This is a genomic window from Bacteroides sp. D22, from assembly GCF_000163675.1.
Taxonomy (GTDB): Bacteria; Bacteroidota; Bacteroidia; order Bacteroidales; family Bacteroidaceae; genus Bacteroides; species Bacteroides xylanisolvens.
Window position 1 is genome coordinate 1 of the sequence record NZ_GG774821.1, and the last position, 57,671, is coordinate 57,671.

Below are 57,671 nucleotides of genomic sequence, written 5' to 3' on the forward strand. Positions count from 1 at the left end.
AGAGGACTTCAAATGCATTTGTCGGGCCAGTTCCGAGAAAGGGAACAGAGAATGGAGGCGACCTAATTCACTCGTTGCAAAACTTTGACGATATTTTTTAAGCATATCGAACTCGGTAAAACCTAAACAAGGTTCGATTTCTGAGATTTTTTGTATCTTTACCATGTGTTTTTATTTTTAATTACCCCCGTTTTGGCCGTCAAACCGTTTTTTGGGGGGAATGCTTAAAGATACAAAAAAGGCAACTAACTCGCAATGAATTAGTTGCCTTAAATTTTATTATTTTAGGAATATCCCTACTTATCTGAATAAGGGAGTGGAGAAAGAGAAAATAGACTTGATGCTTCGTGCCGGAATGGCTGCCCCTTCGGGGAAAGATGTCCGTCCTTGGGAGTTTATAGTAGTATCCGACCGTGCCAAACTGGATTCAATGGCTGCTGCGCTTCCTTATGCAAAGATGTTGACCCAGGCCCGTAACGCTATCATTGTCTGCGGAGATTCTGTACGTTCGTCTTATTGGTATTTGGATTGTTCAGCAGCAGCGCAAAATATTCTGCTGGCTGCCGAAAGTCTGGGACTGGGGGCTGTATGGACGGCTGCCTATCCTTATGAAGACCGTATGCAGGTGGTACGCAAATATACCAATCTACCTGATAATATCCTTCCGCTTTGTGTCATTCCTTTCGGCTATCCGGCTACAAAAGAGAACCAGAAACAGAAATTTGACGAGAAAAAGATACATTATAATCAGTATTAGTAAGCAAAAGTTTTGTCTTTTCAATAATTTCCTTACATTTGCAACGCTAATTAAAATCTGATACGCAAATGTTTGGAATAGACGACCCTTTTATAATTCTGCCTTACCTTCTTTCGGTGGTATGTGTGATCTTTGCTGCCTGGTTTGGGCTGAAGTATTGGAATAAGGACGACGAAAAAGACGAAACTCGATGAATACATTTACACTTGGCTTGATTGTGATAGGATATCTCCTGTCACTTGCTTACCTCGGCTTTTTGGGATACAAGAAAACAACGAATACCAGTGATTATCTGGTAGGCGGACGTCAGATGAATCCTATTGTTATGGCACTTTCTTACGGTGCTACGTTTATCTCTGCATCTGCTATTGTAGGTTTTGGAGGAGTGGCGGCAGCTTTCGGAATGGGTATTCAGTGGCTTTGTTTTCTGAATATGTTTATCGGAGTTGTCATAGCTTTTATCTTTTTCGGTTTACGCACCCGGCGTATGGGGGCAAAACTGAATGTGAGCACTTTCCCTCAATTATTAGGCCGTCATTTTCGTTCCCGTAATATACAGGTATTTATTGCTGCTGTTATTTTCATCGGAATGCCGCTTTATGCAGCAGTTGTAATGAAAGGTGGAGCTGTATTTATCGAACAGATCTTTCAGATTGATTTCAATATCTCTTTGTTGATATTTACATTGGTTATTGCTGCTTATGTTATTGCAGGCGGTATGAAAGGGGTCATGTATACAGATGCTTTACAGGCAGTTATCATGTTCGGTTGTATGCTGTTTCTGTTATTCTCTCTATATCAGGTGCTCGGTATGGGTTTTACCGAAGCGAATAAAGAGTTGACTGCTATTGCTCCGTTAGTCCCGGAAAAATTTAAAGCATTGGGACATCAGGGATGGACTGCAATGCCTGTTACAGGTTCACCACAATGGTACTCACTTGTTACTTCCCTTATTTTAGGAGTAGGAATCGGATGTCTTGCGCAACCCCAGCTAGTGGTTCGTTTTATGACTGTGGAAAGTAGCAAACAATTAAACCGCGGTGTATTTATCGGTTGTTTCTTTTTGATTATAACAGTAGGAGCTATCTATCATGCCGGAGCTTTGAGTAACCTTTTCTTCCTGAAAACAGAAGGAGCGGTTGCTACCGAAGTAGTGCAGGACATCGATAAGATTATTCCATATTTTATTAATAAGGCGATGCCCGACTGGTTTGCCGCACTCTTTATGTTATGTATCCTTTCGGCCAGTATGTCTACACTAAGCTCGCAGTTCCATACAATGGGTGCTTCGGTAGGTTCTGATATTTATGGAACTTATAACCCCCGTTCGCGGAATAAACTAACCAATGTGATTCGTCTGGGAGTATTGTTCTCTATCCTGGTCAGCTACATTATTTGCTATATGTTGCCTCATGATATTATCGCCCGTGGAACTTCTATCTTTATGGGGATTTGTGCGGCAGCTTTCCTTCCAGCCTATTTCTGTGCCTTATATTGGAAGAAAGCCACTAAGCAGGGTGTCATGGCAAGTCTTTGGGTCGGAACAACCGGTAGCCTGTTTGCCCTTGTATTTCTTCATCAGAAAGAATCTGCAGCATTAGGTATCTGCAAAGCATTATTTGGACGGGATGTATTGATTACCACTTATCCTTTCCCTGTGATTGATCCGATATTATTTGCCTTACCATTATCTGTATTAGCCATCATCGTAATCAGCTTAGTAACCAAAAAATAAGTATTAAGTAAGTATCAAGTATTAAGTATTACGCTATGCGGATAAGCACCTCAAAGGCCACGGTTAATACTTGATACTTAATATTAATCATGCTTTTATTTTCTTCTTGTAGGATTCGTAGCGCGACATGATATCACGTACGAAATTGTAAGTCTCGATACCACGGAAATACCCGTTTTTGCAGACAGGATCGGTAAAGTATTCTTCATTGCTTTTGAGCAGGATGAAGTTTTCTACATTGTCTTTCCATACCAGTTTGTTCTTTCCGTATTTTTCGGCTAGCGCCATGGCATCGTATATATGTCCCAAGCCGGCATTATAAGATGCCAGAATGAAGTTGAGTCGTTCCTGCTTGTCGGGAATCATACTGAAACTGCGGTCGGTGGCGGCGATATATTTGATAGCCGCTTTCACACTTTCCTCCGGGTTCTGCTCCTTGCCGGGAGGTACTCCCATTGCCCGGGCGGTGGCAGGCATTAACTGCATCAGTCCTTTGGCGCCGGCCCAGGAAACAGCAGTGGTATCGAAATTAGATTCAGTATAGGCTAGTGACGCCAGCATACGCCAATCCCATCCGATATCTTTGGAATACTTTCTGAATAAATCATCATAATGAGAAATTTTCCCCTCTTTCAATGAAAGGATAGGAGAGTGGGGCATCATTTTACTATTCTCAAAATAACGTTTCATACTGGCTGTGTAGGCAGGAGAGGTCATATTTTCCTGATGCCATTTAGTAGCGGCGGCTGCCAGTTCGGGGCTGTCTTTTCGTACTGCCCACGAAGACCGTTGATCGAAACTGATAGACAAATCGATATTTAAATTAGGATAATAGGTTTTATTTAATTTTGCCAGGTCATTGTCGGCTACTGTATACGGGATTTTTCCTTGCGCCACTTGCGTTATCAAGTCCTCGATGGTAGTACTGTCATTGGTAACTTCATGAATCCGGATGCCTCCTCCTAATTCGCTGTTCAGATTGACGAGGCGGTCGTAATACTTTCCCGGTTTTACGTATATATCTTTTCCTACCAGTTCGGTTACGTCTTTTAATGGCTTCTGCTTTCCTCTTCCTTGCTGAACGATTACTTGATGGGTGATGACATCTTCACCACAATAAAGCAGACTGTCTTTCCACTCTTTGGTGATAGGCAGATTGTAGGCAATCATATCTCCTTCGCCTGCCAGCAATTTTTGAATCATCTCGTCAACGCTTTTGGCAACTTCAATCCTAAGCTTTAGTCCCAGACTTTTGGCAAACTGCTCGCTAAGTTCATACTGGAATCCCATTTCCTGTCCCCGATAAATAAAATAGGAAGTAGAGCTATACAATGTCAATACAACGAGTTCGCCACTATCTTTTATTTGTGGAAGATCACGTGCGGATTCATCCGTTGTACTATGTTGTTTGTTCCGGCATCCGAACACACAACAGAACAATACGAGGAATAAAGGGATAATCAGTGTCTTGACATTCATACCTGACATTTTGCTTTTAACTCTCAACTCTCCATTCTCCACTCTCAACTCTTCAAGTGTTTTTTGATATACATAGTCAGTATATCAATAGCTACCTTATTACTGCCGCCTTCCGGTACAATAAGGTCGGCATATCGTTTGCAAGGTTCGATAAATTGCAGGTGCATAGGCTTTAAAACCCGTGTATAGCGTTCCATTACAGCTTCGGCAGTACGTCCGCGCTCAATAACATCTCTTTGGATAACACGTATCAGGCGTTCGTCGGGATCGGCATCTACAAAGATTTTAAGGTCCATCATATTGCGTAGCTTTTTATCACATAAAGCAAGGATTCCTTCAATGATAACCACTTCACGAGGTTCGATATGAATTGTTTCGGGCTGGCGCGTACAAGTGAGATAAGAATAGGTAGGCTGTTCGATGCTATTTCCTTCTTTCAGCATCATGACATGTTTGGATAGTAGGCTCCATTCAAAAGCATCGGGATGGTCAAAATTGATATTCTGGCGTTCTTCAACCGGGACATGGCTACTGTCTTTGTAGTATGAATCCTGTGGTAAGAGTACTACTTCCCCTGCGGGGAGACTTTCTATAATTTTCCGTACGACGGTGGTCTTTCCGGAGCCTGTTCCGCCTGCTATTCCTATAATTAACATCTCTTTAAATGTATATTTGAACCAAATAGAGTATTTTTGCATTACTATTAATGCGATGATTGCATTAACAAGACAAATATAGAAACAATTCATTAAAATAACAACGTAATGGTAAAACACATTGTATTATTTAAGTTAAAAGACGAAGTTCCTGCTGAAGAGAAACTGGTAGTCATGACTAAATTCAAGGAAGCGATAGAAGCTCTTCCTGCTAAAATCTCTGTCATTCGCAAAGTGGAAGTCGGATTGAATATGAATCCTGGTGAAACATGGAATATTGCGCTTTACAGTGAGTTTGATACACTAGAAGATGTGAAATTCTACGCAACACATCCCGACCACGTAGCTGCCGGTAAGATTTTGGCTGAAACGAAGGAAAGCCGTGCATGCGTAGACTATGAATTATAAACCCCAAAAATAAAGATGAGAAAAATAATTTCTTTCCTGCTTTTAAGCTTTGTTGTATATGCATTGCAAGCGCAGATCAAAGATCCGGTAAAGTTTAAAACAGAACTGACACCTCTCTCCGATACGGAGGCAGAGGTGGTGTTTACGGCTGCCATTGATAAAGGTTGGCATGTTTATTCTACCGACCTGGGAGATGGCGGTCCTATTTCTGCAACATTTAATGTTGATAATAAATCGGGTGTCGAGCTTGTCGGTAAACTGAAACCTGTGGGCAAAGAAGTAGCTACTTTCGATAAATTGTTCGAAATGAAGGTACGTTATTTCGAGAATACAGCAAAGTTTGTGCAGAAAGTGAAATTTACGGGTGGAGCTTACGCAATAGAAGGTTATCTGGAGTACGGAGCCTGTGATGACGAGAGTTGTCTGCCTCCTACTCAAGTGCCATTCAAGTTTTCGGGAGTAGCGAAAGCCGGAAATGCTGCCGCAACGAAAACAGAACAACCGAAAGCAGAACAACCGGAACAAAAAGTAGTGGATAAGGCAGATAAGAAAGAAGGGGCAACTCCTGTTGCTTCGAAAGATTCATCTGCTATGATGGAGTTGGTTCCTGCAACTACAACGGAAGCAGCCACGGATATTCAGCCGGCAGTTGCCTCTAGTGAACTTTGGAAACCCGTTATCAGTGATCTGCAAGCATTAGGCGAGGAGCACGGGCAGGAGGATATGTCCTGGATATATATATTCATTACAGGGTTCCTTGGAGGATTATTGGCTTTATTCACTCCGTGTGTGTGGCCGATTATTCCAATGACAGTCAGCTTTTTCCTGAAACGCAGTAAAGACAAAAAGAAAGGAATTCGTGATGCGTGGACGTATGGTGCATCTATCGTAGTGATTTATGTGGCATTAGGTTTGGCTATCACGTTGATTTTCGGTGCCAGCGCATTAAACGCTTTATCTACCAATGCTATTTTCAACATTCTCTTCTTCCTGATGTTGGTGATTTTTGCCGCTTCATTCTTTGGAGCGTTTGAAATCAGACTACCCTCGAAATGGGGAAACGCAGTAGATAGCAAAGCGGAATCTACGACCGGATTACTAAGTATTTTCCTGATGGCTTTCACGCTTTCATTGGTATCTTTCTCTTGTACAGGTCCGATTATCGGATTTCTGCTGGTACAGGTATCTACCACAGGAAGTGTGGTTGCTCCGGCAATCGGTATGTTAGGATTTGCCATTGCTTTGGCATTGCCGTTTACACTTTTTGCCCTGTTCCCGTCTTGGCTGAAATCTATGCCGAAGTCCGGTGGATGGATGAATGTAATCAAAGTAACGCTGGGTTTCCTCGAATTGGCGTTTGCGCTTAAATTCTTGTCGGTAGCTGACTTGGCTTACGGTTGGAGACTGCTTGACCGCGAAACATTCCTGGCTCTGTGGATTGTAATCTTTGCTTTGCTTGGATTCTATCTGTTGGGTAAGATTAAATTTCCGCATGATGACGATGATAATAAGGTGGGAGTCACCCGCTTCTTTATGGCATTAATCTCTTTAGCGTTCGCTGTATATATGGTTCCTGGTTTGTGGGGAGCACCATTGAAGACCGTATCTGCTTTTGCTCCGCCTATGCAGACGCAAGACTTCAATTTGTATAAGAACGAGGTACATGCGAAATTTGATGATTATGACTTAGGTATGGAATATGCCCGTCTGAACGGAAAGCCCGTTATGCTCGACTTTACCGGATATGGTTGCGTAAACTGTCGTAAGATGGAAGCAGCGGTGTGGACTGATCCGAAAGTGAGTGATTTGATTAATAACGATTATGTACTGATTACTCTCTACGTGGATAATAAGACTCCGTTGACCGAGCCCGTAAAGATAATCGAGAACGGTACAGAACGTACTTTGCGTACTGTCGGCGATAAATGGAGTTATCTGCAACGTGTGAAATTCGGAGCCAACGCCCAGCCTTTCTATGTATTGTTGGACAATCAGGGTAAACCGTTGAATAAGTCGTATGCTTATAACGAAGATATTCCTAAGTATATCGAATTCTTGCAGACCGGATTGGAGAATTATAAGAAAGGGAAAAATTAAAATCTTCGATAAGGCACTGTCTTGAATGATAAATGAAATAAAAGCGGTCTCATCTTTTCGGTGAGATCGCTTTTATTTTTTTATTTCAGAAAAAATACATACGTTTGTAACATCATAACAATACCTTTGTGCCCAAAAATAAAGAAAATATGTACGCAACAGACACTCTTGTAAATGAACGGGAATTGGTTCTCCGTCTGATAGACGGAGATGAAGAGGCCTTTTGCGAACTTTATGCCGCTTACAAGAATCGTTTGCTCTACTTCGCCCTGAAGTTCGTCAAGTCGCGTGAATTTGCTGAAGATATTTTTCAGGATGCATTTACGGTAGTCTGGCAAACTCGTCGTTTCATCAATCCCGAAGCCTCTTTTTCTTCCTACCTTTATACCATCGTACGTAATCGTATTCTGAATCAGTTGCGCGACATGGCTAATGAAGATCAGCTGAAAGAACAGATTCTTTCTCAAGCGATTGATTCAACAAACGAGACCAATAACCATATTTTGCTCAATGATTTGAAAGAGATTGTTGCTCGTGCATTGGAACAATTGACACCCCGCCAACGGGAAGTGTTCAAAATGAGCCGTGAGTTACAGATGTCTCATAAAGAAATAGCCGAAGCGTTGGGTGTCTCTGTTCATACGGTGCAGGAACATATTTCTGTATCTCTGAAAGTGATTCGTTCTTATCTGACTAAATATTCAAGTACATCAGCTGATATACTTTTGATTCTATTTTGTTTAAACTTATAATAAATGTTAATCACACCCTAGTTCTTTCTTACTTTTGTGTATTACTTATACAAAGGGAAGGAAATTAATATCCTTATTTTGAATGTATGATGAAAGATACTAAAACAGAAAAAGATAAATTGCATCGTTACCTGGATGACCTTTATACCAGGGAAGAGGCTTCACAACTTTTGCAAAGCATAAAAGAGGCAGAAAACCAAGATTTATTGGATGAACTGGCAGCAGAGGTTTGGGAAGAATCCGGGAACTTGCAACCTGCTACTGATTTGGAACGGGAAAGGTATAAGAGAGAGGCGCGTCAGTTATTGAAACGTATTGAACACAAAAAACGTACTTGGTTCCGTCGGGCGTCTGTGGTGGCGGTTAGTACGGCGGCTGTCATAGCCATTATAATAGGGAGTGTCAACTTTTTCCGGTATATGAATGAACAGCAGGTCACGCTTGCCGAAGTCACCACTTCTTTTGGTGAAAAAAGGCAAGTGACTTTGCCGGATGGAACTCTTTTGGTATTGAATTCTTGTTCTCAAGTGCGTTATCCGGAACGTTTTGTGGGAGATAGCCGTGAAATAGAACTTGAAGGTGAGGGATATTTCCGTGTTGCCCGTAATGAGAAAATGCCATTTATTGTAAAGACGAAGCGGCTGGATGTTCGGGTATTGGGTACTCGTTTTGATGTCAAGTCCTATTCAACGGATGAGATTGTATCTGTGAGTGTGGAGAGTGGTAAAGTGCAGGTTGATTTACCGGAAGCAATGATGAGGCTGACTGCCAAAGAGCAAGTGCTTATCAATACGGTTTCCGGTGAATATAGTAAGAAAACAGAAGATAGGGGAGTGGCTGTCTGGATGAAAGGAGGTTTACGTTTCTACAGTACACCGATTCGGGATGTGGCAAAAGAACTGGAGCGTGTATATAATTGCCGGATTACTTTTGCTCCCGGTCAGGATTTCAACAACTTGATTACCGGTGAGCACGATAATAAGAGTCTGGAGGCCGTACTTAAATCCATCGAATTTATCAGTGGTGATATCAAATATAAGAAAGAAGGCATTAATGTCCTTCTTTATAAAGAATGAGATGAAGAAAAGATAATGTTTAACCTTTAAAAGAATAATAGATGAAAACAGCTCCTTCATGAACCTCCCCAAAATGATAGAAGCACTCCAAAGGAATGCCTCTATCCGCAATCCGGACGGATATTCATAAGCTTCGACCCAAATGAATAACGTATCGCGTATTGCTTGTTTTTAATAACTTTAGTCAATTACTAAAACGCACAAATTTATGAATAATCTTCTTATTTGTAAAGGGATAAGTAAAAATAGCTGTTCGTTTTTAGCTTTTTTACTATTCACCTTCATTTTAATTGTTCCGGCTGCTGCTCAAACACTGAAAGAGCATGATATAACGCTTCGCGTGCAAAATGAGCCGGTAGAAAGTGTTTTCAATAAAATCAGCAAACAGACTAATTTTAAATTTCTCTATGACCAGGAGACGGTGAACAAAGCTCCGAGAGTTTCTTTCGACATTAAAAATGCTTCATTAAAACAGATTCTGGGCGAGATAACCACCCAGGCCAAACTTTATTTCAATAGGACCGATCATACAATTGCTGTCAGCAAACAGCCACTTAAAAAGGAAGAAACAGCTCAACGTACACGCACTATCCAGGGAATTGTTGCAGATGATAAAGGAGAACCGGTGATTGGTGCCAGTGTTCAGATTAAAGGAGAAGGCAGTGGTACCATTACCGATATCGACGGACGTTATTCAATCATGAATGTACCGGAATCTGCCACACTGACTATTTCTTATATCGGCTATAAAACGGTGAATATCTCTGCAAAAGATAAGAATACGGCAAAAATCACGTTGGTGGAAGATAGTAAGATGATCGATGAAGTAGTCGTGGTAGGCTATGGCGTTCAGAGAAAAAGAGATGTTTCTACTTCTATTTCTTCCGTGAAAGCCGAACAAATAGCAGAAGTTTCCGCTTCCGATTTTCGTCAGGCGTTGGCGGGAAAAATGCCGGGAGTACAGGTTACGCAACCTAGTGGTGATCCGGAAGGAAGCGTAAGTATCCGTGTTCGTGGTATCAGCACAGTGAATGCAGGTAGCGATCCTCTCTATATTATCGATGGTGTACCGGTGGAACGTGGATTTGCCAATCTGAATAATAATGATGTTGAATCTGTAGAAGTTTTGAAAGATGCTTCTTCGGCAGCTATTTATGGTAGTCGTGGATCGAATGGTGTAATTATTATCACGACCAAACAGGGGCAGTCGGAGAAAATGAAAGTGCAGTATGATGGATATTATGGTATCCAGAGTGTTTCGAAGAAACTTTCAATGATGAATGCATATCAGTTTGCCGAATTTGCAAAAGATGGGCATGACAACGCCTATCTGGATGCCAATCCCGGTGGATCACCGGACGATCCGAATGGAATGCGTCCCAACTCATGGGAACGTATCCCCACCGAACTCTTTCCTTATCTGAATGGGGACAAAGGACTGACCGATACGGACTGGCAAGACGCTATATTCCGTACTGCTGCTACTACCAGCCACAATGTCTCTATTTCCGGCAGAGGAAAAACAGTCGGTTATTTTATTTCAGCCAACTATTATGATAAAGAAGGTATTATCATTAATTCCGATTTTAAGAAATATAGTATGCGTATGAATTTGGACGGGAAATATAAAAGGCTGAAATTCGGTCTGAATTTTTCTCCTTCTTATTCTACTTCCAACCGGGTAGATGCTTCCGGGTCTAACGGTATTGTGCAATCAGCCTTGATGATGCCTCCGGTATGGCCGGTGTATAATGCGGATGGAAGTTATAACTATCAGGGAAACGGATATTGGAGAATTGGAAATGACTATCAGCACAATGCCGTATTAAACCCGGTAGCCATGGCAAACCTCCAATCGGATGTTGTAGACCGTATGGCTATTGTGGGAAAAGTCTTTGCGGAATTGGAGTTATATAAAGGGCTTACCTATAACATTTCTTTTGGTGGTGATTATTACGGTTCGCATAACGATCAATACCGTTCATCGGAACTTCCGTTATTGGGACAGAAATATTATGATGTGAAGTCGAATCCTACTGCATACAGTTCATCCGGTTTTTACTTCAACTGGTTGGTTGAGAATAAAATCAATTATAATACGACCATCAAGGATGCTCATTCTATCAATGTCGTTTTAGTACAATCGGCTCAAAAAGAAACATATAAAGGTGATAATGTGACGGCTACCGATTTCCCGAATGACTATATACAAACAATTTCCGGAGGTACGGTGACGAAAGGTGCATCTGATAAAACACAGTGGACAATTGCTTCTTATCTGGCACGTGTACAGTATAGCTATAAAGGTAAGTATATGGCTTCAGCAGCCATTCGTGCAGACGGTTCTTCCCGTTTCGGAAAAAACAACCGTTGGGGATATTTCCCTTCTGCTTCTTTTGCATGGAGAATAAGTGGAGAAGACTTTTTCACGAAAGCAAAATTCCTATCATTTGTTGATGACTTGAAACTTAGAGCCAGTTATGGAGTTACTGGTAATTTTCAGATTGGTAATTATGACCACCTGTCTCTGATGGCTTCCGATAACTATATACTCGGTACAGGCAATGGGCAGTTGGTGAATGGATATAAACCTAGTACCATAAAGAATGAGGATTTGAGTTGGGAAAAGAATGCGATGGTGAATGTGGGTCTTGATTTACAAATGTTCAAGGGATTGCTGGGACTGACTGTGGATTATTACAATACCAACACTTCTAATATGTTGTTGAACGTACCTGTTCCTCATCTGACCGGATATAGCACTGCATTGATGAATATCGGTAAAGTAAACAACAGGGGATGGGAAATAGCATTGACCTCGCAGAAGAATATAACGAAAGATTTCGGTTATTCATTCAATGCCAATTATGCTACGAATACAAACGAAGTAAAAGCGCTCGGTCCGGGTAATGCTCCTATCATATCTACCGGTAGCGTAGATCATGCGTATTACATAACGAAAGTTGGTGAACCTATCGGCTGTTATTATCTGTTGGTGCAGGATGGTATTTTCTCCAATGAAGAAGAATTGAAGAAATATCCTCATTTCAGCAATACCAAGCCCGGAGATTTCCGGTTTGTGGATGTAGATGGAGACGGCGTGATGGACTTGGATAAAGACCGTACGATAGTAGGTAACTATATGCCTGATTTCACCTATGGATTCGGGGGAAAAGTGTGGTTTAAGGGATTTGATCTTGATTTTAATTTCCAGGGAGTGTATGGTAATGAAATTTTGAACTTGAATCGCCGTTACATTGATAATCTGGAAGGTAATACCAATGGCACTACCATCGCCTTGAATCGTTGGAAGAGTCCGGAAGATCCGGGAAACGGTCAGGTGAATCGTGCCAATCGTAAATCAAAAGGTTATAATGGACGTACGTCAACCTGGCATTTGGAAGATGGTTCTTATCTGCGGTTGCAGAATGTGACACTGGGATATACTCTGCCGAAGAATCTGACCCAGCGCTTTTTTGTAGAAAAGTTGAGAGTATACGTTTCCGGACAAAATCTCTGGACTTCAACTAATTATAGCGGATACAATCCGGAAGTGAATGCCCGGCCGTCTAATTCTCTTTCACCGGGTGAAGACTATGGTACTTATCCATTGGCTAAAACATTCTTATTCGGATTGAATATAACTCTTTAATCATCCTTTAAAATACACGTTGTATGAAAAAATATAAACTAATACTATTCTTGTCAACTGCTTTTCTATCAGTTGCCTGTACAGATAGTTTCTTCGATTTGGAACCAAGTAGCAGTGTGCCTACCGATAAGGTATATAAGACAGCAGACGATTTTAATGTAGCTGTGATGGGATGTTACTCTAAATTGCAGACACAGGTTTCCTATTTTACGGAGTGTTGCGAATATCGGAGTGATAATTTGACATTGAGCGCACCTACTGCCGGAACGCAGGACCGTTATGATATCGATCAGTTTGCAGATAAAGCTTCTAATGGAATCCTGGAAAATGCTTGGGCGAATTTTAGTAATGGAGTCTATCGTTGTAATCTTATATTAGATAGGATTGATGAAGCCAACTTTGACGCTACTCTGAAAAAACAATATAAAGGAGAAGCCCTTTTCATTCGTGCACTTACCTATTTTAATATGTACCGTCTGTGGGGAGGAATACCGATGACTAATAAGGTGGTAACAGTGGCCGAGGCTCTGAAAATCGGACGTAGTTCAGACCAGCAGGTTTATGATTTCCTTGTCGGTGATTTGAATCAGGTTATTAATGAAAGTATGTTGCCGTCTTCTTATACAAGTACCGATATGGGACGAGTGACTTCCGGTGCTGCAATGGCACTGCTCGGCAAGATTTACCTCACTTTCCATAAATGGACGGAAGCTCGAAATGTGTTATCTCAATTGATAGGTAAGTATTCTTTGATGACTACTCCGGAGCGGGTTTTTGATGTAAATAATAAAATGAATGATGAGATCATTTTTGCTGTTCGCTTTAATAAGGATGTGGAAGGAGAAGGGCATGGATACTGGTTCTCTATTATTAACCTGACCGACGATACCAATCAGACAAAGGCACTGAAAGAATGTTATAAAGACGGGGATAAGCGGAAAGATTTGATTACTTATGTAAAGGTGGAAGATAAGGTTTGTGTCATGAATAAATTTAAAGATGTCAAGAGCGCGACTTATAACACTGTTGGTAATGACCAGATTATTCTCCGTTATGCCGATGTATTGTTGATGTATGCGGAAGCTTTGAATGAAATTAGCTATAGTAATTTGCAGAATTCAGAAGCCTTGGTTGCTTTGAATGCTGTACATACCCGTGCCGGATTGTCTCCGATTTTGATTACAGAGTTACCCGATCAGGATAGTTTCCGTAATGCGATTATGCTGGAACGTCAACAGGAATTTCCTTATGAGGGACAGCGTTGGTTCGATTTGGTACGTATGGGAGGTGCTAAGGAAGCCATGAAAGCGGAAGGACATATTATTCAGGATTACCAATTCCTGTATCCTATTCCCAAAACGGAATTGGAAAGAATAAACAACACAGAATTGTTGTGGCAGAATACGGGATATTAATAGGGTTAAACTAAAAGAATTCAGACAATGAAAAAAATAATATATAGCTTGTTGTTTATTCTCACAGTAGTTTTTACTGCTTGTGAAGAAGAGCTGCCAAAAGCGAATTTCGATTTATATGAACTGAAGTCACTTACGGCAACAGCCGGAGATATGAATGTGACTCTTGCTTGGGAGGCATACGAAAATGCCCGGCCTAATGAATATTTGATTCTTTGGACTTCCGGATCGTCAGACGCGGAAGGAGGTGAGATGACTGTGGATGCGAAAACAATGACTGCCACAATCAATAATCTAGTGAATGACGTTGCTTACACTTTTTCTGTACAGCCTCGTTATACAGGAGGATTGGCTAGTAAAACTACCGCTGCCTGTACGCCGAAGAATGCGAGATACCCGATTTCTGATCTGACGGCAGCAGCCGGCAATGAAAGAGTGCGTTTAAGATGGACAAAACCTGCCAGTGAACGTTTTACCCGTTATCAGGTTACTGTTAATCCGGGCAATCAGATTATCAATCTGGATGATACTTCATTGGAAGAATACATTGTTGACGGGTTGACTAACGATCAGGAATATACGTTCAACGTAGTTTGTGTTTATCCTACGGGCAATTCTATTCCAGTGGAGACTTCAGCTACTCCGGGATTGATCTATCCTATTCTTGCCAATACGGAACTGGTCGTGTGGGAACCTTGCGCCTTTGCTTATAACGATATGTATTTTATGGCAGGTGAAGTGAAATCGGTAAGCTGGGATTTTGGTGATGGTACGACATCAGGAGAAAACAATCCTGTACATGCATTTGCTACTACCGGAACTTATACAGTAGCTGTCACGGTGACTTATGTAAATAACACAACCGAGTCGGGTAGTCTGGCTGTTACAGTCGGCAATTATAAATGGAATTCTGTCGATTTGAACTTTGGCGGACTTACCGGATATGTAAAGACTTCCAATCCGGTGTTCTCTCCGGATGGAAAAACAATGTACATCCCAACATCTACTCCTGCAGGGCATTTATTTGCTATTGATGTAGTGAGCGGTGAATTCAAATGGGTGTTTGCTATCAGTCAGATAACGTATGGTGGAGGTGCGTTAGTGGCTTCTGATGGTACCATATATCAGTGTGTAAGAAATGCTACTATTAATAATGTATATGCTATAAATCCAAATGGAACCCAAAAGTGGGCGGTTAAATTGGATGCTGCGGTAGGTGCTTTTCCTGCATTGTCTGTCGATGGTGTTCTTTACTGTCTTACTAATAAGAGTACGTTGTATGCCCTCGATGCATCCAGTGGCGTTATAAAATGGCAACAATCCCTTGACGGAGCAACAGGTAGTGCGGTAGCTATTGATAAAGCCGGAAATGTTTATGCGGGTACAAGTGCTGCTATTTATGCTTTTAAACCGAATAAGGATCAGATATGGAAATTGGAAGAAGTAAATGTGACAGAACAGGCTACGTTTGCTTTGAAAGATCAGATGCTTTATGCGACGTTGAAAGGAGGCGGACTTGTTGCTGTCGATATGACAAACGGGACAAAGAAATGGACGTATCCGACTACGAAAGGAGATGCCTATTTCCCGATTGTAGATAAAAATGGTAATATCTACTTTACGGAGAAAGGATCGCAGACAGTTCATGCAGTAAATGCCAACGGGGCTAAAATCTGGGAGAAAAAAGTAGGCAACAATTTGAATTACAGTGGAGGTGCCTTGAGCACGGATGGTATTCTTTATATAGGTACTCAATCAGGAAACAAAGTATTGGGACTTGATATTACTAATGGAAACATTGTTTTTGAAGAAACTGTAGGACAACAAGTCATGGCAGCTGTTACTATTGGTCCGGACAAACGGCTTTATTGCGGAACGATCGGATCTGGTAATATAGGTGCTGTCAAAGCATTTGATATCAATAAGACTTTGGAGACAGACTCCTGGAGTATTCGTGGTGGTGATATTCAAGGTACAAACCGTCAAAAGTAAGTGATAATGAGAATCTCGGTTTTTATTGTATTTATGACGATGACAATGGGAGTATATGCACAGAAATATAAAGTAGGTACTACTACGGCTTTGTGGAAAGTACCTGCTTCCACAGACTTTTCTCAAGCTCGGTCTGTGGGGATAGAGTATGTGGAAGTTGCATTTAACCAGTGCTATAGAGGCGTTCCGGCAAATGAGGTCATTCCTCGTGTTCGGGATATGAAAGCAAAAATTGATAGTGCCGGTATCAAAGTCTGGTCTATACATCTTCCTTTTTCCCGCACGCTGGATATATCGGTTCTCGATGAAAAGAAAAGGAAAGAAAATGTAGATTTTATGGCGGAGATGATTGAACAGTGTGCTCAATTTCAACCGAAATGTTTAGTTCTGCATCCAAGTTCCGAACCGATTGACGACAGTATTCGAGCACAAAGAATAGCCAATGCTTCCAGGTCTATCGCTTATCTGAAGAAGTATGCGGATCAGATAGGAGCACAGTTATGTATAGAGAATCTGCCGCGGACTTGTTTGGGAAATACTCCTGAAGAACTTTGGGAGATTATCAAAGATATTCCCGGTGTGAAGGTTTGTTTTGATACCAATCATTATACAAAAGGAACGACGGAACATTTTGTAGAAACCATTGGTGAACGTATTGGCACCATACATGCTTCGGATTTTGATTTTGTCAACGAGTGCCACTGGCTTCCTACGCAAGGCGATATTAAGTGGGGAAAGTTAATGCACGCACTCGAAGGAGTCGGTTATGAAGGAGTTTTCATGTATGAAGCGACTAAAGATCATGAAAGCCATGATACACGTCCAACACCGGAACGGGTCGTTGAGACTTTCAATAAAATAATTAATGATTATAAAACACTGAAATAAGATGGATATAATAAGAAAAATTCAATATTTACTGTTTTGCCTTTTGGCAATAGGCTTTGTTGCTTGCGATGATGATGACAACAACAGTACCGAAACAGGTCATGAAGGAATCCTTACTCAATTGGCAGAGGAAGTGGATGCCACAGCACAACAGTTGTGGAGTTCTTCTCCTTTGATTGTCAATGCCGGACGTACTGCTACTTTGACCAAAATTCAGGGGTATGCGGATAAATGTAAAGATGATTATTTCATCAGTTATCTGAATGGTTTCGACCAGGCAAGTACAAGTATGGAAAAGTGTGATCCTATTATCTATTTTTATCGGAGCGCATTTGACCGCGTGATGGATGGAGTTAAAAATTCAAAAGTGGAAAATGGTACAGCAGAGATTTGGTTGCTCTATAATATGGGATATGTGGTCAAGACTCCGTCAGGATGTTTTGCTATCGATATTTCTCATCGTTGGGCAAAAGAACTGGCACCTTATATTGATTTTCTCTGCGTCACTCATAAGCATTCCGATCATTATAACAATGATCTTATTCAGGCTATGTTTGATTTAGGCAAACCGGTATTGTCTAACTACCTGAAAGATACGACATATCCTTATACCGCAAAAGGAGATAAAGATTATGAAATAGGAAAATTCAAAATTAAAACCTGTATCACCGATCACAACAATTCCGGGTTATCTAATTTTGTGACTGTATTTTCGATTGATTGTGGTGAAGATACCGATAACTTCGTCTTTATGCATGTAGGAGACTCCAACTATAAACCGGAACAATATACGAATCTGGCTTCTCATGTGAATGTATTGATACCACGTTACGCTCCCAATGCACTGATTGAAAATAATATTCTGGGCTCGGGTGCAGGGCAGGTAGAACCGGATTATGTCTTGTTATCGCATATTCTGGAGCTTGCTCATGCCGGTGTTGACGAATCGAGATGGTCATTGGAACTGGCACTCGAACGGGCTTCGAAGATTAATTGTGAACATACCTATGTACCAATGTGGGGAGAAAAAATGGTCTGGCAAAACAATAAACTGAATTAAAATTCTTAATGTTTGAACTTATGAAACGGATATGTAACTTCATACTTCTTCTATGTTTGGTACAACTGGCTGTTGCCCAAAATAGAATAACTGAAATCAAAGAAAACCTGTTAGGAAATCATCCTGATAAAATACTGGTTGTATCACATCGGGCTGATTGGCGTAATGCTCCGGAAAACTCATTGCAAGGTATACAAAATTGCATTGATATGGGAGTCGATATGGTAGAGATCGATTTGAAAAGAACCAAAGACGGACATTTGGTAGTGATGCACGATAAAACAATCAATCGCACCATGAACGGAAAAGGGCTGGTAGAAGATTATACATTAGCGGAATTGAAAGCAATGCGTCTTAAAAATGGGGTCGCTTGTAAAACAAGACATCAGATTCCTACATTGGAGGAAGTCATGTTGCTCTGCAAAGGTAAGATAATGGTAAATATTGATAAGGGCTATGATTATTTTCAGGAGGCTTATGCCGTACTTGAGAAGACTGGAACAGTTGACCAGTGTGTTATCAAAGCCGGGCTTCCTTACGAACAAGTGAAAGCTGAAAACGGTGCTGTGTTGGATAAAGTAATTTTTATGCCTATTGTACAGTTGCACAAAGAAGGAGCCGAAGCTATTATTGACAGTTATCAGACTCACATGAAGCCTGTTGCTTATGAATTAGTATTCGATAATGATAATCCAGAGGTCCTTAACCTGATAAAGAAAGTGAGTGATACAGGTTCTAACTTGTTCATCAATTCTCTTTGGCCCGAATTATGTGGCGGTCACGATGATGACCGTGCGGTGGAACTCCATCAACCGGAAGAAAGCTGGGGATGGATCATTAATCAGGGAGCGAAATTAATTCAAACCGATCGCCCTGCTCTGTTACTGGAGTATCTGCGTAAAAAGAAACTTCACGACTAACCGTATTTCTTCATGTTGAAACAGCTTATAAATTTTTACAAGGTCTCTTCACCGGGACCTTGTAACGGGGAGGCTTTGTCCTCTTCCGATGAACGTCGTCTGAAGTATCTGAAATGGTCTACTTTCCTTTCGGCAACCTTTGGCTACGGTATGTATTACGTTTGCCGCCTTAGCCTGAATGTCGTAAAGAAGCCCATCGTAGAGGAAGGAATCTTCTCTGAAACGGAACTGGGAATAATCGGCTCCGTATTATTCTTCACTTACGCCCTCGGAAAGTTCACGAATGGTTTCCTTGCCGACCGTAGCAATATCAATCGCTTCATGACTACTGGTTTATTGGTTACGGCATTAGTGAACTTATGTCTCGGCTTTACCAATTCTTTTATTCTGTTTGCTGTCCTTTGGGGGATTAGCGGATGGTTTCAGTCTATGGGGGCCGCCTCTTGCGTGGTTGGCCTTTCCCGTTGGTTCACGGACAAAGAACGAGGTTCTTATTATGGATTTTGGTCTGCTAGCCATAACATCGGTGAGGCGTTGACCTTTTTGATTATTGCGTCTATTGTCAGTGTCTTGGGTTGGCGATACGGCTTCTTCGGAGCCGGTATTGTCGGTTTGCTTGGAGCTTTGATCGTGTGGAAGTTCTTTCATGACACTCCCGAGAGTCAGGGTTTCCCTCCAGTGAATGTTCCCAAACAGAAAAAAGAGATGAGTGCAACAGAAACGGCGGATTTCAATAAAGCACAGCGTCAGGTGTTGATGATGCCTGCCATTTGGATTCTTGCCCTTTCGAGTGCTTTTATGTATATCAGTCGTTATGCGATAAACAGCTGGGGCGTCTTTTACTTGGAAGCTCAAAAAGGGTATTCTACCCTGGATGCCAGTTTTATCATTTCTATCTGTCCGGTTTGTGGTATCATCGGTACGATGTTTTCCGGAGTGATTTCGGATAAATTGTTTGGTGGTCGTCGCAATGTTCCTGCCTTAATCTTCGGATTGATGAATGTATTTGCACTTTGCCTTTTCCTGTTGGTTCCGGGCGTACATTTTTGGATAGATGTATTGGCTATGATTCTTTTTGGTTTAGGAATTGGAGTACTAATTTGCTTTTTGGGTGGTTTGATGGCTGTCGATATTGCTCCTCGCAATGCATCGGGAGCTGCATTGGGAGTTGTCGGCATTGCCAGTTATATTGGTGCCGGATTGCAGGATGTGATGAGTGGTATACTGATAGAAGGGCAAAAAACGGTTCAGAGCGGAGTTGATGTTTATGACTTCACCTATATTAATTGGTTTTGGATAGGGGCGGCTTTATTGTCAGTTTTTTGTGCATTGTTAGTTTGGAATGCGAAGCCAAAATAATAGTTTGAATATTAGTGTTTTACTTAGATACTTTTTTCCTTTTAAACCAACGGGTCGTTTCTTTTAAAGGAACGACCCGTTTCTCACCGAGAAACAAAGTGTTCCTTTTAATGCAACATTAGCAGTCTTTTCAGTATTATTTCAGTATCATGCTTTTCCTTTGCCGGAGATAATTTATTATCTTTGCAACTTTAACCCGATAATCAATGAGTAGAATAATATTAAATACTAAGATTTGGCTGTTTGTGTTGTTGTTTGGAATGTCGTTTCCCGCATGGGCACAAAGTGATGATTTCAATACATGGACTAAATTTAAGGTAAATTATAAGATAGATTCTCGTTTCTCGGTTTCAGGCGATTTGGAATTACGTATGAAGGATGATGTAAGTCGATTAGATCGTTGGGGACTGACAGTTGGTGGAAGTTATCGCCCTTGTTCTTTTTTGAATCTGGGAGTGGGATATGAGACCCATCTTCGGAATTTGGGTGATTCAGACTGGAAGTTGAGACATCGCTATCATATATCTGCCACTGCCAACTTTCGTTATCAATGGTTGAAAGTGTCTTTGCGGGAGAGGTTTCAGCAGACTTTTGACCGTGGTGATTCTGAAACTCGTCTACGTTCTCGTTTGAAGTTATCCTATGCTCCTACAAAAGGAATCGTTTCTCCTTATTTTTCTGTTGAAATTTATCAAAGTCTGGATGATACCTCTTTTTGGAGAGCAGACCGTATGCGCTATCGTCCCGGAGTGGAGATTGCTTTAGCCAAACGTTGGTCATTGGATGCATTTTATTGTTATCAATATGCATCTTCGCAAGGCAGACACATTGCCGGAATAGAAGTGGGGTATTCTTTTTGAAATAAATGACGGATAGTAAATAATAACCAATGCTAATATAATAATGTGGAGTTCAGAATGTCTTGTTTTTGCATGTGTTATTTAAATGGCTGATTACGTGCTTTTTATATAAAAGATTAATCTTTTTAAAGGAAAATATTTCTTTTCTTAACTATAATCTGTACTTTCGCTTCCACATTTCAAACTGTAATGTGGGAATTTAAGATTCTACAGTTGCAACAGACGTGTTGTATGGTTTTTCATAACCGAAAGTGAATACTTCCTCTTATGGCATTCTTTCTGCTCAATCAAGAATTTCTTTTTTTGAACTAATAGAAAAACAAAATGAAAACATGCCATAACCTATTTGTGGGAGTAGGTTTTTTTATCCTTTGTTGTACTATGTTTACTGCTTGTGTAAACCATATTTCGGAGGAAGAAGGGGAAATCATTAATAATGGAGATATTCCGTTGAAGTTTGTAGCTGATATTCATGAGATCATGAATACTCGTGTAGTAAACAATAGTTTTGGAGAAAAAGATGAAGTGGGATTATTTGCACTTGCAGGAACTACTACAATGCAAGAAGAACGTTATGCAGATAATCTTCATTTTGTGCGTTCATCTACTGGTGAGTTTGTATCTGATGAGTCGGTTTACTATCCGGATGATGGAGTTACATTGAATTTAATCAGTTATTATCCATATCAGAAGGGCGGGGTAGTAATGGGTGAAAGTTCCATGCAAGTGACCGTTGCAACAACTCAAGATAAACTGGATGATTATTCTCATTCTGATTTTCTAGTTGCTTCCAAAAAGGAAGTATTAGCCAGTAAAGATGCAGTTGCTTTGACTTACAATCACCAGTTTTTTCGTATGAAAATAGTCCTTGTCCCCGGAGAGGGAGAGAATATAGAAAATATGTTGTCTGTTGAACCTACACTTTCTGTGAGCGGATTTTATACTAAAACTATTTATGATTTTCAGAAGAAAACATTCTCTGCCTATTCTGAAGAGAAAGATATTACTCCTGCAGGAGAATGGGAAATAAAAGACGGTCGACTGGTAGGAAAAGAGCTTATTTTGATTCCCCAAGAGGCGACTGTTGGGTATCAATACATAACATTGGAAGCTGCCGGCAAACTATATACCAGTTTATTACCATCCACTTTACAATTGGAAAGTGGAAAACAGAGAGAGTTGGAAATAACGTTTGTATCGGCCGAAGATATATTAATGAGTAAAGTGAACGGAGAAATCGGAGATTGGGATGGGACAGAAGTGGATCATACCGAATCGGGTATTTTGCATAAATACATAGATGTATCGAAGCTGACTTTTGAAAAATCGAATGTGTACAAAGTGATACATTCGGGAAAACAAGTAGCCGAAATATGTAAAGAGTATCTTGTTACTCCGGATTTTTCTTCTCAAGCGATTGTTGCCTATCCGATGAAAGAAGACGGTAGCGTTAATTTATCTCAAGGGATTGTAGCACAGTTATTAGGAAAATCAGGAAAAGTGAATGGTGGAAGTGTATCATGGAATATGGAAGATCATTCATTAACCTATGTGGATGGCACCTTATTGGCTCGTCATAATGTTTATGTGCTGGCAGACGGAACAATCTCCTTATCAGTAACACTGGCAGATGATGTGTTACCTGTTTTGGCACAGGAAGATATTGTTCGTGATGTTCGTGGAGGAGTCATCCATAATTATCCGTTAGTGAAGATCGGAACTCAATACTGGATGAGGAGTAATTTGGAGACATCTTTATATGTAAACGGTGATGCGCTCCCTAAATTGAATCAGGTAACAGCAAATATAGCTGGATATTTGCAATCTACTACAGAGCATTATTTTTATACCGCTAATGTTGCGCTTTCCGGTAGGATCTTGCCAACTCACTGGAGTATACCGAATTGGGAAGACTGGAATATTTTAAAAGACTACTTGAAGGGGGAAGCTTCTTTGTTGAAGTCAGGGACCTGGTTGTCCCTGAAGACGGAAGAACAAGTGCAACCTGCAACTAATTTATCCGGTTTTAATGGTATTCCTGTAGGAATGTATGTAGGGGCTTTCCAAGCAGATTATGAGAACAAACATTTGGCATATTGGACATTGGACAATACAAATGCCACCATCGATACTAAGGTTTTCTACATGAAAAGTGATACGAATATCATAGAAGAATCTAATGCGGGTATTGATACGAAAGCTTTCGCTATTCGTTGTATTAGAAAGTAAATCAGTGAAAATTGCATCTCCTTTTCATAAATTGCTTATATTTGGGAAGTAAAACTAACTAAAAGAGAGAACTATGAAGAAGATAATAAATCCCTGGAAGGGTTTGGAAGGGTACAATTGTTTCGGTTGTGCTCCTAATAATGAAGCTGGAGTAAAAATGGAATTTTATGAGGATGGTGACGAAGTAGTGAGCATTTGGAAGCCACGTCCCGAGTATCAAGGCTGGATTGACACTTTGCATGGCGGTATTCAAGCAGTTTTGATGGATGAAATCTGTGCGTGGGTGGTGCTTCGTAAACTACAAACGACTGGAGTGACTTCGAAGATGGAAACCCGTTACCGAAAATCTGTTGATACCAAAGATTCTCATATAGTATTGCGCGCCTCTATTAAAGAAGTGAAGCGGAACATTGTCATTGTTGAAGCAAAATTATATAATGAGGATGGAGAAGTATGCACAGAATCGGTTTGTACCTACTTTACTTTCTCGAAAGAAAAGTCGAAAGACGAAATGCATTTTACGAAATGTGATGTAGAGCCGGAAGAGATATTGCCTTTAATTTGAAATAAAAACTCAAGTTTTTGTGATAAATGTTTGGTGGTTTCAAACAAATGCTTTACTTTTGTCGAAGTTAATAAAAGAAATATGAAATATACAACTACACATCATCATCATCATTTTCCTAACGAATAATCGGTGGGCGTGGATGATATTGTGTATAACTATATAAACGATAACTAAGGCTTGCCGAATACGGTAAGCCTTTTTTTATTTCTCAACGCATATTATAATTAAAAATTAAATAAAGTCATGTTAAGAATCGCAGTACAAGCCAAAGGACGTCTCTTCGAAGAGACAATGGCACTTTTAGGAGAGTCGGATATTAAGTTGAGCACTACAAAACGTACCTTATTGGTGCAGTCTTCCAATTTCCCTATTGAAGTTCTATTTCTTCGTGATGATGATATCCCGCAGACAGTGGCTACCGGTGTGGCAGACTTGGGAATTGTTGGCGAAAATGAATTTATGGAAAAGGAAGAAGATGCGGAAATCATCAAACGTTTGGGATTCAGTAAGTGTCGCCTTTCATTGGCTATGCCGAAAGATATTGAATATCCCGGTTTGTCATGGTTTAACGGTAAGAAGATCGCTACTTCTTATCCGGTTATTCTTCGCAACTTCCTGAAGAAAAATGGTGTAAATGCTGAAATTCACGTGATTACCGGTTCTGTAGAAGTGTCTCCGGGAATTGGATTGGCTGATGCTATTTTTGATATTGTAAGCTCCGGTTCTACGTTGGTAAGTAACCGTTTGAAAGAAGTGGAAGTCGTAATGAAGTCGGAAGCATTGCTGATTGGCAACAAGAATATGAGCGACGAGAAAAAAGAAGTGCTCGAAGAACTGCTGTTCCGCATGAATGCAGTAAAAACAGCCGAAGATAAAAAATATGTATTGATGAATGCTCCGAAAGATAAACTGGAAGAAATCATTGCTGTATTGCCGGGTATGAAGAGTCCTACGGTGATGCCGTTAGCACAGGAAGGCTGGTGCTCTGTCCATACAGTACTTGATGAAAAACGTTTTTGGGAAATCATTGGAAAACTGAAAGGACTGGGAGCAGAAGGCATTTTAGTACTGCCAATTGAAAAGATGATTGTATAAATATATAGGCATCTAATAAAATAGTAACCATGAGATTGATTAAATATCCCTCAAAAGAACAGTGGACGGAACTTTTGAAACGTCCGGCACTGAATACGGAAAATTTGTTCGACACTGTTCGCTCTATTATAAATAAGGTAAGAGCAGAAGGTGACAAAGCCGTCTTGAAATATGAAGCTACTTTTGATAAAGTCACCTTGTCTGCGCTTGCTGTGACTCCTGAAGAGATACAGGTTGCCGGAACATTGGTAAGCGATGAACTGAAAGCAGCCATCTCCCTGGCAAAACAAAATATTGAAACCTTTCATGCTTCCCAACGTTTTATCGGAAAGAAGGTAGAAACAATGAACGGTGTGACTTGCTGGCAAAAATCGGTAGGAATCGAAAAAGTGGGATTGTATATTCCGGGTGGAACAGCACCACTTTTCTCAACTGTATTGATGTTGGCTGTTCCGGCTAAAATTGCAGGATGCAAGGAAATCGTACTTTGCACGCCTCCCGATAAGAATGGAAATATTCATCCGGCTATTCTTTTTGCTGCGCAACTGGCAGGTGTCAGTAAAATATTCAAGGCTGGTGGTGTGCAGGCTATTGCCGCTATGGCCTATGGAACGGAGAGTGTACCTAAAGTATATAAGATATTTGGTCCAGGTAATCAATATGTGACAGCTGCCAAACAGTTGGTAAGCCTGCGTGATGTAGCTATTGATATGCCTGCCGGTCCTTCTGAAGTCGAAGTTCTGGCTGATGCATCTGCCAACCCGGTTTTTGTAGCAGCAGATCTTTTGTCACAGGCAGAACACGGAATAGATAGTCAGGCTATATTGATTACCACTTCCGAGAAGCTTCAAACAGAAGTAATGGCGGAAGTAGAACGTCAATTAGCCGAATTGCCCCGTCGTGAAATTGCTGCAAAATCATTAGAGAATAGTAAACTGATTTTAGTAAAGGATTTGGATGAAGCATTGGAACTGACTAACGCATACGCGCCGGAACACTTAATAATAGAAACGGAAAACTACATGGAAGTAGCAGAGCGTGTAACAAATGCCGGTTCTGTTTTTCTTGGATCGTTAACTCCCGAAAGTGCCGGTGACTATGCTTCCGGAACAAATCATACCTTGCCTACCAACGGTTATGCCAAAGCATATAGCGGCGTCAGTCTGGATAGTTTTATCCGCAAGATTACGTTTCAGGAAATTCTCCCGGAAGGAATAAAGGCTATTGGTCCTGCTATTGAGGAGATGGCGGCTAACGAACATTTGGATGCGCATAAAAATGCGGTCACAGTTCGTCTCAAAGCAATTCAAAATTCATAATTTAAAATTTAAAGAAGTGAAAACATTACAAGAATTAACCCGGCCGAATATCTGGAAATTAAAGCCTTACTCTTCGGCACGTGATGAATATAAAGGAGTCACCGCTTCTGTTTTCCTGGATGCAAACGAAAATCCGTACAATACGCCTCACAACCGTTATCCGGACCCTATGCAGTGTGAACTGAAAACATTGTTGTCGAAAATTAAGAAAGTATCTCCCGAACATATTTTTCTCGGAAACGGCAGTGATGAAGCCATCGACTTGGTCTTTCGTGCTTTCTGTGAACCGGGTAAAGATAATGTAGTAGCTATTGATCCTACCTATGGAATGTATCAGGTCTGTGCCGATGTAAACGATGTGGAATATCGGAAAGTATTGTTGGATGATGACTTCCAATTCTCTGCTGACAAATTGCTGGCAGTTACCGACGAGCATACCAAACTGATTTTCCTTTGTTCGCCTAATAATCCGACGGGAAATGATCTGCTTCGTTCCGAAATAGAAAAGATTCTTTGTCAGTTTGAAGGATTGGTAATGTTGGATGAGGCTTACAATGATTTTTCTAAAGCTCCGTCTTTCCTCGAAGAGTTGGATAAATATCCCAATCTCGTCGTATTCCAGACATTCTCCAAAGCCTGGGGATGTGCTGCTATCCGTTTGGGAATGGCTTTTGCTTCCAAAGAGATTATTGATATTCTTAGTAAAATCAAATATCCCTATAATGTCAACCAGTTGACTCAACAGCAAGCCATCGCCATGTTGCATAAACATTATGAGATAGAACGTTGGGTGAAAACTCTGAAGGAAGAACGTGACTATTTGGAAGCGGAATTTGAAAAGCTTCCATGTACCATTAAACTGTTCCCGTCTGATGCGAATTTCTTTTTGGCAAAAGTGACGGATGCCGTGAAAATCTACAATTATTTGGTAGGTGAAGGAATTATTGTGCGTAATCGCCATAACATTTCGCTTTGCTGCAACTGTTTGCGTGTGACTGTCGGTACCCGTGTAGAGAATAATACACTATTAGCCACCCTTAAAAAATACCCGGGATAATTTATGAAGAAGAAAGTATTATTTATAGATAGAGATGGTACGTTGGTGATCGAACCTCCCGTAGATTACCAACTCGACTCATTGGAGAAGCTGGAATTCTATCCGAAAGTATTCCGTAATTTAGGTTTTATCCGCAGCAAACTCTATTTTGAATTTGTGATGGTCACCAATCAGGATGGATTGGGTACATCTTCCTTCCCGGAAGAAACGTTTTGGCCTGCCCATAATCTGATGCTTAAAACATTAGAAGGAGAGGGGATTACTTTTGATGAGATTCTAATAGACCGTAGTTTCCCGGAAGATAATGCGCCCACCCGTAAACCACGTACCGGAATGCTGACGAAGTATCTAAATAATCCGGAATACGATCTTGCCGGAAGTTTTGTGATAGGCGACCGTCCTACGGATGTGGAACTTGCCCAGAATTTGGGTTGTCGGGCAATCTATCTGCAAAATTCACCTGAAACCCTGAAAGAAAAAGGATTGGAAGAAGTCTGCGCCCTTGCAACGACCGACTGGGATCAGATAGCCGAATTCCTTTTTGCCGGAGAACGGAAAGCGGAAGTACGTCGTACAACAAAAGAAACAGATATTGATGTGACTTTGAACTTGGATGGAAACGGCGCTTGTGACATCTCTACCGGTCTTGGCTTTTTCGACCACATGCTCGAGCAGATTGGAAAACACTCCGGTATGGACTTGACGATCCGTGTAAAAGGAGATCTGGAGGTAGACGAACATCATACGATCGAAGATACCGCTATTGCATTAGGAGAATGTATTTACCAGGCTTTAGGTAGTAAGCGTGGAATTGAACGTTATGGCTATGCTTTACCGATGGATGATTGTCTTTGTCAGGTTTGTCTGGACTTTGGTGGTCGTCCCTGGCTGGTTTGGGATGCCGAATTCAAGCGTGAGAAGATAGGGGAGATGCCGACGGAAATGTTCCTTCATTTCTTTAAGTCACTAAGTGATGCGGCAAAAATGAATCTGAACATTAAGGCGGAAGGACAAAATGAACATCATAAGATAGAAGGTATTTTTAAAGCCCTTGCCCGTGCCTTGAAAATGGCAATCAAAAGAGATATCTATCATTTTGAACTTCCATCCAGCAAGGGAGTACTTTGATCTTTTTATAATAACAATATAGACTTATGCAGAAAAGAATCCTGTTAAGCCTACTTTTGGGAGTAATCTTCTCTATATCTATTTTTAGTCAGAATTTGAAAGTAGAGAAGATTACTCTTCCTGATAGTGAATTAACCAATCTGTACAAGATCGATTCGGGTGTATATCGTTCAGAGCAACCTTCGCATGAAGACTTTAAAGCTTTAGAAAAGTATGGTATTGGCGAAGCTCTCAATCTCCGTAATAGACATAGCGATGATGATGAAGCCGCAGGAACGAACGTAAAGCTTCATCGGGTAAAGACCAAAGCTCATTCCATCAATGAAGAACAGTTGATTGAAGCATTGCGTATTATAAAGAATCGTAAAGCGCCGATTGTTATCCATTGCCATCACGGATCAGATCGCACAGGAGCTGTTTGCGCACTTTATCGAGTGGTATTTCAGAATGTTTCAAAAGAAGACGCGATTCATGAAATGACTGAAGGCGGTTTTGGCTTTCATCGTATTTATAAAAATATCATTCGGAGGATTAAAGAAGCGGATATAGAGCAAATAAGAAGAAAAGTTATGTGTACAGAGGGATTTTAGTATGTAATTTTGTGCAGATACATGTCTTGCTAAAATGTTGTATCGAAGCTATGATGAGGCGTTATATTTTCTCAACTATTCTCACTGCTATGAGAAAAAATTCTCACTATAATGAGAAAATCTTCTCATAGTAATGAGTATTTTTTCTCATAGCAGTGAGAATAGTTTGATGTTTGTACTTCCCTATAAATTCTCTATTTCTTTAAGCCACATAGCTGAATTGGCATCACTAGGCATCCTCCAATCCCCCCGTGGACTAATAGAAATACTTCCTACTTTAGGTCCGTCCGGTAAGCAAGAACGTTTGAACTGCTGATTGAAGAAACGACGGAAGAAAGTGGAAAGCCATTTCTTAATGGTTTCTTCATCATACATATCTTTGAATGTCGTTTTTGCCAAATAGAATATCTTGGAAGGCCGAAAGCCGAAACGTAAGAAATAATATAGGAAAAAGTCGTGCAGTTCATAAGGACCTACCAGATCTTCTGTTTTCTGTTTAATTTCTCCGTTCTCATCCGCCGGAATCAATTCCGGGCTAATAGGAGTGTCTACAATATCAAGCAAAGTAGCTTTCGAGTTTTCGTCCATACCGTTTTCTGCCACCCATTGTACTAAATATTTCACAAGTGTTTTGGGAACACTCGCATTTACCCCGTACATGGACATGTGATCGCCGTTGTAAGTAGCCCATCCCAATGCAAGTTCGGATAAATCCCCTGTGCCGATAACCATTCCCCAAGTCTGATTGGCCACATCCATTAGTATTTGTGTACGTTCGCGCGCTTGCGAATTCTCGTATGTAACGTCATGTACATTCATGTCATGTTCGATGTCCTTAAAATGTTGGATGCAGGCATCTTTAATACTAATTTCACGGATGGATATACCTAATGATTTCATTAGATCGATCGCATTATGGTAGGTGCGGTCAGTCGTTCCGAAACCCGGCATCGTGATTCCGAGAATACCTTTCCGGGATAATCCCAGTTTATCGAAGGTCTTCACGCAGACGAGCAGTGCCAGTGTTGAGTCTAGTCCGCCTGAAATACCCACTACAGCTGTTTTGGCTCCGGTGTGAACTAATCTTTGTGCTAGTCCGGCCACTTGGATAGAGAATATTTCTTCGCAATGTTCATTTAGCTCAATTCCTTGTGGTACGAAAGGATGGGCATTGAACTTCCGGGTTAAGGTCAGTTCTTTGCTGTTGACAAATTCTGTTGCGATAGAAACCGCCTTCTTGTCTCCTAAATTTGCCTGATTAGCGGCGAAGGTAGTATTTATTCTGCGTTCTGCCCGGATGCGTTCCACATCAATTTCGCTGATAATCAGTTGCTCTTTCATACTGAAACGTTCGCTGCGTGCAAGCAGTGAACCGTTTTCATAAATCAGCCCATTACCGGCAAAAACCACATCGGTAGTAGATTCTCCAAAGCCACAAGACGAGAATACATATCCGGCAATACAACGTGCAGATTGTTGGCTGATGAGAGAACAAAGATAATTGTTCTTTCCAATGCCTTCATTATCAGCAGACATATTGAACAGAATCTCTGCCCCTTGTAGTGCCAGTGAGGAACTTGGAGGTATAGTAGACCAAAGGTCCTCGCATATCTCAATGCCAAAAGTCGTATCTGAAGTCTCAAAAAGCAGATTTGCACCTATGGGAACGATTTGTCCACACAGGCGTACATTGTTTGTAGCCAACTGAAGCGCTGATGTGAACCAACGTTGTTCGTAGAATTCTTTATAATTCGGCAGATAGGTCTTGGCTGCAACTCCCAACACTTTCCCTTTCTGAATCACTACGGCTGCATTGATAACTGTCGAATTGACAACGACAGGCATGCCAACAATAGAAATGATATCTAATTGACGGGTGTTATTCAGAATTTGCATCAGCCCCATTTCTGCTTCTTCCAGCAAAAGTTGTTGTCCGAATAGGTCACCACAAGTATATCCGGTGATACTCATTTCCGGGAAAATAATGATCTGCACTCCTTTTCCTTCAGCCACTGTAATCAGACTTTCTATCTTCTCTACATTGAATTTACAGTCAGCCACTTTTACGTGTGGCACGGCTGCAGCTACTTTTACAAATCCGTAGTTCATCTTATACCTTATTTATATATAATGAGTGCAAAAATAGGAAATAGTTTTGAATAATTATCTTTTCTATATTGAATCCTCTTAATAAGCTATTTTGTATGAGTTGTGATGTTGTTATTTGAGCAATTAAAGTAACTATCAAAATGAACGTTTATATTCAATTATCATTGAAATATGTTGTGGATTTATTTTCATTTATGGGTTTGTGTACTTAAATATGTATCAAAAAGATATAAGTGGAAATTTGGTATAAAATATGCGACATATTGTTTCTTTTATTTAAATATAATATATATATTTGTAGCCAAAATAGAACAATATTAGAAGTGTATAACACCTAAACAGAACAAGTGATATTAGTGTTTAATTTATAACTTAAGAGAGCAGATGGTCATACATTTAATTCACACAGCAGTAACACGAAAAATCTATTTGGATATTTGGCGCAATATTAAGAATTTGCCAAGTTAGTCTATTCCTATTCTATATTTATAGATAATAATAGCCTGTCCCAAGTCGGTGCAGAAAATGCATAAACCGATTTTGGGAAAGGAGTGTATTATTCTACGCGAAGACTGCGTATTCCTTATTGTAGATAAATCTATAAAAATAAATCAATTTCATTAATTTAAAATCAAAGTATCAAAGATGAGAAAATCAATTCTCTTGTTTGTACTCTTTACTCTGACAAGTATCCCCCTGTTGCTTTTTGCACAGGGTGGATATCAGGTAACGGGACACATTATTTCGGCGGAAGACAATCAGCCGATGATTGGTGTGTCTGTTTTGGAGAAGGGTACGACGAACGGAGTAATTACCGACATGAATGGTAATTACAGTATCACAGTGACGAAATCTCCCGCCACTTTGCAGTTTTCTTATGTCGGTATGAAAACGGTAGATAAGCAGGTGACTGCTTCTACTCGTATAAACTTGACAATGGAAAATGACGCGCAGATGGTGGACGAAGTAGTGGTAGTAGCGTACGGTGTACGTAAAAAAGGTACAATAGCCGGTTCTGTATCCACTGTGAGGGCGGAAAAAATGGAAAATGTACCTGCTGCCAGTTTTGACCAGGCATTGCAGGGACAGGCACCGGGATTAATGGTTATGTCCGGTTCTGGTGAACCGAGTGTAGCTGCTTCATTTCAGATTCGAGGTATCAATTCTTTGAGTTCGGGGACTTCTCCCTTGTTTATCCTTGACGGGATGCCTGTATCTAGTGGTGATTTCAACACTTTGAACCCAAGTGATATCGAATCGATATCCGTATTAAAAGATGCCTCTTCTACCTCTATCTACGGAGCGCGTGCGGCAAACGGTGTGGTGGTGATAACTACAAAGCGCGGTTTGGCCCTAGACAAAGCTAAAGTAACATTTCGTACTCAATTGGGCATCTCTCAGTTGGCTCAGGATAAATGGAACCAGATGAATACTGAAGAACGTATTCTGTTTGAGAAAGAAGTGGGATTGGATAAAGGAAAAGACTATGATCTTCTTCGTAAAACCGATATTAATTGGCTTGATGTGGTATTTAATGACAAAGCTATGCTGCAAAATTATGAAGTATCGGTGAACCGTGCTACTGACCGTTTAAATTATTATGTGTCGGGTAACTTTTTTGACCAGGATGGAATTGCACAAGGGTCAGGATTCAGACGTTATAATATGCGTGCAAATGCAGACGTAAAAGCTAGTAATTGGCTTAAAGTTGGTACTACTTCCACTGTGTCTTATGAAGATATTGAACAGGCGCAGACTGGAGAATATACTTCAGTAACTCCAATTTCTGCTTCACACTTTATGATGCCTTACTGGAATCCTTATAATGAAGATGGATCGATAGCTTCAACTAAAGATGACAGTTGGACGGGAACCAATCAAAATCCGCTCGATTGGATGCGGAATAATCCTGTTAGTTATAAAAAATATAAAGTATTGTCCACTTTATATGCCGAAGTAAATCCCATTAAAGGCTTGACCATAAAGTCACAGTTTGCTGCAGATTATGCGCATATGACAGCGTTTAGACAATCCTTTCCGAGTTTTTCCACAAATAATGGTTCGGGGAATGCCGGGCGTAGTTCTAATGACAGATTGAGTCTGACAATTACTAATACTGCTAATTACATGTTTACATTGAGGGAAAAACATTCTTTTAATTTTTTATTAGGACAGGAAGGAGTAGATGCCCAGTCAGAAGGATTCTCCATTTCTATGAGAGGACAGAACAATGATCTTCTTACTAATATTTCGAATGGTACGCTAGCTGCCTCTTGGTCGGATACGGCGGCAGGAACCCTTTATTCCTATTCATACCTCTCTTTCTTCGGAAGAGGCGAGTATAATTATGATGGTCGCTATTATGTAGACTTTTCATTGCGTACTGATGCTTCTTCCCGTTTTGGTAAGGACAATCGATGGGGTGCTTTCTGGTCTGTCGGATTGATGTGGAACCTTAAGAAAGAAAAGTTTCTAAATGAGTGTAAATGGTTGACAACCACTCGTCTAGCTCTCAGTACGGGTACTTCCGGTAACTCGGACATCGGCTATTATGCATGGCAGTCTTTGGTGAAAGGCGGAATGGACTATATGGGTGAAACTGGTATTTACCCTGCTCAAAGCGGTAATCCCGATTTGAGTTGGGAGAAAACATGGACCACTAACTTGGCTTTGCATTTGGGCTTTTGGAACCGGATAAACTTGGACGTTGAGTTATATAATAAGAAGACTACGGATATGTTGATGGATGTTCCGCAGTCTTATGCAGTGAATGGTTCGGGAAGCCGTTGGGACAATATCGGAGCAATGGTCAACCGGGGTGTGGAAGTCATGGTGAACGGTGATGTTATCCGTACAAAAGATTTCTCATGGAATCTGAGCGCAAATTTCTCATATAATAAGAATAAAATTACCGAGCTCTATAATGGAGTAGATGAATACGAAATTGCAAGTACCAATCTTAAGTATGTGGTAGGTCGGTCATCTACTGAATTTTATATTAATCGCTATGCTGGAGTCAATCCTGCTAATGGCGATGCGTTGTGGTATACAAAAGATGGTGAGATAACAACTGAATTCAGAGATTCTGATAAAGTGATGACTGGCAAGAGCTTTGTGGCTCCATGGCAAGGTGGATTTGGTACGACATTAACGTGGAAAGATATTTCACTGGCTGCACAATTTAGTTGGGTGGCTGATCGTTGGGTGTTTAACAATGACCGTTATCTGGATGAAGGAAACGGGCTGTTTGAAACATATAATCAGTCCCGTCGATTGCTTTATGACCGTTGGAAGAAGCCGGGTGACGTGACGGATATACCTCGTTATGGAGTTACTCCGCAAATGGATTCTCGCTTTTTGGAAGATGCCTCTTTTTTGAGATTAAAAAATTTGATGCTTAGTTACAACTTCCCTCAAGCATTGCTTAAAAAGACTAATTTTTTGACGCATTTGAGAGTGTTTGTGCAAGGACAAAATCTGCTCACATTCACCAAATTCTCAGGGCTTGATCCTGAAGGTGTGAGCAATATGTATCAGGCACAGTATCCTTCAACTCGCCAGTTTACTTTTGGTCTGGAAGTTTCATTCTAAACATATAACTATAAAACAATGAAGAATAAGATAAAGATTTATTTGTTGTTGATAGCTGTGGGCATTGGCTCCGTATCATGTTTGGACAAGTATCCCGACGATGCTATCCAAGCCGGCCAGGCTATCAAAACAGTGGACGATGCTAATCAGGCAATTATTGGCATCTATGCGGCATTTAAGGATGCTTCGCTCTATAGCGGACGTCTGACGTTGTTGCCCGATTTGCAGACCGATCTTGTGTATGCCGTTACCGGATATTCGAATCAATACGGTGATTTGTGGCGTTGGAATATATTAGCTACCAATGAAGATATCGAGGCTGTATATGGAGCTTTGTATGCTATTATTAATCGTTGTAACTTCTTGTTAGATTATATTCCGGGAGTACAGCAAAGCACGACGGACGATGACGCACTCGATAAACTGGAAATGATTCACGGTGAAGCCCTTTTTGCTCGGGCGTTGTGTTATTCCGAACTAATTAAGCTATTCTGTAATTCATATGAAAGTGATGGGGAAGCAGAAAATGAACTGGGAGTAGTGCTTACTTCTCATTATGATTCGGTAGACAATACCCGTCGTGCTTCGTTGAAAGATTCTTATCAATTTGTACTGGATGATCTTGAATTGGCTGCTGAATACTTGAAAATAGATGAAAACAGTGTGTCAAAGGACGACCTTTACAGCACTACGTATATTAATGAATATACGGTTTATGCTCTCCGTGCTCGGATTGCTTTATATATGAAGCATTATACTGAGGCAATCAAGTATTCCACCAAAGTCATTGACAGTGGTTATTATGTGCTTTCAAGTGCATCTATACAATATGGAAGTACCGGCCAGAGTTTCTATCAGTATATGTGGACGAATGATGCTTCGACTGAAATAATTTGGAAGGTGGGTTTTACACCTACTTCTTATGGCGGGGCTTTAGGTACAATATTTTTTAATTATGATTATTCAACAGTACGTCCTGACTATGTACCTGCAAAATGGGCCTTAGAATTATACGATCCGTACGATCTTCGTTTCTCAATTTTTTTCCAAACATATCTAACAGGATATCCACATGCATTGCAATGGTCATTACTTCAGAAATATTGGGGAAATACCACTCTCATGGAAAGCTATAACATTCGTCACGTCTCTATGCCGAAACCATTTCGATTGTCAGAGCAATACCTTATCCGTGCGGAAGCATACTGCTTTAAAAATTCACCCGACTACGGAAGTGCAGGCAAAGATCTCGGAACTTTATGTGCTGCGCGTTATTCTTCGTATAGCGGTGGCGTGAGTGTATCTGAGAAGAATGCTTTGGAGGTAATCGAACAAGAACGTGTGAAGGAACTTTATATGGAAGGTTTCCGTCTTCAGGACCTAAAACGTTGGCACAAAGGATTTGAAAGAAAGCCGCAGAGCGAGTCACTGGACAATGGTAGCAGTTTGAAAGTGGAGAAAGACGATCCGCGCTTTGTATGGCCTATTCCTCAAAATGAGTTGGATGCACCGGGATCAGACATTCAACCGAATGAAAGCAATAAATAATAGTTTTTAAAATCAATAAACATGAAAAAGATTTTTATTGGATTATCAGCCATATTCGCCTTCGCGTTCGGATTCACCGGTTGCGACACCGATTATGTTACATATAGCGGTCCCGATTATATCATGTTCTCCGATACATTGACCGTACTTCCGGTTCAAAACAATGAGGAGTATTTCGATATACCAGTGGCGGCTACCGAAGCTTGTAGCTACGATCGAACGTTAGGAGTGGAGATTTTGGATAAAAAGACGAATGCGGTGGAAGGGCGGCATTTTTCTCTCGAATCAAACACGGTGACCATCAAGGCGGGTGAGCGCACTGCGAATGTTCGCATACGTGGTATTTATGATAATATAGAGGTTACCGATTCGTTGGGAATGGTTCTCCAACTGGTCAGTAAGGAAGAATCTAAGTGGGAACTCTATGGAACCGAAACGAAGGTGATTTTGGAGAAAGTATGTCCGTTTGATATTCATTTGTTTGAAGGTTATGCTTTAATAGTAACTTCTACTTATTTTGGTTCGTATATGAAGGATGTAAGCCAGCGGTTAATTCGTACAAAAGTTGATCCCAATGCAGAAAACACTATCATTATGAAAGACTACTTCTATAAAGGATATGACCTCAAAGTGAAGTTTACTACCAACGACCTGCTTAATCCGTTGATTGAAATGGAAGATCAACCGTTTGCTTCTACTATGGAAGCTTTTGATACAATTTATGGTGATTGGGAAGTGTGGGCATATCAATCAGGGTATTACCTCTCTTATTATAGTAGTTGTGAAAGATTTATTTTCCAGTATATGACATTACATGTACCAGGTATGCCTGCTGGAAAAGATGAAGTCGGTACTTACATAAATGTAGTGAAATGGGTCAGTGATGACGAAGCGCAAATTCTTATCGAAGAAGGCGTCAATAATTCATTAAAATAATAATAAAAAATAGAAATATGAGAAAGTTTAAACAAAGAAACTTGGTTGCGCATATACGGAAGTTCAGTTTGGAAAGCTGTTTCACGGCTCTGTTCATGGCGTTATGCATTAGTGCTTGTTCGGACGACGACGATGCAGCAAAAGTGGTTTTTCCCGAAAAACAAACTGTCAATTGTGTATATGGTGATACAAAAGAATTGAATTTTGAAGCGAATGCCAACTGGCAGTTGACTTCTTCGGCTACATGGTGCCGGTTTATGAATGATGGTCATGAAGATTATTCTTTGTCGGGAACTGCTGGAAAGCAGACTGTGACATTAAAGATTACCGATGAAGTTGTGGCGTTCGATGCACCTACCGTTGCTCATTTGACTATGATGATAGGAGCGGATAAGGCGATTATTGCTGATGTGGTGCGTGATAATAAAACGCGTGAATTGAAGATTTACGATATGGAAGGCAATGAAATCCAAGAAATAGAAGTCGGATATGATGATTATAAACCTTTTCAAGTAAAGGCTAACTTCCGTTTTGCTGCAACTAACAGACCGGAATGGTTGGAGGTAGCCGGCAATGCTATTGTAGGTACTGTAAATGAAATGACAAAAGGTGAGGTCAAAGTGATTGATAATCCTCTGTATGCAAAGTATGTACAAAATGGTACATTGACTTTTGCCGACGAAGATGGGGTTATGTCTTATTCATTCCCTTTGGTATATAAAGGTATGGATCCGAAAAAAATTAAGATACTTAACTCTAATCCTTGGAATTGGGAAGTGTCATTGGATGGCAAGACATTCATACAAACAAGCAGTGCAGGAGCCAGTGCTTCTACTACAACTTCTACTTATAATAAATTTATACCCTATACCGTGCAGGCTTTGAATGATGAAGTAGTTCCGGTGTACATTCAGAAAGTGGTTGAATATGGAATGGTGCAGATGAAAATTGGAGAAGAAGATGGAGTGGACTGGATAAAACTTGAAGATGATAAAAAAGGTAATTTGCGATTGAAAGTCAATGATTCTTCTGAAGAAAGAGAAGGATACGTGTTACTATTACCTCAAGCGTTATATGATGAAATTAAAGATGAATTATGGGAAAATTTGATAGAAATGGATATGGAAACATACGAACAGGATATCAAATATACTTATCAACAAAATAATCTTTTGATTAATTTTGTGCAGAAAGAGAAAAAGCAAGAGGTGGCACAGGCGTTTAAAGTGACTTACTTTGATTCAAGTTGGAATACACAAGAAGCTATTTGTACGAAGGTTACTGATACCGATATAATAAATTTATATCCAGATGTAAGTGATATTTATACTATGGAGTGGCCTTCTGCTCAAGGCGGGGTTACCATTGATCCATTAGAGGGTGATTTCGAATTAGAATGGAATTTTAAAGTAATGCGTAATGGTGAAGATATAACTTCGGAAAAAATTTGTGAAGGTAGTGATACATCATTGAATGCTTTTATTGAGGGTACTTTGACAGAAGAATTCCATATTCTGATTGAGAAAGATGGTGAAATAAAAAAAGTACTTATTGTTACTCCAAATTATAATTAATCATTGAATAAATGAATAAGAAACTATATTCCATATTATTCTTTGTTCCCCTCATTGTTTCTTTATTGGCAATGACGGTGGTGACAGGATGCTCTGATGATGACGAGCCGCTACAATCCACTTATGGATATGTGCAGTTTAAGTTATTAAAGAGTGCATCCATGGACAAAGGTACGACAACTCGTGCAGTGACCGATAAGCTAGATAAGCTAAGCGATGCACAGAAAGTGAAAGTTGTCATGCAATACAATGGTTCAACTATTACTCAGACTTTGTTACTGGATTCATACAATGCAGAAAATGCAGAATTCGGATTGCGTAGTGATAAGTTGAAGTTGCTCACAGGAACCTATACTATCATTGGTTATTATTTGTATGATAAGTTGGATAATGTATTATATGCCGGACCTGCCGGAAAGGATAATGTATTTACGATTATTGCTGACGGTTTGCATACTCAAAAGTTGAGTGTAGATGCAGTGTCACGAGGTATGGTCACATTTAAATTGGTGAAGGACTTTGTGAAAACTCGCGCGGCTGAGGATGAAGCATATCCATTGAGCAATATTTTATCAATTGATATCACAGTGAAGAACGTTTTCACTCAAGAGCTGACTACGATAGAAAAGATTCGGGTAAAATATGTAGAAGACTTTACCGATGAGCCTGCCGACGGATATGGCGACAGAAACCAGGAAACGTCTTATGCAGAGTGCGACACAGTGGCATGGCTGAAAGCAGGTACGTACCAAATAAGCAGTTACAAAACCTATTCGGATGAAAAGGCTAATAATTCATTGGAGGTGGCAACTGTACAGACTTCCAAGTCGTTTGTCGTGAAAGATAATGAAGTGACAAAGGACGCGGAAGTACCTATCCGTCTTGACGAAACAGCCGAATATATTAAAGATTATATAGCACTGAAAGCTATTTGGGAAAAGATGGGCGGTCCGTCATGGAAGTATTATGGGGAATCCGCACCGATGGGAGTTAATTGGAATTTCAATAAGGATATTGACATGTGGGGTAACCAGCCCGGTGTGCAGTTGTTGGAGAATGGTCGCGTAGCTCTAATATCGCTTGCCGGATTTGGCGCTGAGGGCGTTGTGCCCGATGAAATTGGACAATTCACTGAATTGAGAATTTTATCATTAGGAACACATGATGAAAAGCTCGGTGGACACTTGTTCGACAACTATTCCGTCAACATGAGCGACGAACAACGTAAGGCTATGCGAATGGATTATGATACGAAATTTCTTTCTAGGGATGCTCGGGAAGATTTGTCTACTATTCTACGCAAAGGAATTAACGATAATCCGAAAATGAGTCCCATCAAGAGCAGTCGTATTTCTACGAAAGATGTGCAGTTTGGTGCTTTGACGAATAAAATTACTGGCGTATCTAAAGCTATCATGAGGCTGACGAAATTGGAACAATTCTTTATATCTAATTCACCTGTCAGAAGTGATGGACTCTTTGTGAATGTGAAACCTGATTCGCCTTACTATGAGGAACAGGAGGAATGGAATTGGAAGAATATGGCAACTTTGACGGATATAGAAATCTACAATTGTCCTCACTTGGAAAAACTGCCTGTAGATATGTTGAAGCAGTTGCCTGAATTGGTCTCACTCAATATTGCTCATAATCCGAGTATAGATGGAGACCAATTGAAAAGTGATTGGGAAGCGCTGCTTGGAGAAGATTCACAGTGTGCAGATAAGATTCAGCTTCTTTATATGGGATATAATAAGCTTAAAGAATTTCCTGAATATGGTCTTCTGAAGAAAATGAAAAAATTAACACTTTTGGATTGTACTAACAATGAAATTGAAATATTACATCCTTTTGGCAAGGAAGTCAAACTCATGAAAGTGTATCTGGATAATAATAAAATAAAAGAAATCCCGGGTGTTGAGGATGGCAATGGATTGAAATATTTCTTCGGCTGGAATGATGTGGAAACTTTAAGTTGCACAAACAATCAGTTGACGGAAGTGCCGAATATTTTCAATGCTAAGTCCGATTACGTGATGGGGACAGTAGACTTCTCTAACAATCTGATAGATAAATTTGAGGATGGTGAGAATCATCGGGGTATCAATGCTTCTACTGTAAATTTGCACCATAACAAATTTACGATATTCCCTAAACTTTTGTTTGAGAAAGAATCACCGATGCAAACACTGAACCTTTCCGCCAACGGTATGACAACCATTCCTAAAGGGGCACTGAAGGGAAAGACGTCTTTGGAGTATCTCACTAGCCTTGACCTGACTTATAATAAGTTAAGTTCGCTGACAGATGATTTTTATGTGATTAATATGCCGATATTGTACGGATTGGATTTAAGCTATAATAGATTCTCCAAATTCCCTTCTCAACCGCTGTCTATCAATTATCTGGTAGTGTTCGGCATTAGCCACCAACGGGATGATAACGGTAATAGAACACTGCGTGAATGGCCTACGGGACTTTATAAAAATCCGAGTCTTAAGGTCTTTTATATCGGTTCAAATGATTTACGTAAAATTGATGATACCATTTCGTCGACTATCGTGTTGTTTGAAATCAAGGATAATCCGAATATTTCGATTGACATGAGCGGGATATGTCCGTATATTAGAGCTGGACAATATACGTTGATTTATGATAAGTCGCAGGACATCCGCGGTTGTGATGCGCTTGATTTGGATAAATAAACAAAATAGAATAAAAATCAATGAAATATTTAGTAAAGATAGCATTAGGATTATTCGTTTACATGGCTGCTGTGGCATCGTGTAAAGATGATGACGATAGTGGTATTACCGGATTCTCGATAGATAAGGAAGATATCACGATGGGTGCTGACGGTGGCAAGGATATAGTAACCGTCTCATCGGGAGGCGAATGGGCTGTCAGTGCGTCGGAACCTTGGGTGAACATTTCTCCTGCTAATGGTTTCGGTGCTACTGAGTGTACGGTTTCTATCGATTCGACCTTAATTAACGGAATGCGTAAAGCAGAAATACGTTTTATACCTCAGGGGCAGGCGCCATGTGTGATGACGGTGCATCAAACTGGTTATGGCAAGATGATTTATATAGAAAAGCCTGATGTGGAAATCAAAGCATCAGATACTTATGACAATCGCCATTTTGATGTGATCGTAACCACAAATGTTGCGTTCAAAATGAATACGGAATATGATGTTATTCCAGAAAAAGAGTGGCTCACTTTGCCTGAAGATCCCACTGTTGATTTAGATCGTGGCTCTCGTCCGCGTACAACTAAAATCCGTGTTGAATGGACGATGAATCCGGATTTTGACATTCGTACAGCTAAAATTCATTTCACACCTAAAAGCACCGAAGATAAACTGGAACAGCCTGCTGTGTTGACGATCTCTCAGAAAGCTTCACCGAGGATTGAGGACAATCGCTCGGGCGACTCATTGACGTTGCTCACTATCAGAGAACGCTTGGAAATAGGTAACAACTGGAATCCGGGTGAGAACATGAGATATTGGGACAATGTAGTATTGTGGGAAGAAGGTGATGAAGGACTTCCGAAGGGCGAAAATGTAGTGGGACGTGTACGTTCTGTGTCTTTTAATATGATTAATACCAAAGAATCAGTTCCGCAAGAAGTGCACTACCTGACGTATGTGGAAAGCTTGACTTTCTTTGGCAACTCTAATACGGCAACTAAGAGCATTACGTTGGAAGATGATGTGTGCGGTTTAGAGTATTTGAAATCTTTGACTGTAAGTGCTTACGGATTGTCTGCAATTTCGGATAATCTTGTCCTATTAGGTGATCGGCTTGAGACGTTGGATTTAAGTAGTAACAACTTCAATTCGGTGCCTTCTATTATTACGAAGGAGAATTTCCCGAAACTGAAGTCACTCAACTTAATAGGTAATAGAAGATCGGTTATTTCTGATCTTAGAAATGCGAAAGATCCCGTCAAATACCCGGATGGTATCGGTTTGTTCTTTAATACCAAAGATGATAATACACTTCGTAGATTGTTTATGTGGGATAATTTGGAAGAGTTAAGGTTGTCCTACAACTTTATAGAAGGAACATTGCCTGATTTTGAAATAGGAGTGGACGGAGTGACCGGTTACTCACAGGCCGATGTAGAAGCATTTGGCGGTGATACTATACAGTATTTGGTAAATGAGGGCGCCCATATTCCTAAGATACTTCCGAAAATGAGAAAACTTAGTGTCAACTTGAATTTCTTTACCGGTAATCTGCCTGAGTGGGTGTTGTATCATCCTCATTTGATAGAATGGGATCCGGAGGTATTGATTTATAACCAGATGGAAAAAGGGTTAAATTCAGAAGGAAAAATGGTAAGGTTTGATAACGAGCCGACTAATTTCGACAAGTATTTTGAAGCCTTCCCTAAATTCAAGGAAAAATATGAACTCAAAGACTAGAATATGAAGAAAATATATATATATATAATGACAACGTTTGCACTGTTGGCAGGAGCTTGCAGTGACAACGACTTAAACGATGATGCTCCGGTAGTTCCCGTCACTCCGGATATAGTGATACCGGAAGGGGCTGCCGAAGGGGAATTATTGGTTAAGTTTGTCCCCGAAATGACTGAGATTCTCGACCATACGATGAAAATACGTGCGGTGGGAGCCTCTACCCGGTCGGGTATTCCGTCAACGGACGAGGTGCTTTCTATTTTAGGAGCGTATGACTTCGAACGCGTTTTTCCTGTCAATTCGCGCACCGAAGAAAAGAGCCGTGAAGCCGGATTGCATCTTTGGTATTTGGTGCGTTTTGATAAGGGCACAGATTTGAAAGAAGCTATGGGAAAACTGTCTAAATTGGGCGAAATTTCGAAACTTCAAATAAATCCTACCATTCAGCGGGCATATAATCCTAAAAAGAAACCAGTTCCGGTGTCGGAAGCTGCTCTGAATAAGATGAAAACGCGTGCGGCAGATAACGGTTTTAAGTTCAATGATGAGCTATTACCGCATCAGTGGGGATATATAAACCGAGGAGATTATAGCTTTGTAACTGAGAAAGCTCCTGCTATTGTGGGGTCCGACGTTAATTGTGAAGAAGCGTGGGAACTGTGTACGGGTGATCCGGAAATCATTGTTGCCGTGCTTGACGAAGGTGTTATGTGGAAGCATCCTGATTTGGAGGCTAATATGTGGGTGAACGAAAGCGAGGTATTGGGTTCGGACGATGATGCGGACAAGAATGGTTATAAGGGTGACCGTTATGGTTACAACTTCGTAAAAAATAGCGGGATCATCAGTTGGCAAGCAGCCGAAGATACTGGTCACGGCACTCATGTGGCGGGAACGATAGCTGCCGTGAATCATAATGGTATAGGAGTCAGCGGCATTGCCGGAGGAAATGGAACCAAACCGGGAGTGAGGATTATGTCCTGTCAGGTTTTCGATGGTAATTCCCAGGTAAAGATGGTGAATGAGGCGAGAGCTATTAAGTATGCAGCCGATAACGGTGCCGTAATCCTTCAATGCAGTTGGGGATATAACTCCGCTTATTCCAATCCGTTGCAAGGATATGTACCCGGGCCTGCCACTGACGAAGAGTGGTCAAAGACTTATCCATTGGAAAAAGAGGCACTGGATTACTTTATCCATAATGCAGGTTCTCCTAACGGGGTGATTGAGGGCGGATTGGCCATCTTTGCTTCAGGCAATGAATACTCATATATGTCTTCCTATCCGGCAGCTTATGAGGGATGCCTTTCGGTAGCTTCTATTGCAGCTGACTATACGCCGTCATCATTCAGCAATTATGGGATGGAAGTGGATTTCTGTGCTCCTGGTGGTGATAGCGAATATCATTGTGTTCCGGGTGAAGATACTGATGGTAATAATGTGAACATTGATCAGGGAATGATCCTCTCTACTTTAGTGGTGGAAGGCAAAGCAGCCTACGGTTACAATGAGGGTACGTCTATGGCTTGCCCGCATGTGTCGGGAGTGGCTGCACTCGGTTTGTCGTATGCTTTGCAACAACGTCGCCACTTCAAGGTGCAGGAGTTTATAAACTTGATGAAACAAACGGCGAGAGAGGTGGATTCCTATTATAAAGGTTATAAGACCTATTATTATTTGCATAATTCTCCGGGCTGGTCGGCAACAAGAATGGACCTTTCTTCTTATAGGGGCAAAATGGGTAAACTGGTTGATGCTGGTGCATTATTGCATGCTATTGCCGGAAGCGGGTCGGATATGAAAATGCCCAATCTGTATGTCGGAATCGATAAAATCGTAAAAATAGACTTGGCACTTTATTTCCTGAATGGAGAAAATCTAATATACGAATGCGAGATTAGCGATACGTCGAAGGCAACTGTTACCCTTGAAGGTACTATACTGAAAGTGAAAGGAGTTGTTGCGGGTATGACAAGCGCTACGATGAGAACAAGCGACGGAAAGGAACAATCCTTCACCATTACTGTCCGCAAAAATGCGAATGATAGTGGTTGGATGTAATAGTTTGATAGATGAAGAATAGGCAATGGAGATATTATTTGCTTTATTGGCTGATGGTCTTTTTCCCTGCCCACTACCTTGGGGCGCAGGGAATAGCCTATCAGTCTGTAGAAGTTGATTCGTTGATTAATCCTCCTTTACTGAAAGAGGGAGGAGAGATGTTCAGTTTCGATTCTCTCCGTATACATATTGGCAGTATATACGATACCGATGCGCCCCGAACCTACACATTTCCGTTTCGCAATGTCAGTGGCAAGAATGTACGGATCACGAAGATAACCACTTCGTGTGGATGTACAGCAGCAGCGTTCAGTTTGGGAACACTTGCTCCGGGAATGGAAAGTATGGTTACATTGGTGTATAATCCTAAAAATCGCATCGGAACTGTAGAAACATATGCGTTTGTGTATACGGATATTTCAGAAAAACATCCGGTAGCGCGTCTGATGTTGATAGGTGAGGTTGTCTGTTCCGATGAATGGAGATATCTTCCTTCTACAATGGGAACCTTGCGTATGAAACGCAAACAAATTGTCTTTTCGGAAATGACCTCTAATGTTTGCCCTTCTGAACGCATTTTATGTGCTAACATCGGGAAGAAACCTTTGAAGCTTTCTGCGCAGATGCTTCCTCCATACGCTGTTTTTCAAACAGAACCGGAAGTTATACCGCCAGGGCAGGAGGCAGACATCGTGATAACCGTAGATGGTAGTAAATTGCCTGACAACTTAGGTAATGGGCTGCAGTTCAATTTTATTGTTGAAGGGGTCGACGCACCATTGACAGATCGCTTGGTCAGAGTAACTATCAAACGTTTACAATAATATTTTTGATTAACATTTAAAAAAAACTATAATATGAGAATTCTTTTCAGAATAATACCATTATGCATGCTTTTGTTTAGCTTTATGGCTTGTGATGACGATGAAGAAGTAAAAGTGGAAACGCTGGAAGTAACTCCTGCCAATCTGAATGGTACTTGGCGGTTAGTAGAGTGGAATGGAGAGCCTATGGCTGATGGTACTTATTGTTATATAACTTTTGTCCGTAGAGATAAAACTTTTGAGATGTACCAGAAATTCGATAGTATGTATGCTCGTTTTCTTAGCGGGATATTCGAGATAGAGAAAGATACTTATTTGGGATATATTATTAGCGGTAAATATAATAACAGCTTGGGCGGTCGTTGGAACAATTCGTATATCGTAACAGAACTTTTGCCAGCAGGAACTATGATTTGGACGGTGAAAGATGATGCAGGAGATGTGTCTAAATATGTTCGTTGTGACGGAGTTCCTTCTAAAATTGTAGAAGAAGCTAGAGATGATATAGATAATTAAAATTTAACTTATTGAAAGAAAAAGAGGATTCACTTCATTTATTGAAAATGTTGTGAATCCTCTTTTTTTACGCTTTGAAGAACCTTCTTTGCTGAATGCAGCATTTAATTGTGCATTCATATCAAACATTTTTAATTCTTTTTCGCTCATAATATCCTTTTTGTTGATTCATCTAAAATATTGAAAAAATCTTTATAGTAGTTTTCGTATGCTATTATGTTTCTGTGTATGTAGCGAAGATGATAGAAGTTTACTAGTTGAGCATTATGAATAAATAATTTATCTCTTCACCTAATTATAATTAGCCATGTCATAAAAAAAAGTCATGAATTATTTGGAAATAAAATAAAGCCTTCTTATCTTTGCATTGGATTTATAATTGTAATGAATACAACTTTGAAAAGAAAGGAAGATAATGAAACCATACGATCGATTATTAGAGCATAATATCAAGCCTTCCATGCAACGTATCGCTATCATGGAATATTTGATGGAGCATCCGATTCATCCGTCGGCTGATGATATTTACACAGCATTGTCTCCTTCAATGCCGACACTTTCAAAGACAACGGTTTATAATACTTTGAAATTGTTTTCCGAACAGGGTGCGGCATTAATGCTTACGATTGACGAAAAGAATACAAACTTTGATGCGGATACTTCTGTACATTCCCATTTCCTTTGCAAACGTTGCGGACATATTTATGACTTAAAATGTCCGGAAGCGATTAAACAAGTGGAAAATTTGGAAATGGATGGTCATCAGGTATCGGAAGTTCATTATTATTATAAAGGTATTTGCAAGAATTGCTTAAGTAAAGATAAAGAAACACGTATTGACTAATTAATTTAAAATTGAGAAGAAAATGAAGAAATTTAGATGTACTGTATGCGGTTACGTTCATGAAGGTGACGCAGCTCCTGAGAAATGTCCATTGTGTAAAGCTCCTGCCAGCAAGTTCGTAGAAGTTGTTGAAGTAGAAGGTGGCGCATTGTCTTTTGCTGACGAACACGTTATCGGCGTTGCAAAAGGCTGTGACGAAGAAATGATTAAGGACTTGAACAATCACTTCATGGGAGAATGTACTGAAGTTGGTATGTATTTGGCCATGAGTCGTCAGGCAGACCGCGAAGGTTATCCTGAAGTAGCTGAAGCTTTCAAACGTTACGCTTGGGAAGAAGCTGAACATGCTGCTAAGTTTGCAGAACTGTTGGGTGACTGCGTATGGGATACTAAAACTAACCTGCAGAAACGTAAAGACGCTGAACAAGGTGCATGCGAAGACAAAAAACGCATCGCAACTCGTGCTAAAGCTCTGAACCTGGATGCTATCCATGACACTGTACACGAAATGTGCAAAGACGAAGCTCGTCACGGTAAAGGTTTTGAAGGATTATACAACCGTTATTTCGGTGATAAGAAATAATTAAGCCTAATAAACTCTTAAAAGGTCTGTATTCCGCAACGAATACAGACCTTTTTTATTTATATTTGTCTATCAATTTTTAAATACCACAGTTATGAGAAAAGTACAACTATTGTTAGTTTGTTTAATGCTTTCAGCGGCTGCCTTTGCTGCTGATAAGGTGATTAAATTGCCGAAGCCTAATTTAAACCGCACTGGTGCGGTGATGAAGGCATTGTCTGAACGACATTCAACTCGCGAATATGCTTCGAAAGCATTGAGCCTGGCTGATCTGTCTGATTTGTTGTGGGCTGCTAATGGAATCAACCGTAAGGAATCCGGAATGAGAACCGCTCCGTCAGCGTTGAATAAACAGGATGTGGATGTATATGTAGTGTTGCCTGAAGGAAGTTATCTGTATGATGCTAAAAATCATCAGTTGACACTGATAGCTGCGGGAGATTATCGTGGTGCAGTGGCAGGTGGTCAGGCGTTTGTGAAAACAGCTCCGGTATCATTGGTTTTAATCAGCGATCTTTCGAGGTTTGGCGATGCCAAAAGTCCACGCAGTCAGTTGATGGGGGCTATGGATGCCGGTATTGTTTCTCAAAATATTTCAATCTTTTGTTCTGCTGCTAACTTGGCAACAGTACCACGTGCTTCGATGGACAATGAGCAGCTAAAGAAGGTTTTGAAATTAAAAGATAGTCAGATGCCAATGATGAATCATCCTGTAGGACACTTCAAATAAGGATTCGCAGGAAGCTTATAAGCCGTATAAAGAAGATTTATAAGCCTATAAAAAAGAGTGACGCTATCTCTATCGGATACCGTCACTCTTTGCTTGTTATAGCGTCACTATCCTGACCGGATACCGTCACTATATTTTCTTCATTATTTCAAGAGAAATTCATCAATCGCTTTCTTGTAAGTTGCTTTATCAGCAGCTCCACGGAAAAGCTGTGGATCCCCTTTCATCGGAATGAACACAAACAATGGAATACTTGTAGCATTAAACAAAGCTGCCAGTTCTTTTTGTTTTTCCACGTTAACTTTGTAGATGACAATTTTCCCTGCATATTCCTTTGCCAGTTCTTTCATGATAGGAGCTGTCTGACGGCAAGGTCCGCACCAGTCTGCATATAAATCGATGATGGCGGGCTTGTCGCCTTTGTATTTCCACTCCTTTGATTTCTCATAATCGAAGACGTCTTTCAGAAACATGTCTTTGTCCATTACGACGACTTCACCGTTACCTGTTACCTCTTTTTTACCTTGATTGGATTCCCCGCTGTCATTGAAAGCGTATACAATCACGCTTACCATGACAAGGGCTACCATTACTAATACTTTCTTCATTCGTTATCTTTATCTTTTTAACTATAATGCTTTTCAATAACCCCTTGCAGCTCGCTGCTATGGATTACACCGGAATGTCTCCAGACAGCCTCTCCGTTTTTAAATAATATAAAGGTCGGGACAGCTTGTATGCGATATTTAGTAGCCAGGTCTTCATGCTGGTCAACATCTATCTTTGCAATACGTGCTTTATCTCCTACAATTAATTTTAGTTCTTCTAAAACTGGTTTCATAGCTTTACAGGGTCCGCACCATTCTGCAAAGAAATCAACTAAAACCGGTACCGGTGACTGTATTAAATCTTCAAACTTTTCCATAATCTTTCCTTTCTTAGAGTTAAATGACAGTCATTGAAGACTGCAAATATAAATCCTATTTTATTATAATAACGAAAAAAGGTCGTTTTTGTTCATAGAATAGTCATTGTAGAGTCATCATCTTGTAATGTGAAAGAGGGAACTTTGCGTATCGAAAAATAATAGAACTATGAAATTCTTATTTATTGTTCAAGGTGAGGGGAGAGGGCACTTTACACAGGCGATCACCCTCGAAGAAATGTTATTGCGTAATGGACACGAAGTAGTGGAAGTCTTGGTGGGAAAAAGCTCGACACGTACCTTGCCGGGATTTTTCAATCGGAGCATTCACGCACCAGTGAAGCGCTTCATTAGTCCAAACTTTCTGCCTACAGCAGATAATAAGCGGGCAAATCTGACGAAAAGCTTTGCATACAATTTATTGAAACTACCGGAATATATCCGTAGTATGTATTATATAAATCAGCGGATCAGGGAGACAGGGGCGGAAGTCGTCATCAACTTCTACGAACTTTTAACCGGACTTACCTATGCACTCTTCCGCCCCTCTGTTCCGTATATTTGCGTTGGACATCAGTATTTGTTTTTGCATCATGATTTCGAGTTTCCGGATAAGAGTTCGTGTCAGTTATGGATGTTGCGTTTCTTTACCCGGATGACTGCTCTGAAATCCTCGAAGAAGCTGGCTTTATCTTTCCGGGAAATGGAGCAGGATGATAATAATCAGATAGTAACTGTCCCTCCTTTGATTCGTCAGGAAGTGACAGCTATCCGGCCGGAAGAGGGGAATTATATTCACGGATATATGGTCAATTCCGGGTTTGCCGATAGCGTGGAGCATTTTCATGCAAGGCATCCGGAAGTCCCACTAACATTTTTCTGGGATAAATCGGATACCGAGGAGGTGATACGGGTGGACGAAACATTGAGTTTCCATCAAATAGATGATGTGAAGTTTCTTAATGCTATGGCAGGTTGCAGAGCTTATGCCAGTACGGCTGGTTTCGAGTCTATTTGTGAAGCAATGTATCTTGGAAAACCAGTGTTGATGGTCCCGGCACATATTGAACAGGACTGTAATGCGTATGATGCAATGAAAGCGGGAGCAGGAATAATCAGTGATTCCTTTGACTTGCAACCGTTGCTCCGTTTTGTCGGGAAATATGCCCCGAACCGTCACTTTATTTATTGGGTTCGCAGTTGTGAACGTCGGATCATCCTGGAACTGGAGAAACTGGCAGCCTCACAATCAGAAATAACTTCAATACCAACATTTAATAATTATTTACCAATATGAAACTGAACAGAACAGATTATGTGCTTGAAAGCGCATCGGATGGTGGCTATTATGCCTGGTTGACTGTAAATATGCACTGTAACGCTTATGGAGAATCTCCGGAAGAAGCAATTCAGAATTTACAGAATATAATGAATGGAATGATTGATGAGATGTATATGGTGGAAGAGTTTATATAAATTGAAAATAGAGAATTAAAAATTGAGAAATATAATGCCAGATGGCATAACTTTTATTTCTCAATTTTTAATTCTCAACTCTCAACTTACTCAATGCTAAGTTCGTCGATGATATGAGAGGCTCCTGCGTATTTATCGATGATAAACAAGGTATAGCGGATGTCAACACAAGCGGCTCGCTGCGATGAAGGACGGAAAGCAATGTCTCCTGTTAAGCCTTCAAAGTTGCGGTCGAAAGCAGTTCCAACCAACTGACCTTTGCTGTTAAATACCGGACTACCGGAATTTCCTCCTGTATTGTCGGTGTTTACAATAAAGCAGACGGGCATTTCACCGTTTTTACCATAGCGTCCATAATCCTGGGATTTATACAGCTCTTTCAATTTTTGAGGCACTACAAATTCCCAGTTACCCTGATCTTCTTTCTCCATTACACCTTTGAGGGTGGTATGAGCATCATACACAACACCGTCAGCGGGTTCATAAGAAAGTACCTGGCCGTAGGTCAAACGTAAAGTTGAATTGGCGTCCGGATAAATAGGTGTACCTTTTTCCTGTCTCATATCCATCATGCCTTTCACCCATACTTTATGAGCAGCGTCATAGTTCTGATTGGCTTCTTTCATGGCAATGGCTGTTTTCAAGATCCCGTCGGTAATAGAATATTTGAATAATACCATCCAGTCATATCCTATTTTATACAAACTTGGTTTCTTGATAAACTTTTCAAAGTTTTTAGGATTGCCAAAAATAGAATGTTCAAAGCAAGCATCGATGAAGGCATCGATACTTCCCTTGAAGCGGGAATTGATGATTTCGAAGATATTGATTCGTTGTTCCTCCGGAATATAGTTGGCATAAGTTTTCAGCATCTCTTTGGCAACCATCCGTTCTACTTCGGGGAAGGGGACAGAAGCAAAATACTTATCAGCTTCTTGCTTTAATTTTAGCTTCGCCTCTTTTATTTGCTCCTTATCTTTTGATTTCAGAGCGGCAACCAATTCCATCGTGGAAGGGATGCGCATAAAATCAAGGGCGGTGACCAATGCTTCATTGATAGCCTGCTGATGATAGATCGCGTCACGGCGATGAGCCACAATAGAACGAATCTCATCAAAAGCTTTCTGATATGAATCATCTCCTTTTTCACGGCCACGGGCTAATAATTCCTCTTGTTGCGCACGTTTGGTATCCAGTACGTTGAGACGTACCAGTCCTTCATTCATACCGATGGCATTCTTCCAGTAGTTGGCTGATGAAGCATATTTGCTCGCATAATGAATACGTACGGCAGGATCTTTCAGCATTTGCTCCATGAGTACTTTCTGACGGGCTCCACGTACATGCTGGCGCATAAAGTTGGTCGTTTGCATCCGTTCTTCCACTTCGTCGGAAATCATATATCGCCAGTTACGTCCCGGAAATCCCATCACAAAGGTGAAATCTCCTTCCTGAACTCCGGCAATGCTGATTTTCAAGTGTTTCTTTACCTGCAAAGGGACGTTGTCTTTTGAATATTTTGCCGGTTTTCCGTTCTTGTCCGCATAAATACGGAAAAGGGAAAAGTCGCCTGTGTGACGAGGCCACATCCAGTTGTCGGTATCTGCACCGAATTTGCCGATGGAAGAAGGAGGAGCGCCCACCATACGAATATCACTGTACACCGTTTTGATGAACATATAATATTTGTTTCCTCCGTAAAAAGCCTTGAGCTCCAGTTTTGTTGCAGGAGTTATTTCTATGTTCTCTGCTTTGGCGAAACGTTCTGCCACGGTGCCCAGATAACTTGGTGACAGGTAGTTGACACCTTCCGGGTCCGGATCTTTTTTCAGTTGCTCATTGACGTAATCGGTCACATCCAGAATCCGGTCGATAAATGTAACGGTCAATCCCGGAGTAGGAAGTTCCGCGTCACGATTCATAGCCCAGAAACCATCTGTCAGGTAGTCATGTTCCACATTACTGTGTTGCTGGATAGCTCCATAACCACAGTGGTGATTCGTCAGTACCAGTCCTTCGGAAGAGATAATTTCTCCCGTGCATCCTCCTCCAAAGTGTACCACAGCATCTTTCAGAGAAAGACCGTTCGCGTCGTATACTTCTTCGATCGGAATTTCAAGACCGAGTTCGCGCATGGCAACTGCGTTCTGGGTTTTCAGATCGGTTAGCATCCACATGCCTTCGTCGGCGTGGATGCTAAGAGTTGCCAGTGAAAATAGGACAAATAGGATTTGTTTTCTCATTTATTCTACGATTGTCATTTCATTAATCAGGTGTCCGCAGTTGCCTAACTTCTCCAGAATGAACAGGACATAACGGATATCCAGGTTGATACAACGTTGCAGGTTGTTGTCGAAGTTGATGTCACCGCTCAATGATTCCCAGTTACCATCAAAAGCACAACCGATCAGTTCTCCGTTTTCATTCAATACCGGGCTGCCGGAATTACCGCCGGTGATGTCATTGGTAGACAGGAAGCAGACAGGCATATCACCGTTCGGTAAAGCATAACGGCCATAATCTTTCTTCTCAATCAGCTCTTTCAGTTTGGCAGGTACAACGAACTCGCGGTCTTCCGGATTTTCTTTCTCAAGAATTCCTTTAGTGGTGGTGTAATAGTTGTAGTGTACGCCGTCTTTCGGATCGTATGGTTTCACGTTACCATAAGTCAGACGAATGGTAAAGTTTGCGTCCGGGTAAGAGGGGACAGGCAATTTCATTTCGCCCAGACCACGAATATAAGTTTTGTGCAGCAAAGCCAGTTCCTGATCCATGTCCTTGAGCTGGGAAACCAGTTTATCCATCAAGTCATATTTAGACTGGCAGTATTGTAATGCAAGATCGTTGTCGATTGCTTTCACTGACGGCTTCTTCGTAAACTTCTCGAAGTTTGCGCGGTTGGCAAAAATAGAGTTGTCGTACATATCATCAACAAACTTGTTGTAATCGCCCTTATATTTCTGCTCAATTACTTTGTAGATAGACGGACGCTGGTTAGCCGGAACCATTTCCGCATATAACGGGAACAATGCTTTAGCAACTTTGCGGTCTACTTCATGGTCATAATCTTTGTTATGGATACTTTCGTAAGTGCTTTCCAGCGCTTTCATACGTGCTTCGATCACAGAGTCGTTCTTTTCAAGCAATGCTTCACGCGTTTTAGATAACATGACATTACCAAATTCGATAGCTCCGAAGAAAGTCTCTCTCAAACAAGTATATTGATAATTGAGAGGGGTTGTTTTAGCTACCAGGTCATCGATGTTCTTCACGACTGCCGCATATTCGGCATTGTTTTGCGCCTTTGCAAATTCTGCGAATTTAGCTTCCTGTGCAGCTTTCGTTCCCAACACATCATTATCGATGATGGCTTTATTCATACCGATGGAGTTTTTCCAATAATTGCTGGAACCCGCATACTTGTTAGCATACTGAATACGGATTTTGTCACTGGCATTCATCACTTCCTTTAGGACAGCCAAACGTGCGCCACGAATACGGATACGCGGGTCGTTTTCCGATTCCATACGTTCTTTCACCTCTGATACAGTCAGGTAACGGCTCGTACTTCCGGGAAATCCCATAATCATTGCGTAATCTCCCTCTTTCAACCCTTTGATAGAGATAGACAAATGTTTCTTTGTTTTCAGGGGAACATTGTTTTCACTGTATTCTGCCGGTTCACCGTTCGCGTCAGCATAGATACGGAACATGGAGAAGTCGCCGGTATGGCGCGGCCACATCCAGTTGTCTGTCTCGCCACCGAACTTACCGATAGAAGAGGGGGGAGCAGCTACCATACGTACATCCGGATATATTTTCTTATAAAAAAGATAGAATTTATTTCCGGCATAGAACGGAAGAGCCTGCGGAACAATTCCTTTTTTGTCTGCCAGGTCACTTTTGAAATAAAGGTCATGAGCCAGCTTTTGAAGGAATGTATTGCTGAATGATTCGGATTCGGTGATTTCCTTCGCTGCAATTTTGGCATTGACAATGTCTGTAACATCTTCGATACGTTCGATAAATGTAAATTTCAGTCCCGGAGTAGGAAGCTCCTTGTCTCTGGAAGTAGCCCAGAAACCATCTGTCAGATAATCGTGCTCAACACTACTATGTTGCTGGATGGAAGCGTAGCCACAGTGGTGATTGGTTAGAATTAAACCTTCGGGCGAGATAATTTCTCCCGTACATCCACCTCCGAATATACCTACGGCATCTTTGAGAGAAACGCCGTTTGGATTATATAAGTCCTGGGCTTCCAGTTTTAATCCCTGTTTTTTCATCATGTCTATGGAGTGTTGCTGTTGCATCAATTGCAATAGCCACATACCCTCATCCGCTCTAACGGAAAATACAAAAAGCGCAGCCAGCGCTACCAGATAAAATCTTAGTTTGTTCATTATTTAATGATAAAATTTGAATATATGATTGTTAATATGTTCTGTTTCTCATTCTCAACTCTCCACTCTCAATTCTCCGTTTCTTAAAGCTTCCATGATATTAGCAGGCGGACGTTGATTCATCAGTTCGTTTTTCATAAAGTCCATGTAAGGAGCTACATGTTTAAAGAACTGATAATAACCTTTGCATAAGTAGTTCAATCCCGGTTCACCTTCTGCCGTTTGGCTAAAACGATTTTTCGGGCATTCCCCGTTGCAGGCAAACAGGAACTCACACTCTTTGCATTGAGTAGGGAGAGACTGGTATTTCATGTTCCCGAAGTTGTGCTGACGCTCGCTATGCATCATTTCTACCAGTGTCTTACTGTAAATGTTGCCTAACTTATATTCGGGGAATACAAAGTGGTCGCAAGAATAAACGTCTCCGTTGAATTCCATTACACCGGCATGTCCGCAAGTCTTTGCCATCGTGCATATACCGGGTTGCTCACCCATCCAGTTGGCCAGGGTAGAATCGAATATCTGCACATAGTATTTGCCGACATCTTCTTTCACCCATTCGTCAAAGAGAGTACAGAGAAAGTTCCCCCATTGTTCCGGAGTGATTGAAAAGTCAGCCAGTGTTCCGGCTTTATTTTCGGCAAGAGAAGCGAGATGACGTCCGTCTTCATGCGAAAGAATACGTTCAACGATGGGAGCGAACTGGATATACTGACAACCGATTTCTTTGAAGAAACGATAAAACTCCAACGGATATTCGGCATTGAAGTCATTGATAACTGCCATTGCATTCCATTCTACCCCGTGTTTCTTCAGAAGATTGATGCCTTGCATCACTTTCACAAAAGAAGGTTTTCCCAATTTGTTTTTGCGATACTCGTCATGAAACTCCTGCGGACCGTCGATGGAGACACCTACCAACCAATTGTTTTCACGGAAGAATTCGCACCATTCGTCAGTGAGCATAGTTCCGTTGGTCTGGATGCAATTGTCGATCGTACGTCCGCGGGCGTATTTCTTTTGCAGTTCCATTGCCTTTTTATAGAAGGAGAGCGGTCGCATCAGCGTTTCTCCTCCGTGCCAGGTGAAAAGTACCTGCGGCATGGTTTGTGAGTTAATGTACTCGTCGATAAACTTTTCCAGAAGTTCATCGCTCATTACGTGTTTCGGATTGTCTTTGTATAGGTTGGCCTTTTCCAAATAATAGCAATACTCGCATGCTAGGTTGCATACGGCACCTACAGGCTTTACCATTACATAAAGCGGTTTGGCAAAAGGGGCAAATGTTGATGTTTTCATGACTGCAAAATTAGATAAACTAAATGAAAAAAATAGCCTTACACCTATGTTTATAAGGATTATTAAAGAAAAGAGTCTTACAAGATTTAAATATTGATAAAATGTTTCTTTGAATTCTGAATCAGTTGTACCTTTGTGCACAGAATTTAATGAATAAATGAACGTGAATAAAATTTTGCCTTTTTTGCTTTTGCTTCCGTTTCTGGCTTCCTGTACCAGTAAGTACAAGATTGAAGGAACATCTTCAGTGAATAGTCTGGATGGAAAGATGCTGTATCTTAAATCTCTGCGTGATGGCGAGTGGGTGAAGCTGGATTCTGCTGAAGTGGTGCATGGTCTGTTTTCAATGAAAGGGAAAATAGATTCCGTACAGATGGTGACGCTTTATATGGATGAAGAAAGCATTATGCCGATCGTTCTAGAAAGTGGAAAAATAACAGTTACTATCAGCAATACGGACTTGAAGGCAGTGGGAACTTCTTTAAATAATGCGTTGTACGAGTTTATCAGCAAAAGAAACCAATTAGAAGAAAGTATCAGCGAACTGGAGCAGAAAGAAACCCGTATGGTATTGGATGGAGGGGATTTGGATGAAATTCACAGTCAGCTGGTGGTGGAAGGTGATTCACTGATGCAAGCGATGAATCAGTATGTGAAAACGTTCATTTCCGACAATTACGAAAATGTATTGGGACCCAGTGTATTTATGATGCTTTGCAGCTCTT

45 protein-coding genes and 2 pseudogenes (1 of these 47 running past the window's edge) are annotated in these 57,671 nt (G+C 40.8%); 37 read left to right on the forward strand and 10 right to left on the reverse strand.

Features of this window, described 5'->3' with window-relative positions:
* A pseudogene (locus HMPREF0106_RS28340) lies at nucleotides 1-165 on the reverse strand (DDE transposase); the annotation flags it as partial.
* Nucleotides 166-298: 133 nt separating this feature from the next.
* On the opposite strand from HMPREF0106_RS28340, the pseudogene HMPREF0106_RS04140 reads away from it, so the two are divergent.
* The 3 genes and pseudogenes from HMPREF0106_RS04140 to HMPREF0106_RS04135 all read left to right on the forward strand — a co-directional run.
* A pseudogene (locus HMPREF0106_RS04140) lies at nucleotides 299-757 on the forward strand (nitroreductase family protein); the annotation flags it as partial.
* Nucleotides 758-825: 68 nt separating this feature from the next.
* Nucleotides 826-951, forward strand: coding sequence for a symporter small accessory protein (locus HMPREF0106_RS28490; protein WP_004296931.1), 126 nt, complete (start codon nucleotides 826-828; stop codon nucleotides 949-951).
* Nucleotides 948-2,492, forward strand: a complete 1,545-nt coding sequence (locus tag HMPREF0106_RS04135; RefSeq protein ID WP_009040888.1) for a sodium:solute symporter — start codon at nucleotides 948-950, stop codon at nucleotides 2,490-2,492. The genes HMPREF0106_RS28490 and HMPREF0106_RS04135 overlap by 4 nt, the downstream gene beginning before the upstream one ends.
* 87 nt (nucleotides 2,493-2,579) lie before the next feature.
* Here the strand turns inward: HMPREF0106_RS04135 and HMPREF0106_RS04130 are convergent, their stop codons facing one another.
* Together HMPREF0106_RS04130 and udk are read right to left on the reverse strand one after the other, a co-directional pair.
* Entirely contained in the window at nucleotides 2,580-3,971 is a 1,392-nt protein-coding gene (locus tag HMPREF0106_RS04130; protein WP_032811731.1) for a transglycosylase SLT domain-containing protein, read from the reverse strand.
* A 44-nt stretch (nucleotides 3,972-4,015) separates the two neighbouring features.
* Nucleotides 4,016-4,627: a uridine kinase gene (gene udk, locus HMPREF0106_RS04125; protein ID WP_032811070.1), complete on the reverse strand. Its 612-nt coding sequence runs from the start codon at nucleotides 4,625-4,627 to the stop codon at nucleotides 4,016-4,018.
* 108 nt (nucleotides 4,628-4,735) lie between these two features.
* Between udk and HMPREF0106_RS04120 the strand changes: the two genes are divergently transcribed.
* The 19 genes from HMPREF0106_RS04120 (at nucleotide 4,736) to HMPREF0106_RS04030 (ending at nucleotide 29,092) form a co-directional block, all read left to right on the forward strand.
* A complete protein-coding gene (locus HMPREF0106_RS04120; RefSeq protein WP_004315980.1) occupies nucleotides 4,736-5,035 on the forward strand; it encodes a Dabb family protein in 300 nt (99 codons plus the stop codon).
* 15 nt (nucleotides 5,036-5,050) lie between these two features.
* On the forward strand, nucleotides 5,051-7,132 hold the full coding sequence (locus HMPREF0106_RS04115; protein ID WP_009040890.1) for a protein-disulfide reductase DsbD family protein: 2,082 nt from the start codon (nucleotides 5,051-5,053) through the stop codon (nucleotides 7,130-7,132).
* A gap of 149 nt (nucleotides 7,133-7,281) precedes the next feature.
* Nucleotides 7,282-7,884 carry an RNA polymerase sigma-70 factor gene (locus tag HMPREF0106_RS04110; protein ID WP_009040891.1) on the forward strand — a complete coding sequence of 201 codons (603 nt, stop codon included), beginning with the start codon at nucleotides 7,282-7,284 and terminating at the stop codon, nucleotides 7,882-7,884.
* An 86-nt stretch (nucleotides 7,885-7,970) separates the two neighbouring features.
* Nucleotides 7,971-8,960: a FecR family protein gene (locus HMPREF0106_RS04105; RefSeq protein ID WP_009040892.1), complete on the forward strand. Its 990-nt coding sequence runs from the start codon at nucleotides 7,971-7,973 to the stop codon at nucleotides 8,958-8,960.
* A 208-nt stretch (nucleotides 8,961-9,168) separates the two neighbouring features.
* Nucleotides 9,169-12,612 (forward strand): TonB-dependent receptor, encoded by a 3,444-nt coding sequence (locus HMPREF0106_RS04100; RefSeq protein ID WP_009040893.1) that lies wholly within the window; start codon nucleotides 9,169-9,171, stop codon nucleotides 12,610-12,612.
* A 23-nt stretch (nucleotides 12,613-12,635) separates the two neighbouring features.
* Entirely contained in the window at nucleotides 12,636-14,027 is a 1,392-nt protein-coding gene (locus HMPREF0106_RS04095) for a RagB/SusD family nutrient uptake outer membrane protein (protein WP_009040894.1), read from the forward strand.
* A gap of 27 nt (nucleotides 14,028-14,054) precedes the next feature.
* Complete coding sequence (locus HMPREF0106_RS04090; RefSeq protein ID WP_009040895.1) at nucleotides 14,055-16,019, forward strand: PQQ-binding-like beta-propeller repeat protein; 1,965 nt, start codon at nucleotides 14,055-14,057, stop codon at nucleotides 16,017-16,019.
* A gap of 6 nt (nucleotides 16,020-16,025) precedes the next feature.
* Nucleotides 16,026-16,907, forward strand: coding sequence for a sugar phosphate isomerase/epimerase family protein (locus HMPREF0106_RS04085; RefSeq protein WP_009040896.1), 882 nt, complete (start codon nucleotides 16,026-16,028; stop codon nucleotides 16,905-16,907).
* A 1-nt stretch (nucleotide 16,908) separates the two neighbouring features.
* Nucleotides 16,909-17,967, forward strand: a complete 1,059-nt coding sequence (locus HMPREF0106_RS04080) for an MBL fold metallo-hydrolase (RefSeq protein WP_009040897.1) — start codon at nucleotides 16,909-16,911, stop codon at nucleotides 17,965-17,967.
* Nucleotides 17,968-17,987: 20 nt separating this feature from the next.
* Nucleotides 17,988-18,887, forward strand: a complete 900-nt coding sequence (locus HMPREF0106_RS04075) for a glycerophosphodiester phosphodiesterase family protein (protein WP_009040898.1) — start codon at nucleotides 17,988-17,990, stop codon at nucleotides 18,885-18,887.
* Between the two features lie 12 nt (nucleotides 18,888-18,899).
* Nucleotides 18,900-20,246: an MFS transporter gene (locus HMPREF0106_RS04070; RefSeq protein ID WP_009040899.1), complete on the forward strand. Its 1,347-nt coding sequence runs from the start codon at nucleotides 18,900-18,902 to the stop codon at nucleotides 20,244-20,246.
* A 206-nt stretch (nucleotides 20,247-20,452) separates the two neighbouring features.
* Complete coding sequence (locus HMPREF0106_RS04065) at nucleotides 20,453-21,106, forward strand: DUF2490 domain-containing protein (protein ID WP_004315967.1); 654 nt, start codon at nucleotides 20,453-20,455, stop codon at nucleotides 21,104-21,106.
* 324 nt (nucleotides 21,107-21,430) lie between these two features.
* Nucleotides 21,431-23,335, forward strand: a complete 1,905-nt coding sequence (locus tag HMPREF0106_RS04060; protein WP_009040900.1) for a fimbrillin family protein — start codon at nucleotides 21,431-21,433, stop codon at nucleotides 23,333-23,335.
* Between the two features lie 73 nt (nucleotides 23,336-23,408).
* Nucleotides 23,409-23,900, forward strand: coding sequence for a PaaI family thioesterase (locus HMPREF0106_RS04055; protein WP_004310812.1), 492 nt, complete (start codon nucleotides 23,409-23,411; stop codon nucleotides 23,898-23,900).
* Between the two features lie 246 nt (nucleotides 23,901-24,146).
* Nucleotides 24,147-24,998 carry an ATP phosphoribosyltransferase gene (hisG, locus tag HMPREF0106_RS04050; protein ID WP_004310813.1) on the forward strand — a complete coding sequence of 284 codons (852 nt, stop codon included), beginning with the start codon at nucleotides 24,147-24,149 and terminating at the stop codon, nucleotides 24,996-24,998.
* Nucleotides 24,999-25,027: 29 nt separating this feature from the next.
* Nucleotides 25,028-26,317: a histidinol dehydrogenase gene (gene hisD / locus HMPREF0106_RS04045; RefSeq protein ID WP_008643282.1), complete on the forward strand. Its 1,290-nt coding sequence runs from the start codon at nucleotides 25,028-25,030 to the stop codon at nucleotides 26,315-26,317.
* The gene (gene hisC / locus HMPREF0106_RS04040; RefSeq protein ID WP_050427896.1) at nucleotides 26,277-27,374 is read left to right on the forward strand and encodes a histidinol-phosphate transaminase; all 1,098 of its coding nucleotides are present in this window, start codon (nucleotides 26,277-26,279) and stop codon (nucleotides 27,372-27,374) included. The genes hisD and hisC overlap by 41 nt, the downstream gene beginning before the upstream one ends.
* 3 nt (nucleotides 27,375-27,377) lie before the next feature.
* Entirely contained in the window at nucleotides 27,378-28,502 is a 1,125-nt protein-coding gene (gene hisB, locus HMPREF0106_RS04035) for a bifunctional histidinol-phosphatase/imidazoleglycerol-phosphate dehydratase HisB (RefSeq protein ID WP_009040901.1), read from the forward strand.
* Nucleotides 28,503-28,528: 26 nt separating this feature from the next.
* Nucleotides 28,529-29,092, forward strand: coding sequence for a dual specificity protein phosphatase family protein (locus tag HMPREF0106_RS04030; RefSeq protein WP_004315962.1), 564 nt, complete (start codon nucleotides 28,529-28,531; stop codon nucleotides 29,090-29,092).
* A 183-nt stretch (nucleotides 29,093-29,275) separates the two neighbouring features.
* On the opposite strand, the gene HMPREF0106_RS04025 is transcribed toward HMPREF0106_RS04030, so the two are convergent.
* A complete protein-coding gene (locus tag HMPREF0106_RS04025; RefSeq protein ID WP_009040902.1) occupies nucleotides 29,276-31,201 on the reverse strand; it encodes an NAD(+) synthase in 1,926 nt (641 codons plus the stop codon).
* A 645-nt stretch (nucleotides 31,202-31,846) separates the two neighbouring features.
* On the opposite strand from HMPREF0106_RS04025, the gene HMPREF0106_RS04020 reads away from it, so the two are divergent.
* From HMPREF0106_RS04020 to HMPREF0106_RS03980, 9 genes are read left to right on the forward strand one after another with little or no spacing between them, the layout of a single operon-like run.
* Entirely contained in the window at nucleotides 31,847-34,792 is a 2,946-nt protein-coding gene (locus tag HMPREF0106_RS04020) for a SusC/RagA family TonB-linked outer membrane protein (RefSeq protein WP_009040903.1), read from the forward strand.
* A gap of 18 nt (nucleotides 34,793-34,810) precedes the next feature.
* Entirely contained in the window at nucleotides 34,811-36,340 is a 1,530-nt protein-coding gene (locus HMPREF0106_RS04015; RefSeq protein WP_004310820.1) for a RagB/SusD family nutrient uptake outer membrane protein, read from the forward strand.
* A gap of 21 nt (nucleotides 36,341-36,361) precedes the next feature.
* Nucleotides 36,362-37,276 carry a DUF4984 domain-containing protein gene (locus tag HMPREF0106_RS04010; RefSeq protein WP_004310821.1) on the forward strand — a complete coding sequence of 305 codons (915 nt, stop codon included), beginning with the start codon at nucleotides 36,362-36,364 and terminating at the stop codon, nucleotides 37,274-37,276.
* 17 nt (nucleotides 37,277-37,293) lie between these two features.
* A complete protein-coding gene (locus HMPREF0106_RS04005; protein WP_004315960.1) occupies nucleotides 37,294-38,850 on the forward strand; it encodes a DUF5003 domain-containing protein in 1,557 nt (518 codons plus the stop codon).
* Nucleotides 38,851-38,861: 11 nt separating this feature from the next.
* The gene (locus tag HMPREF0106_RS04000; protein ID WP_009040904.1) at nucleotides 38,862-41,555 is read left to right on the forward strand and encodes a DUF4458 domain-containing protein; all 2,694 of its coding nucleotides are present in this window, start codon (nucleotides 38,862-38,864) and stop codon (nucleotides 41,553-41,555) included.
* A 20-nt stretch (nucleotides 41,556-41,575) separates the two neighbouring features.
* Nucleotides 41,576-43,285, forward strand: coding sequence for a hypothetical protein (locus HMPREF0106_RS03995; protein ID WP_004312040.1), 1,710 nt, complete (start codon nucleotides 41,576-41,578; stop codon nucleotides 43,283-43,285).
* A gap of 3 nt (nucleotides 43,286-43,288) precedes the next feature.
* Nucleotides 43,289-45,346: a S8 family serine peptidase gene (locus tag HMPREF0106_RS03990; protein WP_009040905.1), complete on the forward strand. Its 2,058-nt coding sequence runs from the start codon at nucleotides 43,289-43,291 to the stop codon at nucleotides 45,344-45,346.
* An 11-nt stretch (nucleotides 45,347-45,357) separates the two neighbouring features.
* Nucleotides 45,358-46,170 carry a DUF1573 domain-containing protein gene (locus HMPREF0106_RS03985; protein WP_004315959.1) on the forward strand — a complete coding sequence of 271 codons (813 nt, stop codon included), beginning with the start codon at nucleotides 45,358-45,360 and terminating at the stop codon, nucleotides 46,168-46,170.
* A 33-nt stretch (nucleotides 46,171-46,203) separates the two neighbouring features.
* The gene (locus HMPREF0106_RS03980) at nucleotides 46,204-46,686 is read left to right on the forward strand and encodes a lipocalin family protein (RefSeq protein WP_008770893.1); all 483 of its coding nucleotides are present in this window, start codon (nucleotides 46,204-46,206) and stop codon (nucleotides 46,684-46,686) included.
* 3 nt (nucleotides 46,687-46,689) lie between these two features.
* On the opposite strand, the gene HMPREF0106_RS27550 is transcribed toward HMPREF0106_RS03980, so the two are convergent.
* Nucleotides 46,690-46,836, reverse strand: a complete 147-nt coding sequence (locus tag HMPREF0106_RS27550) for a hypothetical protein (protein ID WP_008018500.1) — start codon at nucleotides 46,834-46,836, stop codon at nucleotides 46,690-46,692.
* A 265-nt stretch (nucleotides 46,837-47,101) separates the two neighbouring features.
* On the opposite strand from HMPREF0106_RS27550, the gene HMPREF0106_RS03975 reads away from it, so the two are divergent.
* The 3 genes from HMPREF0106_RS03975 (at nucleotide 47,102) to HMPREF0106_RS03965 (ending at nucleotide 48,843) form a co-directional block, all read left to right on the forward strand.
* Entirely contained in the window at nucleotides 47,102-47,530 is a 429-nt protein-coding gene (locus HMPREF0106_RS03975; RefSeq protein ID WP_004315958.1) for a Fur family transcriptional regulator, read from the forward strand.
* 22 nt (nucleotides 47,531-47,552) lie between these two features.
* Nucleotides 47,553-48,113, forward strand: a complete 561-nt coding sequence (locus tag HMPREF0106_RS03970; protein WP_004297333.1) for an NADH peroxidase — start codon at nucleotides 47,553-47,555, stop codon at nucleotides 48,111-48,113.
* Nucleotides 48,114-48,207: 94 nt separating this feature from the next.
* Nucleotides 48,208-48,843 (forward strand): SagB/ThcOx family dehydrogenase, encoded by a 636-nt coding sequence (locus HMPREF0106_RS03965; RefSeq protein WP_009040907.1) that lies wholly within the window; start codon nucleotides 48,208-48,210, stop codon nucleotides 48,841-48,843.
* A 143-nt stretch (nucleotides 48,844-48,986) separates the two neighbouring features.
* On the opposite strand, the gene HMPREF0106_RS03960 is transcribed toward HMPREF0106_RS03965, so the two are convergent.
* Together HMPREF0106_RS03960 and trxA are read right to left on the reverse strand one after the other, a co-directional pair.
* Nucleotides 48,987-49,451 (reverse strand): thioredoxin family protein, encoded by a 465-nt coding sequence (locus tag HMPREF0106_RS03960; protein ID WP_008643293.1) that lies wholly within the window; start codon nucleotides 49,449-49,451, stop codon nucleotides 48,987-48,989.
* A gap of 17 nt (nucleotides 49,452-49,468) precedes the next feature.
* Nucleotides 49,469-49,768 carry a thioredoxin gene (gene trxA / locus HMPREF0106_RS03955; protein ID WP_004315954.1) on the reverse strand — a complete coding sequence of 100 codons (300 nt, stop codon included), beginning with the start codon at nucleotides 49,766-49,768 and terminating at the stop codon, nucleotides 49,469-49,471.
* 169 nt (nucleotides 49,769-49,937) lie between these two features.
* On the opposite strand from trxA, the gene HMPREF0106_RS03950 reads away from it, so the two are divergent.
* A complete protein-coding gene (locus HMPREF0106_RS03950) occupies nucleotides 49,938-51,065 on the forward strand; it encodes a glycosyltransferase family protein (protein WP_004315953.1) in 1,128 nt (375 codons plus the stop codon).
* A complete protein-coding gene (locus HMPREF0106_RS03945) occupies nucleotides 51,062-51,244 on the forward strand; it encodes a type II toxin-antitoxin system HicB family antitoxin (RefSeq protein WP_008643295.1) in 183 nt (60 codons plus the stop codon). Before HMPREF0106_RS03950 ends, HMPREF0106_RS03945 begins: the two co-directional genes overlap by 4 nt.
* A gap of 86 nt (nucleotides 51,245-51,330) precedes the next feature.
* Here the strand turns inward: HMPREF0106_RS03945 and HMPREF0106_RS03940 are convergent, their stop codons facing one another.
* From HMPREF0106_RS03940 to HMPREF0106_RS03930, 3 genes are read right to left on the reverse strand one after another with little or no spacing between them, the layout of a single operon-like run.
* Complete coding sequence (locus HMPREF0106_RS03940; RefSeq protein WP_009040908.1) at nucleotides 51,331-53,487, reverse strand: S46 family peptidase; 2,157 nt, start codon at nucleotides 53,485-53,487, stop codon at nucleotides 51,331-51,333.
* Nucleotides 53,488-55,647 carry a S46 family peptidase gene (locus HMPREF0106_RS03935; RefSeq protein ID WP_009040909.1) on the reverse strand — a complete coding sequence of 720 codons (2,160 nt, stop codon included), beginning with the start codon at nucleotides 55,645-55,647 and terminating at the stop codon, nucleotides 53,488-53,490.
* Nucleotides 55,648-55,701: 54 nt separating this feature from the next.
* A complete protein-coding gene (locus HMPREF0106_RS03930; protein ID WP_008643298.1) occupies nucleotides 55,702-56,946 on the reverse strand; it encodes an anaerobic sulfatase-maturation protein in 1,245 nt (414 codons plus the stop codon).
* Nucleotides 56,947-57,103: 157 nt separating this feature from the next.
* Here HMPREF0106_RS03930 and HMPREF0106_RS03925 point away from each other — a divergent pair, with 157 nt between their 5' ends.
* Nucleotides 57,104-57,671, forward strand: the 5' portion of a protein-coding gene (locus tag HMPREF0106_RS03925; protein WP_004297344.1) for a DUF4369 domain-containing protein. 167 nt of this gene lie beyond the right edge of the window; only the first 568 of its 735 coding nucleotides appear in the window; the start codon lies at nucleotides 57,104-57,106; the stop codon falls past the right edge of the window.

Bases quoted from the DNA above. Each gene is read 5' to 3' on its own strand.
- HMPREF0106_RS28490 (WP_004296931.1), top strand. From the start codon at position 826: ATGTTTGGAATAGACGACCCTTTTATAATTCTGCCTTACCTTCTTTCG.
- HMPREF0106_RS04135 (WP_009040888.1), top strand. From the start codon at position 948: ATGAATACATTTACACTTGGCTTGATTGTGATAGGATATCTCCTGTCA.
- HMPREF0106_RS04130 (WP_032811731.1), bottom strand. From the start codon at position 3,971: ATGAATGTCAAGACACTGATTATCCCTTTATTCCTCGTATTGTTCTGT.
- udk (WP_032811070.1), bottom strand. From the start codon at position 4,627: ATGTTAATTATAGGAATAGCAGGCGGAACAGGCTCCGGAAAGACCACC.
- HMPREF0106_RS04120 (WP_004315980.1), top strand. From the start codon at position 4,736: ATGGTAAAACACATTGTATTATTTAAGTTAAAAGACGAAGTTCCTGCT.
- HMPREF0106_RS04115 (WP_009040890.1), top strand. From the start codon at position 5,051: ATGAGAAAAATAATTTCTTTCCTGCTTTTAAGCTTTGTTGTATATGCA.
- HMPREF0106_RS04110 (WP_009040891.1), top strand. From the start codon at position 7,282: ATGTACGCAACAGACACTCTTGTAAATGAACGGGAATTGGTTCTCCGT.
- HMPREF0106_RS04105 (WP_009040892.1), top strand. From the start codon at position 7,971: ATGATGAAAGATACTAAAACAGAAAAAGATAAATTGCATCGTTACCTG.
- HMPREF0106_RS04100 (WP_009040893.1), top strand. From the start codon at position 9,169: ATGAATAATCTTCTTATTTGTAAAGGGATAAGTAAAAATAGCTGTTCG.
- HMPREF0106_RS04095 (WP_009040894.1), top strand. From the start codon at position 12,636: ATGAAAAAATATAAACTAATACTATTCTTGTCAACTGCTTTTCTATCA.
- HMPREF0106_RS04090 (WP_009040895.1), top strand. From the start codon at position 14,055: ATGAAAAAAATAATATATAGCTTGTTGTTTATTCTCACAGTAGTTTTT.
- HMPREF0106_RS04085 (WP_009040896.1), top strand. From the start codon at position 16,026: ATGAGAATCTCGGTTTTTATTGTATTTATGACGATGACAATGGGAGTA.
- HMPREF0106_RS04080 (WP_009040897.1), top strand. From the start codon at position 16,909: ATGGATATAATAAGAAAAATTCAATATTTACTGTTTTGCCTTTTGGCA.
- HMPREF0106_RS04075 (WP_009040898.1), top strand. From the start codon at position 17,988: ATGAAACGGATATGTAACTTCATACTTCTTCTATGTTTGGTACAACTG.
- HMPREF0106_RS04070 (WP_009040899.1), top strand. From the start codon at position 18,900: ATGTTGAAACAGCTTATAAATTTTTACAAGGTCTCTTCACCGGGACCT.
- HMPREF0106_RS04065 (WP_004315967.1), top strand. From the start codon at position 20,453: ATGAGTAGAATAATATTAAATACTAAGATTTGGCTGTTTGTGTTGTTG.
- HMPREF0106_RS04060 (WP_009040900.1), top strand. From the start codon at position 21,431: ATGAAAACATGCCATAACCTATTTGTGGGAGTAGGTTTTTTTATCCTT.
- HMPREF0106_RS04055 (WP_004310812.1), top strand. From the start codon at position 23,409: ATGAAGAAGATAATAAATCCCTGGAAGGGTTTGGAAGGGTACAATTGT.
- hisG (WP_004310813.1), top strand. From the start codon at position 24,147: ATGTTAAGAATCGCAGTACAAGCCAAAGGACGTCTCTTCGAAGAGACA.
- hisD (WP_008643282.1), top strand. From the start codon at position 25,028: ATGAGATTGATTAAATATCCCTCAAAAGAACAGTGGACGGAACTTTTG.
- hisC (WP_050427896.1), top strand. From the start codon at position 26,277: ATGCGGTCACAGTTCGTCTCAAAGCAATTCAAAATTCATAATTTAAAA.
- hisB (WP_009040901.1), top strand. From the start codon at position 27,378: ATGAAGAAGAAAGTATTATTTATAGATAGAGATGGTACGTTGGTGATC.
- HMPREF0106_RS04030 (WP_004315962.1), top strand. From the start codon at position 28,529: ATGCAGAAAAGAATCCTGTTAAGCCTACTTTTGGGAGTAATCTTCTCT.
- HMPREF0106_RS04025 (WP_009040902.1), bottom strand. From the start codon at position 31,201: ATGAACTACGGATTTGTAAAAGTAGCTGCAGCCGTGCCACACGTAAAA.
- HMPREF0106_RS04020 (WP_009040903.1), top strand. From the start codon at position 31,847: ATGAGAAAATCAATTCTCTTGTTTGTACTCTTTACTCTGACAAGTATC.
- HMPREF0106_RS04015 (WP_004310820.1), top strand. From the start codon at position 34,811: ATGAAGAATAAGATAAAGATTTATTTGTTGTTGATAGCTGTGGGCATT.
- HMPREF0106_RS04010 (WP_004310821.1), top strand. From the start codon at position 36,362: ATGAAAAAGATTTTTATTGGATTATCAGCCATATTCGCCTTCGCGTTC.
- HMPREF0106_RS04005 (WP_004315960.1), top strand. From the start codon at position 37,294: ATGAGAAAGTTTAAACAAAGAAACTTGGTTGCGCATATACGGAAGTTC.
- HMPREF0106_RS04000 (WP_009040904.1), top strand. From the start codon at position 38,862: ATGAATAAGAAACTATATTCCATATTATTCTTTGTTCCCCTCATTGTT.
- HMPREF0106_RS03995 (WP_004312040.1), top strand. From the start codon at position 41,576: ATGAAATATTTAGTAAAGATAGCATTAGGATTATTCGTTTACATGGCT.
- HMPREF0106_RS03990 (WP_009040905.1), top strand. From the start codon at position 43,289: ATGAAGAAAATATATATATATATAATGACAACGTTTGCACTGTTGGCA.
- HMPREF0106_RS03985 (WP_004315959.1), top strand. From the start codon at position 45,358: ATGAAGAATAGGCAATGGAGATATTATTTGCTTTATTGGCTGATGGTC.
- HMPREF0106_RS03980 (WP_008770893.1), top strand. From the start codon at position 46,204: ATGAGAATTCTTTTCAGAATAATACCATTATGCATGCTTTTGTTTAGC.
- HMPREF0106_RS27550 (WP_008018500.1), bottom strand. From the start codon at position 46,836: ATGAGCGAAAAAGAATTAAAAATGTTTGATATGAATGCACAATTAAAT.
- HMPREF0106_RS03975 (WP_004315958.1), top strand. From the start codon at position 47,102: ATGAAACCATACGATCGATTATTAGAGCATAATATCAAGCCTTCCATG.
- HMPREF0106_RS03970 (WP_004297333.1), top strand. From the start codon at position 47,553: ATGAAGAAATTTAGATGTACTGTATGCGGTTACGTTCATGAAGGTGAC.
- HMPREF0106_RS03965 (WP_009040907.1), top strand. From the start codon at position 48,208: ATGAGAAAAGTACAACTATTGTTAGTTTGTTTAATGCTTTCAGCGGCT.
- HMPREF0106_RS03960 (WP_008643293.1), bottom strand. From the start codon at position 49,451: ATGAAGAAAGTATTAGTAATGGTAGCCCTTGTCATGGTAAGCGTGATT.
- trxA (WP_004315954.1), bottom strand. From the start codon at position 49,768: ATGGAAAAGTTTGAAGATTTAATACAGTCACCGGTACCGGTTTTAGTT.
- HMPREF0106_RS03950 (WP_004315953.1), top strand. From the start codon at position 49,938: ATGAAATTCTTATTTATTGTTCAAGGTGAGGGGAGAGGGCACTTTACA.
- HMPREF0106_RS03945 (WP_008643295.1), top strand. From the start codon at position 51,062: ATGAAACTGAACAGAACAGATTATGTGCTTGAAAGCGCATCGGATGGT.
- HMPREF0106_RS03940 (WP_009040908.1), bottom strand. From the start codon at position 53,487: ATGAGAAAACAAATCCTATTTGTCCTATTTTCACTGGCAACTCTTAGC.
- HMPREF0106_RS03935 (WP_009040909.1), bottom strand. From the start codon at position 55,647: ATGAACAAACTAAGATTTTATCTGGTAGCGCTGGCTGCGCTTTTTGTA.
- HMPREF0106_RS03930 (WP_008643298.1), bottom strand. From the start codon at position 56,946: ATGAAAACATCAACATTTGCCCCTTTTGCCAAACCGCTTTATGTAATG.